At 70.2% G+C, this 55,586-nt stretch carries 53 protein-coding genes (1 of these 53 cut by a window edge); 10 read left to right on the forward strand and 43 right to left on the reverse strand.

Annotated elements, in window-relative coordinates; all coding sequences use genetic code 11:
• Positions 1–10 precede the first annotated feature (10 nt).
• From BM272_RS03375 to BM272_RS03410, 8 genes are all read right to left on the reverse strand, one after another.
• Positions 11–772, reverse strand: a complete 762-nt coding sequence (locus tag BM272_RS03375) for a hypothetical protein (RefSeq protein ID WP_093427310.1) — start codon at positions 770–772, stop codon at positions 11–13.
• 76 nt (positions 773–848) lie between these two features.
• Entirely contained in the window at positions 849–1,871 is a 1,023-nt protein-coding gene (gene truD, locus BM272_RS03380; RefSeq protein WP_093427311.1) for a tRNA pseudouridine(13) synthase TruD, read from the reverse strand.
• A complete protein-coding gene (ispF, locus tag BM272_RS03385; protein ID WP_093427312.1) occupies positions 1,868–2,341 on the reverse strand; it encodes a 2-C-methyl-D-erythritol 2,4-cyclodiphosphate synthase in 474 nt (157 codons plus the stop codon). Before ispF ends, truD begins: the two co-directional genes overlap by 4 nt.
• A complete protein-coding gene (gene ispD, locus BM272_RS03390) occupies positions 2,341–2,994 on the reverse strand; it encodes a 2-C-methyl-D-erythritol 4-phosphate cytidylyltransferase (RefSeq protein WP_240308005.1) in 654 nt (217 codons plus the stop codon). The genes ispF and ispD overlap by 1 nt, the downstream gene beginning before the upstream one ends.
• 56 nt (positions 2,995–3,050) lie before the next feature.
• Positions 3,051–3,326, reverse strand: coding sequence for a cell division protein FtsB (ftsB, locus tag BM272_RS03395; protein WP_093427314.1), 276 nt, complete (start codon positions 3,324–3,326; stop codon positions 3,051–3,053).
• Between the two features lie 5 nt (positions 3,327–3,331).
• Positions 3,332–4,645, reverse strand: coding sequence for a phosphopyruvate hydratase (gene eno, locus BM272_RS03400; protein WP_093427315.1), 1,314 nt, complete (start codon positions 4,643–4,645; stop codon positions 3,332–3,334).
• 46 nt (positions 4,646–4,691) lie between these two features.
• Positions 4,692–5,534, reverse strand: a complete 843-nt coding sequence (kdsA, locus tag BM272_RS03405) for a 3-deoxy-8-phosphooctulonate synthase (protein WP_093427316.1) — start codon at positions 5,532–5,534, stop codon at positions 4,692–4,694.
• A complete protein-coding gene (locus tag BM272_RS03410) occupies positions 5,531–7,180 on the reverse strand; it encodes a CTP synthase (RefSeq protein ID WP_093427317.1) in 1,650 nt (549 codons plus the stop codon). Before BM272_RS03410 ends, kdsA begins: the two co-directional genes overlap by 4 nt.
• 215 nt (positions 7,181–7,395) lie before the next feature.
• Between BM272_RS03410 and BM272_RS03415 the strand changes: the two genes are divergently transcribed.
• On the forward strand, positions 7,396–7,638 hold the full coding sequence (locus BM272_RS03415) for a prevent-host-death protein (RefSeq protein ID WP_093427318.1): 243 nt from the start codon (positions 7,396–7,398) through the stop codon (positions 7,636–7,638).
• Positions 7,635–8,036, forward strand: coding sequence for a type II toxin-antitoxin system VapC family toxin (locus BM272_RS03420; RefSeq protein ID WP_093427319.1), 402 nt, complete (start codon positions 7,635–7,637; stop codon positions 8,034–8,036). The genes BM272_RS03415 and BM272_RS03420 overlap by 4 nt, the downstream gene beginning before the upstream one ends.
• Before the next feature lie 105 nt (positions 8,037–8,141).
• Here the strand turns inward: BM272_RS03420 and tilS are convergent, their stop codons facing one another.
• Genes tilS through rnhB form a run of 4 tightly spaced genes read right to left on the reverse strand, consistent with a single transcriptional unit; the run spans position 8,142 to position 14,575 of the window.
• Positions 8,142–9,437, reverse strand: coding sequence for a tRNA lysidine(34) synthetase TilS (gene tilS / locus BM272_RS03425; protein ID WP_093427320.1), 1,296 nt, complete (start codon positions 9,435–9,437; stop codon positions 8,142–8,144).
• 7 nt (positions 9,438–9,444) lie between these two features.
• Positions 9,445–10,404: an acetyl-CoA carboxylase carboxyltransferase subunit alpha gene (locus BM272_RS03430; protein WP_093427321.1), complete on the reverse strand. Its 960-nt coding sequence runs from the start codon at positions 10,402–10,404 to the stop codon at positions 9,445–9,447.
• 35 nt (positions 10,405–10,439) lie between these two features.
• A complete protein-coding gene (gene dnaE / locus BM272_RS03435) occupies positions 10,440–13,985 on the reverse strand; it encodes a DNA polymerase III subunit alpha (protein ID WP_093427322.1) in 3,546 nt (1,181 codons plus the stop codon).
• Positions 13,982–14,575 carry a ribonuclease HII gene (gene rnhB / locus BM272_RS03440; protein WP_093427323.1) on the reverse strand — a complete coding sequence of 198 codons (594 nt, stop codon included), beginning with the start codon at positions 14,573–14,575 and terminating at the stop codon, positions 13,982–13,984. Before rnhB ends, dnaE begins: the two co-directional genes overlap by 4 nt.
• A gap of 144 nt (positions 14,576–14,719) precedes the next feature.
• On the opposite strand from rnhB, the gene BM272_RS03445 reads away from it, so the two are divergent.
• On the forward strand, positions 14,720–15,826 hold the full coding sequence (locus BM272_RS03445) for a DegT/DnrJ/EryC1/StrS family aminotransferase (protein ID WP_093427324.1): 1,107 nt from the start codon (positions 14,720–14,722) through the stop codon (positions 15,824–15,826).
• Positions 15,823–16,974, forward strand: a complete 1,152-nt coding sequence (gene lpxB, locus BM272_RS03450; RefSeq protein WP_093427325.1) for a lipid-A-disaccharide synthase — start codon at positions 15,823–15,825, stop codon at positions 16,972–16,974. Before BM272_RS03445 ends, lpxB begins: the two co-directional genes overlap by 4 nt.
• Here lpxB and lpxA read toward each other — a convergent pair.
• From lpxA to rpsB, 13 genes are read right to left on the reverse strand one after another with little or no spacing between them, the layout of a single operon-like run.
• The gene (gene lpxA / locus BM272_RS03455; protein WP_093427326.1) at positions 16,971–17,738 is read right to left on the reverse strand and encodes an acyl-ACP--UDP-N-acetylglucosamine O-acyltransferase; all 768 of its coding nucleotides are present in this window, start codon (positions 17,736–17,738) and stop codon (positions 16,971–16,973) included. The genes lpxB and lpxA overlap by 4 nt on opposite strands.
• Positions 17,735–18,172, reverse strand: coding sequence for a 3-hydroxyacyl-ACP dehydratase FabZ (fabZ, locus tag BM272_RS03460; RefSeq protein ID WP_399348699.1), 438 nt, complete (start codon positions 18,170–18,172; stop codon positions 17,735–17,737). The genes lpxA and fabZ overlap by 4 nt, the downstream gene beginning before the upstream one ends.
• A gap of 23 nt (positions 18,173–18,195) precedes the next feature.
• The gene (lpxD, locus tag BM272_RS03465) at positions 18,196–19,218 is read right to left on the reverse strand and encodes a UDP-3-O-(3-hydroxymyristoyl)glucosamine N-acyltransferase (RefSeq protein ID WP_093427328.1); all 1,023 of its coding nucleotides are present in this window, start codon (positions 19,216–19,218) and stop codon (positions 18,196–18,198) included.
• Positions 19,219–19,222: 4 nt separating this feature from the next.
• Positions 19,223–19,759, reverse strand: a complete 537-nt coding sequence (locus BM272_RS03470; RefSeq protein ID WP_093427329.1) for an OmpH/Skp family outer membrane protein — start codon at positions 19,757–19,759, stop codon at positions 19,223–19,225.
• Positions 19,760–19,778: 19 nt separating this feature from the next.
• Entirely contained in the window at positions 19,779–22,058 is a 2,280-nt protein-coding gene (bamA, locus tag BM272_RS03475) for an outer membrane protein assembly factor BamA (protein WP_159433010.1), read from the reverse strand.
• Positions 22,059–22,099: 41 nt separating this feature from the next.
• Positions 22,100–23,461 (reverse strand): RIP metalloprotease RseP, encoded by a 1,362-nt coding sequence (rseP, locus tag BM272_RS03480; RefSeq protein WP_093427331.1) that lies wholly within the window; start codon positions 23,459–23,461, stop codon positions 22,100–22,102.
• A 3-nt stretch (positions 23,462–23,464) separates the two neighbouring features.
• On the reverse strand, positions 23,465–24,652 hold the full coding sequence (gene ispC / locus BM272_RS03485; RefSeq protein WP_093427332.1) for a 1-deoxy-D-xylulose-5-phosphate reductoisomerase: 1,188 nt from the start codon (positions 24,650–24,652) through the stop codon (positions 23,465–23,467).
• A complete protein-coding gene (locus BM272_RS03490; RefSeq protein WP_093427333.1) occupies positions 24,649–25,446 on the reverse strand; it encodes a phosphatidate cytidylyltransferase in 798 nt (265 codons plus the stop codon). Before BM272_RS03490 ends, ispC begins: the two co-directional genes overlap by 4 nt.
• A complete protein-coding gene (locus BM272_RS03495; RefSeq protein ID WP_093427334.1) occupies positions 25,443–26,195 on the reverse strand; it encodes an isoprenyl transferase in 753 nt (250 codons plus the stop codon). Before BM272_RS03495 ends, BM272_RS03490 begins: the two co-directional genes overlap by 4 nt.
• A 22-nt stretch (positions 26,196–26,217) precedes the next feature.
• Positions 26,218–26,775, reverse strand: a complete 558-nt coding sequence (gene frr / locus BM272_RS03500) for a ribosome recycling factor (RefSeq protein WP_093427335.1) — start codon at positions 26,773–26,775, stop codon at positions 26,218–26,220.
• Positions 26,772–27,515 (reverse strand): UMP kinase, encoded by a 744-nt coding sequence (pyrH, locus tag BM272_RS03505; protein ID WP_093427336.1) that lies wholly within the window; start codon positions 27,513–27,515, stop codon positions 26,772–26,774. Before pyrH ends, frr begins: the two co-directional genes overlap by 4 nt.
• Positions 27,516–27,522: 7 nt before the next feature.
• Positions 27,523–28,413, reverse strand: a complete 891-nt coding sequence (gene tsf / locus BM272_RS03510; protein ID WP_093427337.1) for a translation elongation factor Ts — start codon at positions 28,411–28,413, stop codon at positions 27,523–27,525.
• Positions 28,414–28,419: 6 nt separating this feature from the next.
• Positions 28,420–29,214 (reverse strand): 30S ribosomal protein S2, encoded by a 795-nt coding sequence (rpsB, locus tag BM272_RS03515; protein WP_093427338.1) that lies wholly within the window; start codon positions 29,212–29,214, stop codon positions 28,420–28,422.
• 218 nt (positions 29,215–29,432) lie between these two features.
• Here rpsB and map point away from each other — a divergent pair, with 218 nt between their 5' ends.
• Both map and glnD read left to right on the forward strand, forming a co-directional pair.
• Positions 29,433–30,203 carry a type I methionyl aminopeptidase gene (map, locus tag BM272_RS03520; RefSeq protein WP_093427339.1) on the forward strand — a complete coding sequence of 257 codons (771 nt, stop codon included), beginning with the start codon at positions 29,433–29,435 and terminating at the stop codon, positions 30,201–30,203.
• Positions 30,200–32,857, forward strand: coding sequence for a [protein-PII] uridylyltransferase (gene glnD, locus BM272_RS03525; protein WP_240307990.1), 2,658 nt, complete (start codon positions 30,200–30,202; stop codon positions 32,855–32,857). Before map ends, glnD begins: the two co-directional genes overlap by 4 nt.
• A gap of 9 nt (positions 32,858–32,866) precedes the next feature.
• On the opposite strand, the gene BM272_RS03530 is transcribed toward glnD, so the two are convergent.
• Genes BM272_RS03530 through BM272_RS03535 form a run of 3 tightly spaced genes read right to left on the reverse strand, consistent with a single transcriptional unit; the run spans position 32,867 to position 35,000 of the window.
• Positions 32,867–33,712 (reverse strand): HDOD domain-containing protein, encoded by an 846-nt coding sequence (locus tag BM272_RS03530; protein ID WP_093427340.1) that lies wholly within the window; start codon positions 33,710–33,712, stop codon positions 32,867–32,869.
• Positions 33,709–34,086, reverse strand: a complete 378-nt coding sequence (locus BM272_RS13515) for a VOC family protein (RefSeq protein ID WP_143613136.1) — start codon at positions 34,084–34,086, stop codon at positions 33,709–33,711. Before BM272_RS13515 ends, BM272_RS03530 begins: the two co-directional genes overlap by 4 nt.
• Entirely contained in the window at positions 34,083–35,000 is a 918-nt protein-coding gene (locus tag BM272_RS03535; protein WP_159433011.1) for a DMT family transporter, read from the reverse strand. The genes BM272_RS13515 and BM272_RS03535 overlap by 4 nt, the downstream gene beginning before the upstream one ends.
• Positions 35,001–35,031: 31 nt before the next feature.
• On the opposite strand from BM272_RS03535, the gene dapC reads away from it, so the two are divergent.
• Genes dapC through dapE form a run of 3 tightly spaced genes read left to right on the forward strand, consistent with a single transcriptional unit; the run spans position 35,032 to position 38,276 of the window.
• Entirely contained in the window at positions 35,032–36,240 is a 1,209-nt protein-coding gene (dapC, locus tag BM272_RS03540) for a succinyldiaminopimelate transaminase (protein ID WP_093427341.1), read from the forward strand.
• A 49-nt stretch (positions 36,241–36,289) separates the two neighbouring features.
• Positions 36,290–37,120, forward strand: a complete 831-nt coding sequence (gene dapD, locus BM272_RS03545; RefSeq protein ID WP_093427342.1) for a 2,3,4,5-tetrahydropyridine-2,6-dicarboxylate N-succinyltransferase — start codon at positions 36,290–36,292, stop codon at positions 37,118–37,120.
• A gap of 10 nt (positions 37,121–37,130) precedes the next feature.
• Positions 37,131–38,276 carry a succinyl-diaminopimelate desuccinylase gene (dapE, locus tag BM272_RS03550; protein ID WP_093427343.1) on the forward strand — a complete coding sequence of 382 codons (1,146 nt, stop codon included), beginning with the start codon at positions 37,131–37,133 and terminating at the stop codon, positions 38,274–38,276.
• Between the two features lie 187 nt (positions 38,277–38,463).
• Here the strand turns inward: dapE and BM272_RS03555 are convergent, their stop codons facing one another.
• The 5 genes from BM272_RS03555 to BM272_RS03575 all read right to left on the reverse strand — a co-directional run bounded on the left by BM272_RS03555 (position 38,464) and on the right by BM272_RS03575 (position 42,513).
• Positions 38,464–39,771, reverse strand: coding sequence for an MATE family efflux transporter (locus BM272_RS03555; RefSeq protein ID WP_093427344.1), 1,308 nt, complete (start codon positions 39,769–39,771; stop codon positions 38,464–38,466).
• A 119-nt stretch (positions 39,772–39,890) separates the two neighbouring features.
• Positions 39,891–40,172: a ComEA family DNA-binding protein gene (locus tag BM272_RS03560; protein WP_205407736.1), complete on the reverse strand. Its 282-nt coding sequence runs from the start codon at positions 40,170–40,172 to the stop codon at positions 39,891–39,893.
• A 146-nt stretch (positions 40,173–40,318) separates the two neighbouring features.
• Positions 40,319–41,026, reverse strand: coding sequence for an orotidine-5'-phosphate decarboxylase (gene pyrF / locus BM272_RS03565; RefSeq protein WP_093427346.1), 708 nt, complete (start codon positions 41,024–41,026; stop codon positions 40,319–40,321).
• A 9-nt stretch (positions 41,027–41,035) separates the two neighbouring features.
• Positions 41,036–42,208 carry a lipopolysaccharide assembly protein LapB gene (gene lapB, locus BM272_RS03570; protein ID WP_093427347.1) on the reverse strand — a complete coding sequence of 391 codons (1,173 nt, stop codon included), beginning with the start codon at positions 42,206–42,208 and terminating at the stop codon, positions 41,036–41,038.
• Positions 42,209–42,210: 2 nt separating this feature from the next.
• Positions 42,211–42,513: a LapA family protein gene (locus BM272_RS03575; protein ID WP_093427348.1), complete on the reverse strand. Its 303-nt coding sequence runs from the start codon at positions 42,511–42,513 to the stop codon at positions 42,211–42,213.
• Positions 42,514–42,662: 149 nt separating this feature from the next.
• Between BM272_RS03575 and BM272_RS03580 the strand changes: the two genes are divergently transcribed.
• Positions 42,663–44,369 (forward strand): putative bifunctional diguanylate cyclase/phosphodiesterase, encoded by a 1,707-nt coding sequence (locus BM272_RS03580; protein WP_093427349.1) that lies wholly within the window; start codon positions 42,663–42,665, stop codon positions 44,367–44,369.
• Positions 44,370–44,456: 87 nt separating this feature from the next.
• Here the strand turns inward: BM272_RS03580 and BM272_RS03585 are convergent, their stop codons facing one another.
• From BM272_RS03585 to gyrA, 10 genes are all read right to left on the reverse strand, one after another.
• A complete protein-coding gene (locus tag BM272_RS03585; RefSeq protein WP_093427350.1) occupies positions 44,457–44,753 on the reverse strand; it encodes an integration host factor subunit beta in 297 nt (98 codons plus the stop codon).
• Between the two features lie 63 nt (positions 44,754–44,816).
• Entirely contained in the window at positions 44,817–46,496 is a 1,680-nt protein-coding gene (gene rpsA, locus BM272_RS03590; protein WP_093427351.1) for a 30S ribosomal protein S1, read from the reverse strand.
• 111 nt (positions 46,497–46,607) lie between these two features.
• Complete coding sequence (cmk, locus tag BM272_RS03595) at positions 46,608–47,333, reverse strand: (d)CMP kinase (protein WP_093427352.1); 726 nt, start codon at positions 47,331–47,333, stop codon at positions 46,608–46,610.
• A gap of 17 nt (positions 47,334–47,350) precedes the next feature.
• On the reverse strand, positions 47,351–48,682 hold the full coding sequence (aroA, locus tag BM272_RS14265; protein WP_093427353.1) for a 3-phosphoshikimate 1-carboxyvinyltransferase: 1,332 nt from the start codon (positions 48,680–48,682) through the stop codon (positions 47,351–47,353).
• Positions 48,679–49,551, reverse strand: coding sequence for a prephenate dehydrogenase/arogenate dehydrogenase family protein (locus tag BM272_RS14270; protein WP_093427354.1), 873 nt, complete (start codon positions 49,549–49,551; stop codon positions 48,679–48,681). The genes aroA and BM272_RS14270 overlap by 4 nt, the downstream gene beginning before the upstream one ends.
• Complete coding sequence (gene hisC / locus BM272_RS03610) at positions 49,551–50,672, reverse strand: histidinol-phosphate transaminase (protein WP_093427355.1); 1,122 nt, start codon at positions 50,670–50,672, stop codon at positions 49,551–49,553. Before hisC ends, BM272_RS14270 begins: the two co-directional genes overlap by 1 nt.
• Positions 50,673–50,680: 8 nt before the next feature.
• The gene (gene pheA / locus BM272_RS03615; RefSeq protein ID WP_093427356.1) at positions 50,681–51,775 is read right to left on the reverse strand and encodes a prephenate dehydratase; all 1,095 of its coding nucleotides are present in this window, start codon (positions 51,773–51,775) and stop codon (positions 50,681–50,683) included.
• Positions 51,776–51,778: 3 nt separating this feature from the next.
• Positions 51,779–52,945 (reverse strand): phosphoglycerate dehydrogenase, encoded by a 1,167-nt coding sequence (locus BM272_RS03620; RefSeq protein ID WP_093427357.1) that lies wholly within the window; start codon positions 52,943–52,945, stop codon positions 51,779–51,781.
• A 24-nt stretch (positions 52,946–52,969) separates the two neighbouring features.
• Positions 52,970–54,043 (reverse strand): 3-phosphoserine/phosphohydroxythreonine transaminase, encoded by a 1,074-nt coding sequence (gene serC, locus BM272_RS03625; RefSeq protein ID WP_093427358.1) that lies wholly within the window; start codon positions 54,041–54,043, stop codon positions 52,970–52,972.
• A gap of 21 nt (positions 54,044–54,064) precedes the next feature.
• A protein-coding gene (gene gyrA, locus BM272_RS03630; protein ID WP_093427359.1) for a DNA gyrase subunit A crosses the window boundary here: on the reverse strand, positions 54,065–55,586 show its 3' portion. 1,046 nt of this gene lie beyond the right edge of the window; the window shows 1,522 of its 2,568 coding nt (coding positions 1,047–2,568); its start codon lies off the right edge, out of view; its stop codon occupies positions 54,065–54,067.

A 55,586-nucleotide genomic window follows, 5' to 3' on the forward strand; every position in this document is an offset into this window, starting at 1 on the left:
CACCAGGATCCTAGCCGCGGCGGCGCAGGACCCAGATCTCCAGCAGGGACCAGTCCTCACCGGGGTAGTTCTCCTGCTCCAGCTCGGACATGCGGCGATGGCGCGAGGCCATGCTGCCGACGAAGTCCAGCTTCTCCAGCAGCGCCCGCTTGGTCTCGTCGGTCTTTTCCAGAGCGAAGGGGTTCAGGAAGTTCACCAGCATGTAGCCCTCGCCCTTGCCCCGGGCGAAGGCGTCCACCAGCCAGTTCACCGTCTCCGCGTCGAGGTAGACCAGGGAGGCGGTGGAGATGACCACGTCGGCGTTCTCCATGGCCGAGTCCACCGCCTGGCGATCCTCCGCCGAGGGGGCGTTGAGGTCGGAGACGATGGCCTCGTCAAACAGACCGCAGGACTGGCCGTAGGCCATGGCGTTGCCGGAGATGTCGATGCCGGTGGTATGCGCCGGGAAGCGGCGGTCGGCATCGACCCGCTGGCAGGCCTGCTCGTCGCGCCAGTTGGCGCGGATGGCCTGGTAGTCCATGCCGTTGAGCGTGGCCATGGTGGTATTGCCGAAGCAGGCGCAGAGATCGACGAAGTTGACGGGGCTGCCGTCCGCCGTCTTCTCCTTCACCCAGGGGAGGATGAGGCGGTCGAAGGTCTGGCGGTTGAAGTCGTCGGAGACGTACTGCAGCTCGTCCAGGATCCGCTCCTTGAACGGCACCGGCGTCTCGGCGACGTAGATGTCATCGAAGTGCTGCTTCTTTTCGTCGGTCTTGACCTGCGACTGGGTCATGGATTCGCTCTCTTGGCTGAACAAGTTTCCGATCTTCGGCCGCCCGGGGTGTCCGGGTCAAGCCGGAGCCGCGCATTCAGAGCGCGGCGTCGGTCTCCGCCAGCTCCCGGACCACGGTGGTGGCGAAGGCGCCCCGGGGTAGCGAAAAGGCCATCCGCCAGGTGCCCGCCTCCTCCTCGGCGGCCTCCAGGTCGGGGACCATCAACCGCAGCGCCCGGCGCTCCGCCTTCAGCCCCGCCTGCTCCAGGCCTGCCGTGAGATCCTCGGCATCGGCCACCAGGGCGCGCTCGGCCTCGGTGATGGGTGCCCCGCCCCGGCCCCAGAGCGGGCCGGAGGGGTGGAGATCGCCCCGGGCCAGGCGGTCGCGGACATCGGCATCGCCGGCCTCGGGGACGAAGAAACTGCCGCTGCCGGCGAGCAGCACCGGCTCCTCCGTACGCGTGGCCTCCCACTCCCCCGCCGCCACCCGGGCGGCGAGGATCCGGTTGAAGAGCCAGGAGCGGGCGGCGGAGAGGAGGATGTCCCGCGGCCCGCGGCGCTCGCCGCCGGCCAGCCAGGCGCGGGCGGCGGCGACGTTGTCGCCGTCCCGGCCGAAGCGCTGGGGGCCGAAGTAGTTGGGCACCCCGCGCCGCGCCACCTCGGCGGCCCGGGCCGCCAGGGCGTCGGTATCGCCGGCGACCTCGCGCAGGCGCAGTTCGAAGCGGTTGGCGGCGTGGGTGCCCCGGCGGAGCTTGCGGCCGTGGCGGGTGGCGACGAGCAGGCGCACCCCCTCCGGGAGGGCGGCGGCCCAGTCGGGCTCGGGACGGCCGGCGAGGTCCAGGGAGTACCACTGGGTGGTGATGGCGTGGCGGTCCTTGCGACCGGACCAGCTCACCGCCCGGGGCGGCAGGCCGGCGGCGCGGGCGAGCTGCTTGCCCAGCCATTCGGTGTTGGTCCCGGTCTTCTCGATCCGCAGCCAGGCGTGCTGGCCGCTGCCGTCGGGCTCGAAGCCCAGCACCTCGTCCACCCGGAAATCCGCCGGCTCCGCGCGCAGGGTGGCGGTCACCGGCGGCTCGCCCAGGGCGCGGGGGCCGAGGAGCGCCTCGCCCTCCCCGCTCACGCCGGCCCCAGCAGGGCGACAGCGTGGGCGGCGACGCCCTCCTCCCGGCCGGTATAGCCCAGCCGTTCAGTGGTGGTCGCCTTGACGTTGGCCGCCCCGGCGGCCAGCCCCAGGTCGGCGGCGATGTTGGCCGCCATGGCCTCGACGTGAGGGCCGATCCGGGGGCGCTGGGCGATGAGGGTAGTGTCGACGTTCACCGGCAGCCAGCCGGCCGCCGCCACGGCATCCCGGCAGTGGCGCAGGAGCTGCCGGCTGTCGGCGCCGGCCCAGGCCGGATCGTCATCGGGGAAGTGGCGGCCGATGTCGCCGAGCCCGGCGGCACCCAGGAGGGCATCGCAGAGGGCGTGGAGGAGTACATCACCGTCGGAGTGGGCCACCAGGCCCCGTTCATGGGGGATGGTAACCCCGCCCAGGACCACGTGGTCGCCCTCGCCGAAGCGGTGGACGTCGAAGCCGTGGCCGATGCGCATCACGCCGTCTCCTGCTGGTGGCCGAGGTAGAGGGCGGCCAGGGCCAGGTCCTCGGGCCGGGTGATCTTCACGTTGTCCGCGGAGCCCTCGACCATCCGCGGTCGATGACCGGCCCACTCCACCGCCGAGGCCTCGTCGGTAACTGGCACCCCGGCCGCCAGGGCCTCGCCCAGTGCCGTCCGCAGCGGGCCCAGCCGGAACATCTGCGGGGTCAGTGCCCGCCAGAGGCCGCTGCGGTCCACGGTGGCATCCACCACGCCGTCGGTATCCGCATGCTTCACGGTATCCACCACCGGGATCCCCAGCAGGCCGCCCACCGGCTCGTCCGCCAGCGTGGTCAGCAGATGGTCGAGGTCATCGGTCCGCAGACAGGGTCGGGCGGCATCGTGGACCAGGACCCAGTCGTCGGCGGCGGCATGGCCGGCCAGGTGGTCCAGGGCGGCGAGGACCGAGTCGGCCCGCTCCGCCCCGCCGGTGACACGGTGGACCGGGCCGGGGAGATCGGCGGCCAGGGCGTCGAAGCGCTCATCGGCGGCATCCACGGCGATGACGATCCCGCGCAGACCGGGCTGGGCGGCCAGGCGGGCCACCGTGTGGTGGAGCACGGCCCGGCCGTGGATCTCCAGGTACTGCTTGGGGGTGGCGGAGCCCATGCGTCGGCCGGCGCCGGCGGCGGGGACCACGGCCCAGAAGGGAACGGGGTTGGTGCTCACTTGTCGTCCACCAGCAGGAAGAAGGTCTCGCCCTCCCGGATCATGCCCAGCTCACTGCGGGCGCGCTCCTCGATGGCGTCCAGACCGCGCTTGAGGTCCTCCACCTCAGCCCGCAGGGCGCGGTTACGCTCGGCCAGCTCGGCATTGGCGGCGCCCTGCTCGGCCACCGCCGCCTCCAGGCGCCAGACCTCGGGCAGACCGCCCTCGTCGGACCACAGCCGGAACTGCAGGCCGACCAGCAGCAGCGCCAGCAGGCCGGCGACCCAGCGCATGGTCCTCAGCGGCCCCCGTTCCCCGAACCGTTACCCGCCAGGGCGGCGCGGCCCGGATAGCGGGCCTTGGCCCCCAGTGCCTCTTCGATGCGCAGGAGCTGGTTGTACTTGGCCACGCGGTCGGAGCGCGACAGGGAGCCGGTCTTGATCTGGCCGCAGCCGGTGGCCACCGAGAGGTCGGCGATGAAAGTATCCTCGGTCTCGCCGGAGCGGTGGGAGACCACCGCCGTGTAGCCGGCCTCCCGGGCCACGGTGATGGCCTCCATGGTCTCGGTGAGGGTGCCGATCTGGTTGACCTTGATGAGGATGGAGTTGGCCACGCCGCGCTCGATGCCCTCGCGCAGGATGGCGGGGTTGGTGACGAAGAGGTCGTCCCCCACCAGCTGGATCCGGCGGCCCAGGGCCTCGGTGAGCGCCTTCCAGCCCTCCCAGTCGTCCTCGGCCAGGCCGTCCTCGATGGTGACGATGGGGTACTGGTCCACCCAGCCCTGCAGCCAGCCCACCATGCCCTCGGCATCCAGCTCTCGGTTCTCGGCGGCCAGCTTGTAGCGACCGCCTTCGACGAACTCGCTGGCGGCCACGTCCAGCCCCAGGGCGATGTCGTCGCCCGGGCGGTAGCCGGCCTTCTCGATGGCCTCCAGGATGGTCTCCAGCGCCGCCTCGTTGGAGGGGAGGTCCGGGGCAAAGCCGCCCTCATCGCCCACGCCGGTAGCCAGCCCCCGGGCGTTGAGCACGCCCTTGAGGGCGTGGAAGACCTCGGCCCCGTAGCGCACCGCCTCGGCCAGGCTGGGCGCGCCCACCGGCAGGATCATGAACTCCTGTAGGTCCACGGAGTTCTCGGCGTGGGCGCCGCCGTTGAGGATGTTCATCATGGGCACCGGCAGGATCTCCGGCATGCCGTCGGCCAGGTGCTGCCACAGCGGCAGGCCGCGACCGGCCGCCGCCGCCCGGGCCGAGGCCAGGGAGACGGCGAGGATGGCGTTGGCGCCCAGCTCGCCCTTGTTGGCGGTCCCGTCGATATCGCACATGCGCCGGTCCAGGGCGGACTGGTCGCCGGCATCCATGCCGGTGATACCCTCGGCCAGCGGGCCGTTGACGTTGGCCACGGCGTTGCGGACCCCCTTGCCCAGGTAGCGCGACTTGTCGCCGTCGCGCATCTCGAGGGCCTCGCGGCTGCCGGTGGAGGCGCCGGAGGGGACCGAGGCGGTGGCGGTGGCACCGCAGGCCAGGGTGACGTCGGCCTCCACGGTGGGGTTGCCCCGGGAGTCCAGGATCTCGCGGGCGGTGATACGGGTAATCGTGAGATCGGGCGCGCTCATGGGGTTCCTTCGTTCCTTGTGACTGGGCCTTCGTGAACAGGCGGCCTCAGAGGCCGCCCAGGGTCTCTTCCGCATAGGGGGCGGTCTTCACCGCCGCATCCAGGGCCTTGAGGGTCTCCAGCAGCGCCGGCAGCTTGTCCATGGGCCACATGTTGGGGCCGTCGGAGAGCGCCCGCTCCGGATCCGGGTGGGTCTCCATGAACAGGCCGCTGATACCGGCGGCGATGGCGGAGCGGGCGAGCACCGGGACGAACTCCCGCTGCCCGCCGGAACGGCCACCCTGCCCGCCCGGCTGCTGCACCGAGTGGGTGGCGTCGAAGACCACCGGGGCGCCGGTATCCCGCATGCTGGCCAGACCGCGCATGTCGGAGATCAGGGTGTTGTAGCCGAAGGAGACGCCGCGCTCGCAGACCATCACCTGCTCATTACCCACCTCGCGCGCCTTGGCCACCACGTTGTCCATGTCCCAGGGCGCCAGGAACTGGCCCTTCTTGATATTCACCGGCCGCCCCTGGCGGGCGACGTTCTGGATGAAGTTGGTCTGGCGGGCGAGGAAGGCCGGCGTCTGCAGGACGTCCACCACCTCGGCCACCTCCGCCATGGGGGTATCCTCGTGGACGTCGGTGAGCACCGGCACCCCCATCTCGTCCCGGATCCGCTGGAGGATGCGCAGCCCCTCTTCCAGGCCGGGACCGCGGTAGCTCTTGGCCGAGGTCCGGTTGGCCTTGTCGAAGGAGGACTTGTAGATGAAGGGGATCCCCTGCGCCCGGGCCATCTCCGCCAGCTGGCCGGCGGTCTCCAGGGCCAGGGCCTCGCTCTCGATGACGCAGGGCCCGGCGATGAGGAAGAAGGGCTCGCGGGGGCCGACCTCGAAGCCGCACAGATTCATGCCGATTCACTCCCTTGCTGGCGCGCCACGCGGTGCTCCGCGGCGGCGTTGACGAAGCCGGAGAACAGCGGATGGCCGTCCCGGGGGGTGGAGGTGAACTCCGGGTGGAACTGGCAGGCCACGAACCAGGGGTGGTCCGGCAGCTCCACCACCTCCACCAGGCTGCCATCCATGGAGGTGCCGGCCACCGAGAGGCCGGCCTTCTCCAGGACCTCCAGGTAGTGGTTGTTGAATTCGTAGCGGTGGCGGTGGCGCTCGACGATGACCTCCTTGTCGTAGAGTTCGCGGATCCGGCTGCCCTCGGCCACCCGGCAGGGCTGCGCCCCCAGGCGCATGGTCCCGCCCAGATCGCTGGCCTCGTCGCGGGTCTCCACCCGGCCATCGGCGGTGGTCCACTCGGTGATGAGGCCGATGACCGGGTGCATCGTCTGCGGATCGAACTCGCTGGAGTGGGCCCCCTCCAGCTCCGCCACGTCCCGGGCGAACTCGATGACGGCCACCTGCATGCCCAGGCAGATCCCGAGATAGGGGATGCGCTTCTCCCGGGCGCAGCGCACGGCGGCGATCTTGCCCTCCACCCCGCGCTCGCCGAAGCCGCCGGGGACGAGGATGGCGTCCGCGCTCTCCAGCACCCCGGTGCCCTCGCGCTCCAGAACCTCGGAATCGACGTATTCGATATGGACCTTGCTGCCGGTGTGCAGGCCGGCGTGGATGAGCGCCTCGGACAGCGACTTGTACGCCTCGGTGAGCTCCACGTACTTGCCCACCATGGCCACGGTCACCGTGCGCTCGGTGCGGCCCAGGGCATCCACCACCGCCTGCCACTCGGACAGGTCCGCCTCGTGGGCAGCCAGGCGCAGCTTCTCCACCACGATGTCGTCCAGCCCCTCGGCGTGGAGGAGCATGGGGATGCGGTAGATGCTGTCGGAATCGATGGCGCTGAAGACCGCGCGCTCCTCGGTGTTGGTGAAGAGCGCGATCTTGCGCCGCTCCTCCGGCGGCACCGGCCGCTCGGCCCGGCAGAGCAGGATGTCCGGCTGGATGCCGATGGAGCGCAGCTCCTTCACCGAGTGCTGCGTCGGCTTGGTCTTCATCTCTCCGGCCGTGGGGATCCAGGGCAGCAGGGTGAGGTGCATGAAGATGGCGTTCTCCGCCCCCTGCTCCACCCGCATCTGGCGGATGGCCTCCAGGAAGGGCAGCGACTCGATGTCGCCCACGGTGCCGCCGATCTCCACCATGGCGACGTCGTAGCCGTCCGCGCCCTCCTGGATGAGGTGCTTGATCTCGTCGGTGATGTGGGGAATCACCTGCACCGTGCCACCCAGGTAGTCGCCGCGGCGCTCCTTGTGGATCACGTTCTCGTAGACCCGGCCGCTGGTGAAGTTGTTGCGGCGGGTCATGGTGGTCCGGACGAAGCGCTCGTAGTGGCCCAGGTCCAGGTCGGTCTCGGCGCCGTCCTCGGTGACGAAGACCTCGCCGTGCTGGAAGGGGCTCATGGTCCCCGGGTCCACGTTGATGTAGGGGTCCAGCTTGAGCAGCGTCACCCGCAGGCCGCGGGATTCGAGGATCGAGGCCAGGGAGGCGGCCGAGATCCCCTTGCCCAGGGAGGAGACCACGCCGCCGGTAATGAAGATGTACTTGGTCATCCAGTCCAGTTCGCCGGGTGAGGGGGTGGGCGGGCCGCCGGGGCCCGGGCTCAAAGCGCCAATTTTCGGCCTTTTGGGGCCGGGTTGCAATCGGCGCGCCGGCTTCCGAACGCCGCTGGACTCCGGGTCTCCCCCCAACGGCCCCCTCCTTTCTGACCAGTGGTCCTGGTCACCGCTCCATGCTAGCCTTCGGGAAAGGTTCATGACCAGGGTAGATGACCATGCACACTGAAGAGGTTTCCAAGTCCCGCTTCAAGGCGAGGGCGCTGGAATACTTTCGCGAGATCGAGACCTCGGGCGAGGCCATCATCATCACCGACAAGGGCCGGCCCGCCATCGAGGTGCGCCGGCACAAGTCCGATGACCGCTCCCCCCTGGAACGGCTGCGCGGCAGTGTCATCGAGCTGACCGAACCCTTCGAACCGGTGGCCGAGGAGGACTGGGAGGCGCTGCGTTGATCGTGCTGGATACCCACGCCCTGCTGTGGTGGGTCAACGGCACTCCGCGGCTCTCGCAACCGGCACTCGAGGCCATCGAGCAGGAGTTGCAGGCGGATGACGGCGAGATCCTGATCCCGGCCATCTCGGCCTGGGAGATCGCGCTGCTGGTGGAGAAGGGGCGGCTCGCCCTCTCCATGAATACCGATGACTGGCTGGAGACGGTGGACGAGATCGAGGGGATCCGCTTCGCGCCCCTGGATGCCGCGACGGCCGTGGAAGCGACCCGACTCCCGGGGGAATTCCACAAGGACCCGGCTGACCGGATGATCGTGGCACTGGCCCGGCGCTTCAATGCGGTCCTGGTTACGGCGGATGAGAAGATCACCGCCTATCGATACGTCCGTACCGTCTGGTAGGCGGGCCGAGGCCCGCAATCCCCCATGAAGCGGGCACGGGGCGATCCGGGTTCCCCGGCCACCCCCTCACTCATTATCTTATCCCGGGCATTATCCGGGGTCGGCCTATACGCCGCCGGGGATGACCCGGGGGCGGAACGCGAGGTGCCAGCCGGTCTCCCCGGGGGCGGCGGCCGAGGTCGGGGCCACGGCAATACCGGCCAGCGCGACGGCCTCGCCCCCCACCCGGATCACCGGCCAGTGGGAGCGCCACCAGGGGGCGATACCGGCGGCGCGCAGGAGCTCACTGATCCGCTGACGGCCGCCGGGACCGGGCAGGCGCTCCCCCGGCACGGGCGGACCTACTGTGATGGTCCCGGTGAGCGCCGAGGCCGCTACGCCCTCCCCCATGGTCCGTTCCGCCGTGAGGCGGCCGGCGGGCAGGTCCAGCGGCTCCCCCGGTTGCCACGGCCGTTCCGGCGGCGGCTCCGGTAGCGGGGGCAGCAGGAAGAGGGCACCACGGTGGCGACGAGCCTGGGCGCCGGGCCAGACCACCCGGGGGTCGGCGTCGGCGCGGGCCGCGGCCACCTCGGTGAGGATGCGGTCGGTACGGTTCGCGTCCGGGACCGGCAGGCCGCGGGCGGTGGCCGCGCGGTGCAGCGCCGCCCCGGCCCGTTCCCGGGGCAGGCGCAGCAGATCGGCGACCGCCAGGCCGCCCGCGGAGGTCTCCAGGGCCCGGCGATCCGCCTCGGCGCGCTCCGCTTCGGCCTCCGCCGCGGAGGCCACCAGGCGGGCGCTGCGACCCATGGCACCCAGGGTGCCGGGGCGGCGCTGGATGAGCCGGGGCAGGATCTCGTGGCGGAGGAAGTTGCGCTCCGGGTCCGGGGCGGCGTTGGAGGGATCCTCCACCCAGGGCAGGCCGGCAGCGACCACGTGCTCCCGGAGTTCGGCGGCGGTGGCCTCCAGCAGCGGTCGGGCGAGCCAGCCGGCCCCCAGGGGGCGCACCGCCGGCATGCCGGCAAGGCCGCGGGCCCCGGCGCCGCGCAGGAGCTGGAGCAGGACCGTCTCGGCCTGGTCGTCGGCGTGGTGGCCCGTGGTCAGGACCTCGCCGGGGTGCAGGGCCGCGGTGAGCGCGGCGTAACGGGCGCGGCGGGCGGCCTCTTCCGGACTCTCCCGACCCCGGGGTCGGGCGTCCACGGTGAGTACTTCGCAGGGGACACCGAGATCGGCGGCGATGCGCCGGCAGTGGTCGGCCCAGGCGTCGGCCTCGGGCTGGAGGCCGTGGTGAACGTGGAGGGCCCGCAACGGGGCCGCCGGGGCTTCGGTGGCCAGGGCGTGGAGGAGCGCGGTGGAGTCGCCGCCACCGCTGAAGGCAACGGCGATGCCGCGGCCGGCCGGAAGCGCCTCGCGCAGCGGCCGCACCGGCGGATCAGCCCTCGTGGTAGCGGCCGTAGCCGGCGATGCGCTCCTGGCGCCGGTCGATGAGTTCGTCGAGGTTCATCCCCTGGAGATGGTCCAGGCTCTCGGTGAGGCTGTTGGCCAGGCGGCGGGCGGCGGCATCGTAGTCCCGGTGGGCGCCGCCCAGGGGCTCGTCGATGATGCCGTCCACCAGGCCCAGCTCCTTCAGGCGCGGGGCGGTGATACCCAGGGCCTCGGCCGCCTCGCCGGCCTTGTCCTGGCTCTTCCAGAGGATGGAGGCACAGCCCTCGGGGGAGATCACCGAGTAGGTGGTGTACTGCATCATCTGCACCCGGTCACCGACGCCGATGGCCAGCGCCCCGCCGGAGCCGCCCTCGCCGATGATGGTGCAGATGATGGGGGTGTTCAGCTCCGCCATGGCCTGGAGGTTGCGGGCGATGGCCTCGCTCTGGCCCCGCTCCTCGGCGTCGATGCCGGGATAGGCGCCAGGGGTGTCGATGAAGGTGAGCACCGGCAGGCGAAAGCGCTCGGCCATCTGCATCAGCCGCAGGGCCTTGCGATAGCCCTCCGGCCGCGGCATACCGAAGTTGCGCCGGACTTTGTCCTTGGTGTCCCGCCCCTTCTGCTGGCCGATGACCATCACCGGTCGGCCCTGGAGCCGACCCAGGCCGCCGACGATGGCGGGGTCGTCGGCGAAGGCGCGGTCGCCGTGGAGCTCCTCGAAGTCATCGATGATGCGCTCGATGTAGTCGAGCAGGTAGGGGCGCATGGGGTGGCGCGCCAGCTGGGCCACCTGGACCGCGCTGAGGTCGGAGAAGAGCTCCCGGGTCAGCGACTCGCTCTTGGCCTGCAGCCGGGCGATCTCGTCATTGATGTTGACCCCGGTATCGCCGCCCACGTGGCGCAGCTCTTCGATCTTCGCCTCGAGCTCCGCGATGGGCTGTTCGAAATCCAGAAAGTTCAGGTTCATACGGGGAAACGCTCGCGCGGGACAGTCGCTGGATTCTAGCCTGCCGGCGGTGCCGGTGTCACGGCGGGGCTGCCGTATTCCAGGGCCACGGCCTCCTCGCCCGCCAGCCGGCGCAGCCGGTGGAGGCATTCATCCGCCGGGCGCAGGGACCAGTCGCCGCTGAGGAAGAGCCGCGCCCGGGCCTGGTGGTTGGCATAGTCCACGGCGACCCGGCAGGGGCCGTCACCGAAGGTGGTCAGGAGTTCGCGCAGCTCCTCGACGACCGTCTCGTCGGTCCGGCCGCCGTCCAGGTCGATGACGATGCCGCGCAGGAAACGGGTCCGCGCCTGCTCGATATCCATGAGCTCGTCCACGGTGAGCCGCAGGCCGCCGGTGTAGTCGTCCTCCTCCAGGGCGCCGGTGGCCACCACCAGCTGATCCCGGCCCACGTGGTGGCGGTGCTGCTCCCACGCCTCGGGGAAGACGATGGTCTCCAGCCGCCCGGTGCGGTCGTCCAGGGTGAGGAAGGCCATCTTGCCGGGGCGGTCGGCATCCGCGTTCTTGGGGCGGCGGGTGGACAGACCGATGACCAGCCCGGCCACCACCACTCGCTGGCCCACGCAGCTGCCGAGATCCGCCAGGCGGGCGGTGGTCAGGGCGTTGAGCTCGGCGTCGTAGCGGTCCACCGGGTGGCCGGTGAGATAGAGCCCCAGGGTCTCCTTCTCGCCGCGCAGGCGCTCGTCGTCACTGTAGTCGGCCACCTCGGTGGCGGCGGGGGTGACGGCCGCCGCCGGTTCCAGGCCGAAGAGGTCGTTCTGCCCGGCGGCGGCGTTGCGCGAGGCCTGGTCGGCCAGGGAGAGCGCCTCCGGCAGGGTTGCCATGAGGCTGGCGCGGTTGGTCCCCAGGGCATCCAGGGCGCCGGCCCGGATGAGCGCCTCGATAGTACGGCGGTTCACGGCGCGCAGATCCACCCGCTGGCAGAAATCAAAGAGGTCAGCGAAGGGGCCGCTGGCGTCGCGCTCACCGGTGATGGCGTCGATGGCGGCGCGCCCCACCCCCTTCACCGCCCCCAGGCCGTAGAGGATGGTGTGGCGGTCGCTGGCCGTGAAGCGGTAGTGGCAGGCGTTCACGTCCGGCCGCTCCACGGCCAGGCCGATGGAGCGCGCCTCCTCGATGAAGGGGACCACCTTGTCGGTGTTGTCCATGTCCGAGGACATCACCGCCGCCATGAAGGCCGCCGGGTAGTGGGCCTTGAGCCAGGCGGTCTGGTAGGAGAGCAGGGCGTAGGCGGCGGAGTGGGACTTGTTGAAGCCGTAGCCGGCGAACTTCTCCATGAGGTCGAAGATGCCGGTGGCGTGGGCCTCGCTCATGCCGCGGGCGGTGGCGCCCTCCAGGAAGATCTGGCGCTGCTTGGCCATCTCCTCCGGCTTCTTCTTGCCCATGGCGCGGCGCAGCAGGTCGGCCGCGCCCAGGGAGTAGCCGCCCAGCTCCTGGGCGATCTGCATCACCTGCTCCTGGTAGAGGATGACGCCGTAGGTCGGCCCCAGGATGGGCTCCAGGGCGTCGTGGTGCAGCTCCCGGGTGGGATAGGCGACGGCCGCCTCACCGTGCTTTCGGTTGATGAAGTCGTCCACCATCCCCGACTGCAGGGGACCGGGACGGTAGAGGGCCACCAGGGCGATGACGTCCTCGAAGCTGTCCGGTCGCAGGCGGCGGATGAGGTCCTTCATGCCGCGGGATTCCAGCTGGAAGACGGCGGTGGTGCGGCACGCCTTGAGCAGATCGAAGGCGCCCTTGTCGTCCAGCGGGATGTGGGCGATGTCCACCGGCTCCTCGCCGGCCTCGGCGCGCTGGGCGTTCACCGTCTCCATGGCCCAGTCGATGATGGTCAGCGTGCGCAGGCCGAGGAAGTCGAACTTCACCAGGCCCACCGCCTCCACGTCGTCCTTGTCGAACTGGGTCACCGGGGAGTCGGCGTCCTCTTCCTGGTAGAGGGGGGTGAAGTCGGTGAGGTCGGTGGGGGCGATGACCACGCCGCCGGCGTGCTTGCCGGCGTTGCGGGTGAGCCCCTCCAGGGAGCGCGCCAGGTCGATGACCGCGCGCACCTCGTCGTCGTTGTCGTAGCGCTCCTTGAGGGCCTCTTCCTGCTCCAGCGCCTTGTCCAGGGTGATCCCGATCTCGAAGGGGATGAGCTTGGCGATGCTGTCCACGAAGCCGTAGGGGTGGCCCAGCACCCGGCCGGTGTCACGGACCACCGCCTTGGCCGCCATGGAGCCGTAGGTGATGATCTGGGAGACCTTCTCCCGGCCGTACTTGTCGGCGACGTAGTCGATGACGTCGTCCCGGCGCTCCATGCAGAAGTCGACGTCGAAGTCGGGCATGGAGACGCGCTCGGGGTTCAGGAAGCGCTCGAACAGGAGGTCGTACTTCAGCGGGTCCAGATCGGTGATGGTCTGGGCGTAGGCCACCAGGGAGCCGGCGCCGGAGCCGCGCCCCGGCCCCACCGGGATGCCGTTCTCCTTCGCCCAGCGGATGAAATCAGCGACGATGAGGAAGTAGCCGGGGAAACCCATCTCGTTGATGACGCCCAGCTCCCGATCCAGACGCTGATCGTAGGGCACCCGGGTCTCGGCGAAGGCCGGGTCGTGGGGGTCCTCGACGCCGAAGTCGGTGGCCAGGCGCCGGTCCAGGCCGGTGCGCGCCTCCTCCGCCAGGTGCTCGGCGGTGGTCATCCCCTCGGGAACCGGGAAATCGGGGAGGTAGTTCTCCCCCAGGGAGAGGGTAAGGTTGCAGCGCTCCGCCACGGCGACGGTGTTTTCCAGCGCCTCCGGCAGGTCGGCGAAGAGCTCCGCCATCTCCGCCGGGGTGCGCAGGTACTGCTCGGCGGAATAGTCCCGGGGCCGACGCGGATCGTCCAGGGTCCGGCTCTGGTGGATGGCGACCCGCGCCTCGTGGGCCTCGAAATCGTCGGCGGAGAGGAAGCGGACGTCGTTGGTGGCCACCACCGGCGTCCGGCTCCGCGCCGCCAGGTCCGCGGCGGCGTGGAGGTGGTCCTCCTCCCCCGGCCGGCCGGTGCGGGTGACCTCCAGGTAGAAGCCGTCGGGGAAGCGCTGGCGCCAGACCTCCAGGGCAGCCCCGGCGGCCTCCCCCTCGCCGGCCAGCAGGGCGCGGCCGATCTCCCCCGCCATGCCGCCGGACAGGGCGATGAGGCCGGCCCCGACCGGTTCGCCGTCGCGCACCTCGTCCAGCCACTCCGGCTGGACCAGCGGCAGGGAGCGCGGCCCCCGCTCCAGGTAGGCGCGGGAGATGAGCCGGGTGAGGTTGCGATAACCGGCGTCGTTGCGGCAGAGGACCACCAGCCGGTGGGGGTCGCCGGGATCGGCGGGATTGGGCAGCCACAGGTCACTGCCGACGATGGGCTTCACCCCGGCGCCCTCGGCGGCGCGGTAGAAGCGGACCAGGGAGAAGAGATTCACCGGATCGGTGATGGCCACCGCCGGCATGCCCGCCTCGGTGGTCGCCTTCACCAGCGGCTTCACGCGGATGGTGCTGTCCACCAGGGCGTACTCGGAGTGGACGTGGAGGTGGACGAAGCCGGTCATGCCGCGCCCCCCTCCACCAGGCGGCGCACCGGGGCGAAGCTGCGTCGGTGGAGGGGGCACGGCCCCAGCTCCTCCAGGGCCGCGCGGTGGGCGGCGCTGGGATAGCCCTTGTGGCCGTCGAAGCCGTACCCGGGGAAGTCGACGGCGGCGGCGACCATCTCCGCATCCCGGGCCACCTTGGCCAGAATGGAGGCCGCACCGATGGCGGCGACGGAGCCATCCCCGCCCACCACCGCCTCGCCGGGGCACGGCAGGATCGGCAGGTGGCGGCCGTCCACGGCGCAGAAGGCCGGCTGCTGTTCCAGGGCGGCCACGGCGCGCTCCATGGCCAGCAGGGTGGCGCCGTGGATGTTGAGCCGGTCGATCTCCTCCACCTCCGCCCGGCCCAGGGCCCAGACCGTGGACTCACGGATGGTCGTGGCCAGTGCCTCGCGCCGCCGGGCGGTGAGCCGCTTGGAGTCGGTGAGACCCTCCACGGGCCGCGCCGGGTCGAGGATCACGGCCGCGGCCACTACCGGTCCGGCCAGGGGGCCGCGCCCCACCTCGTCCACCCCGGCCAGGGGCCGGGGCCAGTCTGCCGCCTCGTTCATGCTGCTCCTGAAGGTCTCGTCGATCCCGGTAAGGAAAGACCTCCACGATACCGCGACGGCTTCCGATCAGCCAGATTGCCCCCGCAATTGATCGCCGGATGGGCGGGTGCGATCATCGCCCTCACCCCGGGCGCCAGGACCGCCATGCCGACCAGCCATCCCCCTGCCACCGTGATCCCGATGATGGACCGGGCCCGCCAGTACCGGGCTCTGCGCGACCACCTGGAGCCGGCGCTGGCCGAGGCGCTGAGCGCCGGCGAATACGGCCCGGGCGCCGCCGTGGCCGCCTTCGAGGCCGAGGCCGCGCAATGGCTGGGCGTCGAGCAGGTGGTGGCCTGCGCCTCCGGCGCCGATGCCCTGCGCCTGGCCCTGCTGGCTGCCGGTATCGGGCCCGGCGACGAGGTGATCACCCCGGCCTTCGCCGCCCCGGCGGCCGCGGCGGCCATCCATCACGTCGGGGCCACGCCGGCCTTCGCCGATATCGACCCGGCAACCCTCACCCTGGAACCGGACGCGGCCAGGGCGACCCTGGGCCCGCGCACGCGCGCCCTCCTCCCCGCCCATACCTTCGGCCGGATGGCCGACATGGAGGGCCTGGTCGCACTGGCCCGCGAACACGACCTGCTGCTGCTGGAGGATGCCACCCACGCCTTCGGCGCGCGGGCCGGCTCCACGCCGGCCGGCGGTTTCGGCCTGGCCGGCGCCCTGGACCTGGGACCGGAGAGCCCGCCGGGGGGCTTAGGCGACGGCGGCCTGGTCATCACCGGTTCCGCGGCCGTGGCCGAGCGCCTGCGCCAGCTACGCTCCGCCAAGGCCGACGAGGTGGCCGGCTGGGGCAGCCACCTGGACGAGCTGCAGGCGGTGGGCCTGCGCGTCCAGCTGGCCCGTCTGCGGGTCCACGCCGAGGCACGCCGGCGGGCTGCCCGGCTCTACCACGATCTCCTGGACGAGATCCCGGGGATCGAGCCGCTGCCCGAGGCGCCGCGCGGGGCCCATGCCCATCAGCGCTACGCCGTGCGGACCGCGGCGCGCACCACCGTCCGGGAGCGGCTGGCCGCGGCCGGGATCGCCTCGGCGGTGGACCACGCCGTGGCACTCCACCGGCGGCCGGTCTTCGCCGATCCGGCCCCGCGCCGCCCCCTGCCGGCGGCGGAGGCCGCGGGGGACGAGGTCCTGACGCTGCCGCTCTTCCCCGAACTCACCAAGGACGAGATCCACACCATCGCCGACACCCTCCGGGAGACCCCATGAGCCAGCAGGAACCGACCATCATGGTGGTCGCCGGAGAGACCTCCGGCGACGCCCATACCGCCGAGGTGGTCCGCGCGATTCAGGAACGCCGGCCCGGGGCGAGCTTCTTCGGCGTCGGCGGCGAACGGCTCCGCGCCGCGGGCGTGGACCTGCAGGTCCACGCCGACGAGCTCTCGGTAATGGGGATCGTCGAGGTCCTGCGCCACTATCCGCGGCTACGCGGCATCCTCAAGCGCCTCCAGGGGCTGCTGGCCGAGCGCCGGCCGGACCTGCTCATCGTCACGGACCTCCCCGACTTCAATCTGCGCCTGGCTGCCACCGCACAGGCGCTGGGGATCCCGGTACTCTACTACGTCAGCCCCCAGGTCTGGGCCTGGCGGAGCAAGCGGGTGAAGGTGATCCGGGAGCGGGTGGACGCCATGGCGGTCCTCTTCCCCTTCGAGGTGCCCATCTACGAGGCGGCCGGCGTGCCAGTACGCTTTGTCGGCCACCCACTGGTCCGCGACACCCCCACCGACCGCGACCCGGTGGCCGCCCGCCACGCCCTGGGGCTGCCGGAGAGCGGGCCGGTGGTGGGGCTGCTCCCCGGCTCCCGGCGCAGCGAGATCGCCCAGCTCATGCCTCCGCTGGCCGACGCCGCTGCCCGGCTCCGGCAGAGCCACCCCGATGTCGCCTTCGTCGTCCCGGTGGCCCCCTCCATGGACCGGGAGGCCATCACCGGCCCCCTGGCCGAGGCCGGGGTGGAGGCCACGCTGGTGGACAGCTCGGCCTTCCACGACGTCATCGCCGCATCGGATGCCGTGGCCAGCGCCTCCGGAACGGCCACCCTGGAGGTCGCCCTCATGGAGACCCCGCTGGTGGTCACCTACAAGGTGGCGCCCCTCACCTACGCCATCCTGCGGCGACTGGTGAAGCTCGACCACGTCAGCCTGGTGAACATCGTCGCCGAGCGCGGCGTGGTCAAGGAATTCATTCAGGGGGAGGCCACCGGGGCCAACCTGGCCGGCGAACTGGAGCGGCTACTGGATGATGGCGAGTATGCCGAGGGGATCCGGCGCGATCTCGCCGGCCTGCGCGCCCGCCTGGGCGAGGGCGATGCCGCGTCCGGCGTGGCCGACTGGGCGCTGGAGCTGGTGGACGCCGGCTAGCGCAGGATCCCGCGCTCGCTGCCGGCGACGAAGTCGGCCAGCCGGCGCACCGCCTGATTGGGCGAGCCCTGCAGGCGGTCCAGGGCGTCGGTGGTGGTATGGCCCTGGCGGTAGAGGGTGCGGTAGGCCTCGCGCAGCGCGCGGACATCGTCCTTGTCGAAGCCGTGGCGGTTGAGCCCCTCGTTGTTGAGGCCCCGCGGCTCGGCGGGATGGCCGGCCACGCGGACGAAGGGGGGGATGTCCTTGCCCACCACCGACCCCATGCCGGTGAAGGCGTACTCCCCCAGCCGGCAGAACTGGTGGATCAGGGTGAAGCCACCGAGGATGGCGTGATCGGCGACCTCCACGTGGCCGGCCAGGGAGGCGCCATTGGCAAAGATGGTCCCGTTGCCCACCTGGCAGTCGTGGGCGATGTGGACATAGGCCATGATCCAGTTGTCGTCGCCCAGCCGGGTCACGCCGACATCCTGCACGGTGCCCCGGTTGATGGTGACCGATTCGCGGATCACGTTGCGATCGCCCATCTCCAGGCGCGTGGGCTCGCCGGCGTACTTCTTGTCCTGAGGCATCTCGCCCACGGAGGCGAACTGGAAGATCTGGTTCTCCCGCCCGATGGTGGTGGGCCCCTGGATCACGGCGTGGGGGCCGATCCAGGTATCGGCGCCGATGGTCACATCGGGGCCGATGATGGCGAAGGGCGAGACAGTGACGCCCTCTCCCAGCTCGGCGCCGGGGTCCACCACCGCCCGGGGGTCGATGGTCATTCCACACCCCGTTCGGCGCACATGAGATCCGCCGAGGCGGCGACCTGACCGTCCACGCGGGCCTCGCCGGAGAACTTCCAGACGGCGCGGGAGGAACGGACCACCTCCACCGCGAGATGGACCTGATCCCCCGGCACCACCTGCTGCTTGAAGCGGGCATTGTCGATGCCGACCAGGAAGTAGAGGGAGCCGTCGCTGGGCCGCCGCTCGGTGCTGCGGAAGGCGAGGACGCCGGTCGCCTGGGCCAGCGCCTCGAGGATCAGGACCCCCGGCATTACCGGCCGCTGGGGGAAGTGGCCGGTAAAGAAGGGCTCGTTGTAGGTCACGTTCTTAAGGCCCAACAGGCGCTGCCCCGGCTCCAGTTCCAGTACCCGATCGATGAGCAGGAACGGGTAGCGGTGGGGAAGGTGCTCCAGCACCTGATGGATGTCCATGGTCTCCAAAGGCTTTTCCTCGGTTACTGATTTCCCTGGCCCCGACCGCGCTCCAGGGCGCGCAGCCGTCGGGCCATGTCGTCGAGCTGACGGAAGCGCGCGGAGTGGCGGTTCCACTGATCGTTGGGCTCCGCCGGCATGCCGGAGGAATAGACCCCCGGCTCACGGATGGAGCGGCTGACCAGGGACATGCCGGTAACCGTGACCCCGTCAGCAATGGTGAGATGCCCGGCCACACCAACGCCGCCCCCGAGGGCGCAGTGGCGCCCGATCCGGGCGCTCCCGGCGATGCCGACACAGCCGGCGATGGCGGTATGGGCCCCGATGTGGACGTTGTGGGCCACCTGGATCTGGTTGTCCAGTTTGGCCCCCTCCTCGATGACCGTATCTTCCAGGGCGCCGCGGTCCACGGTGGTATTGGCGCCGATCTCGACATCGTCACCGATGACCACGCTCCCCACCTGAGGCACCTTGAGCCACGCCTCCCCCTCCCGGGCCAGGCCGAAGCCGTCGCTCCCCACGACCACCCCGGGATGCAGGATGACCCGCTCGCCGAGGGTGACGCCGTGGAGCACGGTGACTCGCGCCACCAGCCGGGAACCGCTACCCACGCGGGTCCCGGCGCCCACGTGGCACCCGGACCCGATGACGGCACCGGAACCGATGGTGGCACCGCTCTCGATCACGGCGTGGGGCCCGATGGCAGCGTCGTCCGCCACCCGGGCATCGGGCGCGACCACGGCAGTCGGGTGGATACCGGCAGCCAGCCGCGGTGCCGGGTCGAAGAGGGTTGCGATACGGGCGAAAGCGGCGTGGGGGTTGGCTACCTCCACCGCATCCACGGGGCTGTCGACGGCGCCGCCCTCGCCCACCAGCACGGCCCCGGCGGCGGTCGCGGCCAGGGTGTCCGCAGCGCGGTCGGTGGCGAAGCTCAGATCCGTGGGACCGGCGCTCTCCAGGGAGGCGACTCCCTCGATGGTTCGCTCGGCATTGCCGTGAAGCTGCCCCCCTACGCGTTCGGCGAGGGCACCTAGGGTCCAGGCCATGGGATCAGGAGTCCTCGGCCAGGGACTTGAGGCGCTCCAGGACCCGCGGCGTGATATCCACGCTATCGGCGGCGTAGATGACGTTGTCGCCGAGCACCACGTCATAGCCCTCGTTCTTCGCCAGCTCCTCGATCACTTCGAAGATGCGCTGCTGCACCTGACCAAGCTCCTCGTTGCGACGGGCATTGACGTCCTGCTCGAAGGATTGCTGGGCGCGCGCCAGCTCCTGCTGGCCCTGGCGAACCTCGGACTCCAGGGCCTCCCGCTGGCTGGTGCTCATGAGGTCGCCCTCGCTCTCCAGGCGCTGCTGCTTCTGCTGAAGCTCTTCCTGCTTACGACCGAGCTCCTGGCGGCGGGAGCCGAATTCCTCCTGCAGCCGCTGGTTGGCGGACTGGGCCTGGGGCGCCTCCTGGAAGAGCTTGGCGATGTTGACCACGCCGATGCGCGCAGAGGAGTCCTGCGCTGCTACCGGGCCGGCGGCGGCCATCCACAGGGCCGCCAGGGCGGCCAGCGTTATCCGAATGGACTTGCTGAGAGACACGGCTCCTCCTCAAGGCACCCTAGTAGGGCGTGCCGATGTTGAACTGGATGGCATCGAGCTCGTCGCCGCTCTCGTGGGCGAGGGGCTTGGCGTAGCTCAATTTTAATACGCCCATGGGGGTCAGCCAAACCACGCCGGCCCCGTAGGAGGCCCGGAAATCCTCGGGGGCGAACGCGTCGACATCCTCCCAGACGTTGCCGGCATCCACGAAGAGCCCCAGGCGCAGCGACTCGCTCCCCCCCGGCGGGAAGAGGTACTCCAGGGTGGCATTTGCCTCAAAGGCGCCGCCGATGGAGCGGTCGATCCCCTCCCCGGTGGCGCGCGGCCCCAGGGAGTTGGAGCGGAAGCCGCGCACGGAACCGGTACCGCCACCGTAGTAGTTCTCGAAGATGGGAAGGTCCTCGGTGCCGCCGTAACCGTCACCGTAGTTGACCTCCATATCCAGGGCGAGGGTCGATTCCTCGAACAGCGGAACCCAGTACTCCGGCCGCAGGCTCGCCTTGAAGTACTCCAGTTTGCTGCCCGGCAGTGCGGTCTTGAGGGAAGTCCGCAGGCGAGCCCCATCGGTGGGGAAGACCCCCTGGTTGCGGCTGTCGTAGTTCCAGCCGGTGGTCAGCAGCACGTTGCCGTAGCGGCCGCCGTACTCGTCGAGGAACTCGAAGATCTCGTCGGGGGAGTTGGAGGTCGATTTGAGGTTGGTCTCCTGGTAGTCCAGGCCCAGGCGGAAGCTGCTGGTCTCCCCCTGGGGGAAGCCGTAGCTCACGCCGCCGCCGTAGGAGTCGGTGATGTAGCTGGCAATGTAGGCCTCGCCGGCATCCGTGGAGCGGTAGAAGCCGTTGAAGCTTCGGCTCACCCCGTTCTTCGTGTAGTAGGGGTTGGTGTAACTGGCGTCGTAGACCGTGCTCACCTCGGAGTTATTCACCGTGAGGCTGTTGTGCGTCCCGGTACCGAGGAAGTTGCGCTGGCTGACGCTGGCATTGACCAGCGCCCCCTGGGACTCGGAATAGCCCACGCCGGCGGAGAGGGAGCCCGAAGGCCGCTCGGTCACGGAGACCTTGAGGTCCACCTGGTCGTCGGTCCCGGAGACCCGCTGGGTCTCGATGTTGACCTGTTCGAAGAAGCCCAGCCGATTCAGGCGCCGGCGCGAGAGGTCCACGCGGGAGGGCAGGAGCAGGGCCCGCTCCATCTGCCGGATCTCGCGCCGGATCACCCGGTCCTTGGTCTTGGTGTTGCCGGTGATCTCGATGCGCCGTACGTAGACCCGTTTGCCCGGCTCCACCCGGAACGTGACCCCGACCTCGCGATTCTCACGGTCAAAGGAGGGCTCGGGATTGACGTTGGCGAAGGCGAAGCCCTCTTCCGCCAGGCGCTCCGTAATCCTTTCGCTGGTCCGTGTTACACGGCTGCGCGAGAAGACCTCGCCGGGCTCGATGGCGACCAGGTCCTCCAGCTCTTCCCGGGGAACGGGGAAGCGCCCCACCAGCCGGGTCTGCGACACCGTGAACTGCTCGCCCTCCTCGACGTTGACGTCGATGTAGACCTCCTCCAGGTCCGGCGTCAGCGAGACCTGGCTGGAGGTGATGCTGAAATCGACATAGCCGCGGTCGAGGTAGTGGGAGCGCAGGGATTCCAGGTCACCGGTGAGGCGCTGCTGGGAATAGCGATCATTGCCGGAGAAGAACTGCAGCGGACCGCGCGGACCCAGCTGGAAGTCGTCCAGGAGGTCGGCCTCTTCGTAGGCGCGGTTGCCGGTGATGTTCAGGCCCTGGATCCGGGCGACATCCCCCTCCCGGATATCGATGTTGACCGCCACGCGGTTCCGCGCCAGCGGCTCCACCGTGGTATCAATGGCGACGCCGTACTTGCCGTTGGCGTAATACTGCCGCCGCAGCTCCTGCTCCATGCGATCCAGTACGGAACGGTCGAAGATGCGGCCCTCCACCAGGCCGATCATCTCCAGATTCTTTTCCAGGTCCTCGCTGCGGATGTCCTCGTTGCCCTCGATGGAGAGGCTGGCAATGGAGGGCCGTTCGCTCACCTGGATGACGAGGGTATCCCTGTCGCGCTCCAGGCGGACGTCGTGGAAGTAGCCGGTGGCAAAGAGCTCCCGGACCGCGGCCGCAGCGAGGCCGCCATCCAGTTCGTCGCCCTCCTCCACGGGAAGATCGTCGAGAACGCTGCCGGCGGAGATCCGCTGCAGCCCCTGGACTTCGATGGCCTCCACCCGGAAGGGGTCGAAGGCGTGGGCCGTGCTTGCCAGGAGGCCGCCGAGGGCGACCCCGAGAATCCATCTGAACATCATCCCGCCCGTTAGGGAGCCGTTGAACCCATCCCCCCGCATCAGGAGAAGAGCCGCGACAGGTCGTTATAGAAGGCCAGCCCCATTAGGGCGAGAATGGCCGCGAGGCCGATGCGCTGGCCCAGGGCCTCGGTCTGCTCGGAGACAGGGCTGCCCTTGAAAAGCTCGATACCGTAATACAGCAGATGGCCGCCATCCAGTAGCGGCACCGGCAGGAGGTTGATGACCCCCAGGCTGATGCTCACCACCGCCAGGAACGAAATGAACTGCACGAAGCCGGCATCGGCGGTATAGCCGGCGAACTGGGCGATGGTGATGGGCCCGCTGAGATTCTCCAGCGAGGCCTGGCCGACAACCATCCGCCCCAGCACCTTGAGGGTCATGGTCGCGGTCTCCCAGGTCCGGATCACGCCCTCGCCCAGTGCCGCCACGGGGCCGAAGCGCTGGACGGCGCGATACTCCGCCGGCATCGACCCCGGCGGCTCCACCCCGGCCCCGATGCGGCCATAGGGCTCCCCTTCCGGTCGCGGAACGGCCTCGGGGGTCACGGTGACCTGACGCTGGCCGAGGTCATCCTCCACCGTCAACGCCAGCGGCTCGCCGGGGCTGGCCTGGACCCGCTCCACAAGTTCGCGCCACCCGGCCACCGGCTCCCCCGCCGCTGCGGCGATGCGATCGCCGGCCTTGAGACCGGCCCGGTCCGCGGGACTGCCCGACTCGATCTCGCCGAGGACCGGCGGAATGGCCGGCCGCGCCGGGGTCATGCCCAGACGCCCGCCCAGGTCGCCGCTGCGCGCGGCATCCGGCATGCGCGGGACCTCCAGGGTCACCGTCTCCTCGCGGCCGTCACGCTGCAGGGTAATCTTCACCGTCTCGCCGTCCAGGGCCGCCGGCAGCAGGGACTGCATGGCCGCCCCCCAGGTCGAGGCCGGCCGCCCCTCCACAGCGACGATGGCGTCCCCGGCTGCCAACCCGGCCCGGGCAGCGGCGGAATCCGGATCGACGGCGTCCACCGTCGCCTGCAGGCCGGGCATCCCCAGGACCAGCATCAGCCAGTAGGCGACGATGGCGAAGAGGAAGTTGGCCACCGGACCGGCGAGCACCACGGCGGTCCGCCAGCCCAGCGGGCGGTTGTTGAAGGCGCGATGGCGCTCGGCCGGGTCCACCTCGCCCTCGCGTTCGTCCAGCATCTTCACGTAGCCACCGATGGGCAGTGCGGCCAGGACGTATTCCGTGCCGTCCTTTCCGGTCCGGCGCAGCAGGGGGCGGCCCATGCCCACGGAGAAGCGCAGCACCCGCACCCCGGCCCAGCGCGCCACCCGGAAGTGGCCGTACTCGTGGACCGTGACCAGTATGCCGATGGCCACCGCGAAGGCAGCGAGCGTGAACAGGAGATCGCCCATGTACTAGGGACTCCCGTGAGCGGGCAGGAGTTGCATGGCCGCCTCGCGCGCCCGTTCGTCGGCGGCGAGGATGGTCGCCAGCTCCGCCGCGGGTTCGGCCGCCACCCGGTCCAGCGTGGCAGCGATGACCCGGGCGATACCCGGGAAGTCCAGTGTCCCGTCCAGGAAGGCGGCCACCGCCACCTCGTTGGCGGCGTTGAGGATGGCCGGCGCCGTCCCCCCCTCGCGTATGGCGCGGTAGGCCAGGGGCAGGCAGGGGAAGCGCTCGGGGTCCGGGGCCTGGAAGTGGAGCGTCCCGCAGGCCACCAGGTCCAGGGGATCCACCCCGGCATCCACCCGATCCGGCCAGGCCAGGGCGTGGGCGATGGGGGTGCGCATGTCCGGATTGCCCAGCTCCGCCATCACCGCCCCGTCACGATAGCTCACCATGGAATGGACGATACTGTCGGGATGGATGACCACCTCCACCCGGTCGGGATCGGCGCCGAAGAGCCAGCAGGCCTCGATGACCTCCAGCCCCTTGTTCATCATGGTGGCCGAGTCCACGGAGATCTTGCGGCCCATGTCCCAGTTGGGGTGGGCGCACGCCTCGTCCGGCGTCACCGCGGCCAGGTCGGCGGGGTCCCGGTCCCGGAAGGGCCCGCCGGAGGCGGTAAGGAGGATCCGCTCCACCCCGGCGGCATCCAGGTCGGGGCGGCCGTCGGGCAGGCACTGGAAGATGGCGTTGTGCTCGCTGTCGATGGGGAGCAGCTCGGCGCCGCCCTCCCGGACGGCCTCCATGAAGAGCGCCCCGGCCATGACCAGGGACTCCTTGTTGGCCAGCAGGACGCGCTTGCCGGCGCGCGCGGCGGCCAGGGCCGGCCGCAGTCCGGCGGCACCGACCACCGCCGCCATGACCTGGTCCACCGCCGGGTCGCCGGCCACCGCCTCCATGGCCTCGATCCCGGCCTGCACCTGGATGCCGGTGAGCCCCTCGTCGGCAAGGCGCGCGCGCAGCCGGTCGGCGGCGGCGGCATCCGCCATGACCACCACCGCCGGACGGAACTGCCAGCACTGCTCCACCAGCGGCTCCTCGCGACTGCCGGCCGCCAGGGCCAGGACCCGGAAGCGATCCGGGTGGCGGGCGATGACGTCCAGCGTACTGGTACCGACGCTGCCGGTACTCCCGAAGACGGCGATGTTACGACTCATGTCACCAGCTCCAGGCCCAGGACGAAGACCGGCGTCGCCGCAAGCAGGCTGTCCACGCGATCCAGGACACCGCCGTGGCCGGGAAACAGGGTCCCGCTGTCCTTGCGATCGGCGGCGCGCTTGAGCAGGGACTCCCCGAGATCGCCGACCACGGAGGCCGCCACCGTCACGGCCGCGACCACCGAGAAGCCGGAGGGGATGGTGAGGCCGGCCGCCATCGCGATGGCACTACCCGCCAGCAGGGCCAGGGCGAGCCCGCCGATGGCGCCCTCCCAGGTCTTGCCCGGGCTTACGGAAGGCGCCAGCCGGTGGCGGCCCAGGGCGCGCCCGGCGAAGTAGGCCCCGGTATCCGCGCCCCAGATGGTGAACATCAGCACCAGGACCCACCAGGGGCCGTCGTCCAGCCCGTGGAGATGGGCCAGGGAGAACCAGGCCGGGATGATGGCGAGCAGACCGGCGGCACGACCGAGGGGATGGCGCCACAACCAGTCGCCTCGAGGGTGAGCGAACACCAGCCCCAGGACGCCGAGCCACCAGGCGGCGCCCACGGCCGCGACGGCCACTGGCGCCGGTTCGGCCAGGACCACCCCGGCCGCCAGGACCCCCACCAGGCCGACGTAACCCACCGAGCCTGCCGGGGAGCAACCGCTGAGATCCCCCCACTCGCGGGCCCCCAGGAGGATAAAGAAGGCGATGAGCCCGGCGAAGGCCCCGGTGGGCAGGAGCAGGATGGCCGTAATGAGGCCCGCTGCGAGGATCGAGGCCGTGATGACCCGCTTGGCGAGCACGCTCATCTTCCCACCTGCTCGCCGGTCTTGCCGAACCGGCGCTGCCGACCCCGGAAGGATTCCAGTGCGGTCTCGAAGGCGTCCCGATCGAAATCGGGCCACAGGGTATCGGTGAAATAGAGCTCCGTGTAGGCGAGCTGCCACAGCACGAAGTTGCTGATCCGCTGCTCGCCCCCGGTGCGGATGAAGAGATCGGGCTCCGGGAGGTCGGCCAGGGCCAGCTCGGAACCCAGACGCTCCGGTGTGATGGCCTCGGGGTCCAGCTCCCCGGCCCGGGCCCGCTCCGCCAGCCGCCGGGCAGCCGTGGCGAGATCCCAGCGCCCGCCGTAGTTGGCGGCGATGTTGAGATTCAGGCCGGTGTTGTTGCGGGTCTGCTCCTCGCCGGCGGTGATGCGCTCGGCCAGGGCATCGGAGAGGCCGGAGCGGTCACCGATGATGCGCAGGCGGACATTGTTCTCGTCCAGCCGGTTCACCTCCCGCTGCAGGGCCTCCATGAAGAGCTCCATGAGCGCCCCCACCTCGGTGGCCGGCCGCCGCCAGTTCTCGGTGGAGAAGGCGAACAGCGTCAGGGCTTCGACTCCCTTCTCCCCGCACGCCTCGACAAGGGAGCGGACATTGCCGACTCCCGAGCGGTGGCCGGCGACCCGCGGCATCAGGCGCTTGCGCGCCCAGCGTCCGGAGCCGTCCATGATGACGGCCACGTGCCTTGGAACGGGGCCGTCCCCGGAGCCCGTCGAGTCGCCCTGATCTGCCATCGCCAACGCTACTCTCCGGGGCCTAAAGGGACATCAGGTCCTGTTCCTTCTCCTCGGCGACCTGGTCCACCAACCCCGTGTACTTGTCGGTGAGCTTCTGGATCGCCTCCTCGCCCGCGCGCTCGTCGTCCTCGGAGATCTCCTTCTCCTTGAGCAGGCCCTTGAGGTCCGAATTGGCGTCCCGACGGATGTTGCGGATGGCCACCCGCGCCTTCTCCGCCTCCTGGCGGACCAGCTTGCCCATCTCCTTGCGCCGTTCCTCGGTGAGCGGCGGCAGGGGGACGCGGATGAGGTCCCCGTTGGTCGCCGGGTTGAGGCCCAGATCGGAGTTCATGATGGCCTTCTCCACCACCGGCACCATGGACTTCTCCCATGGTTTGACGGTGAGGGTCCGGGCATCCTCGACCCCGATATTGGCCGCCTGATTCAGCGGCATCTCGGAGCCGTAGTACTCCACGGTGATATGGTCGAGCAGGCTGGAGTGGGCCCGGCCGGTGCGGAGCTTGCGCAACTCCCCGCGCAGGGCATCCACGGATTTCTCCATGCGCTGTTCGGCGTCTTGCTGGATGTCGTCGATCATGCGGCTTCCCCTCGTTCCACCAGGGTACCCTCGTCCTCCCCCTGGACCACGCGCATCAGCGCCCCGGGCTTGTTGATGTTGAAGACCCGGAGCGGGAGATTGTGGTCCCGGCAGAGGACGATGGCCGTGGCATCCATGACATTGAGTCGGCGGGCCAGGACGTCGTCGTAGGTCAGGTGAGCGTAGCGTTCCGCCGCGGGGTTGGAGACCGGGTCGTCGGAGTAGACCCCGTCGACCTTGGTCGCCTTGATGACGATGTCGGCATCGATCTCGATGGCGCGAAGGCTGGCCGCGGAATCCGTGGTGAAGAAGGGATTCCCGGTGCCGGCGGCGAAGATCACCACCCGCCCCTTCTCCAGGTGGCGAATGGCGCGGCGCCGGATGTAGTCCTCACAGACCTCGTGCATCTGCAGGGCCGACATCACCCGGGCCTTGAGCCGCTGCTGCTCCAGGGCATCCTGCATGGAGAGGGCATTCATGACCGTGGCCATCATGCCCATCTTGTCAGCAGTGGCCCGGTGCATGCCCGAGGCCGCCAGAGAGACGCCTCGGAAGATGTTGCCGCCACCGATGACCAGACCCACCTCGACGCCGGCGGCGGCGATCTCTTCCACCTCCGCGGCGATACGCTGGATGACGGCGGGATCCACCCCGAAGGAGCGATCCCCCATCAGGGCCTCGCCCGAGAGCTTCAGCAGAACCCGCTTGTAGCGGGGCTGTCCCGATTCGCCGTCTCCCATTCGCGTCTTAGCTCCCCTGGACCTGGGCCATGACCTCTTCGGCGAAGTTGGCCTCTTCCTTCTCGATGCCCTCGCCCACCTCCAGGCGGACGAAGCGCACGGTCTTTGCGCCCTTGTCCTCGAGGAGCTGCGCCACGCTCTGGTCCGGATCCTTGACGAAGGGCTGGCCCAGCAGGGTGACCTCCTTGAGGAACTTGTTGATCCGGCCCGTGATCATCTTCTCGATGATGTCCTGGGGCTTGCCGCTCTCCTCGGCCTGGGCCTGAAAGACGGCCTTCTCCTTCTCGATGAGCTCCTGCGGGACGTTCTCCTCGGCGATGCAGGCCGGGTTGCTGGCGGCCACGTGCATGGCGATGTCCCGGGCCAGGTCGGCGTCGCCGCCCTCCAGCTCCACCAGCACGCCGATGCGCTCGCCGTGGAGATAATGGTTGAGAACGCCGTTGCCGCTGGTCTCGAAGAGCTCGAAGCGGCGGATGTCCATGTTCTCGCCCAGCTGGGCGATGAGCTGCTTGAGGGACTCGCGGATGGTCTCCGCATCGCCGGTGCGCGGGGCCATGTCCTTGAGGGCCTCCACATCGGCGGGCCGATCGCGGACGATGCGCTCGGCGATGCCCTGGGCGTACTCCTTGAACTGATCGCCCCGGGCCACAAAGTCGGTCTCGCAGTTGAGCTCGACGATGGCGCCGGCGGAGCCGTCATCGCTGTAGGCCACGGCGATGCGGCCCTCGGCGGCGGTCCGGTCGGCCTTCTTGTCGGCCTTGGCAAGGCCGGTCTTGCGCATGTGCTCGACCGCGGCCTCCATGTCGCCCTCGGTCTCCGTGAGGGCCTTCTTGCACTCCATCATGCCGGCGCCGGTGCGCTCGCGCAGCTCCTTAACCTGGGCAGCAGAAATTGCCATGGTCGTTCAACCCTCCGTCTGTTCGGTCGTCTCGGCTTCCGGCGCCTGCTCGGCGGCCTCGGAAGCGGGGGCCTCGTTCTCTTCCATCTCCACGAAGTCATCCGCGCCGAGATGGGCAGTGGAGCGCCGGCCCTCGTCAACGGCATCGGCGATGGCGGTCACGTACATGCGCACCGCGCGGATGGCGTCATCGTTGCCCGGGATGACGTAATCGACACCCTTGGGCGAGTTGTTGGTATCCACCACGCCGACCACCGGGATGCCCAGCTTGTTGGCCTCGTGGATGGCGTTCTTCTCGAAACCGACATCGACCACGAAGAGCGCGTCGGGCAGGCCGTTCATGTCCTTGATGCCGCCGAGGCTGCGCTCCAGCTTCTCCATCTCGCGGGTGCGCATCATCGCCTCCTTCTTGCGCATGGAGGCGAAGGTGCCGTCCTGGCTCATGGTCTCCAGGTCCTTGAGGCGGCGGATGGACTGCTTGACCGTCTTGAAGTTGGTCAGCATGCCGCCGAGCCAGCGGTGGTCCACGTAGGGCATCCCGCAGCGCTGCGCCTCGGTGCGGATGATCTCGCGGGCGGAGCGCTTGGTACCGACGAAGAGGATGTTCCCCTTGCGCGCGGCCAGGCCGCCGAGGAAGTTCTGGGCCTCTTTGAGCGCGGGGACCGTCTTCTCGAGGTTGATGATGTGGATCTTGTTGCGGGCGCCGAAGATGTAGGGCGCCATCTGCGGGTGCCAGTAGCGGGTCTGGTGGCCGAAGTGGACGCCGGCCTCCAGCATGTCTCGCATGGAGATGTTGGCCATGTCGGTTGACTCCTGATTGTCGGGTTGCGCCTCCACGGACCCCGCGCGCCGAACCCCTTGCGGGGCACCCCGACGCGCGTTGCGCGGGTCCGTGTGTGGATTCATCCGGCGGGTAACCCCGCGGATGTCGGGTTTGCCTTGAAGGCGCGCGGTTTATACCATGAATTGCTTTCCCGGACAAACCGGCCCGCGCGTCATGGCGGGCCTTCAGGAGCCCCATGAGCATTGATATCAAGACCCCCGAGGCCATCGAGAAGATGCGCGTGGCCGGCCGGCTCGCCGCCGATGTCCTGGTGATGCTGGAGGAACACGTCCGCCCGGGCGTGACCACCGATGAGCTGGACCGCATCGCCCACGACTATATCGTCAACGAGCAGGGTGCCACGCCGGCCCCGCTGAACTACCACGGCTTTCCCAGGTCCATCTGCACCTCCGTGAACCACGTGGTCTGCCACGGCATCCCGGCGGACAAGCAGCTCAAGGACGGTGACATCATCAACATCGACATCACCGTCATCAAGGAGGGCTACCACGGGGACACCAGCAAGATGTTCTTCGTCGGCAAGCCCTCGGTGCAGGCGGAGCGGGTGGTCCGCATCGCCCACGAGTGCCTGGTCACCGGCATCCAGATGGTCGCCCCCGGCGTGCAGCTGGGCGACATCGGCCACGCCATCCAGCGCCACGCCGAGAAGAATCACTGCTCGGTGGTCCGCGAATACTGCGGCCACGGCATCGGCCTGAACTTCCACGAGGAGCCACAGGTCCTCCACTACGGCGAGCCGGGCACCGGTCTGGAGCTCACCCCCGGCATGACCTTCACCATCGAGCCCATGATCAATACCGGCAAGCGCCACACCCGGGTTCTGGGCGACAAGTGGACGGTCATTACCAAGGACCGAAGCCTCTCCGCCCAGTGGGAGCACACCCTCCTGGTTACCGAGACCGGCCACGAGGTCCTCACCCTCCGGCCGGAGGAAGAGCCCATTTGAACGCCGCGGCCCCCGCCCCCTGGCTGCTGGACACGGTGGCCCTGGACCGGCGGGTGGCGGCGGGCGACTCCCCCCTGCACGCCTTTCGCGAGGCGCTGGCCCAGGCCGATGCCGCCCTGGCCGCGGCCTACGAGAACGGCCGCCCCGTGGCGGAGCTGGTCGCCGGCCGGGCCGCCGTGGTGGACGCCCTCCTCCAGCGACTCTGGGCCCGCCACCTCCCGCCGGGGCCGACCCTGGTGGCCGTGGGCGGCTACGGCCGCGGCGAGCTCCACCCCGGCTCGGACCTCGATATCCTCATCCTGCTACCGGAGGATTCCGAACCACCGCGCGAGGCCCTGGAGGCCTTCCTCACCCTGCTCTGGGACGTGGGCCTGGAGGTGGGTCAGAGCGTGCGCACCGTGGCCGAGTGCGAGCAGGAGGCCCGCGCCGATATCACTGTGGCCACCAACCTCATGGAGGCGCGGCTGCTCGCCGGCGACAGCGCCCTGCTGGAGGCCATGCAGGCGGCCACCGGGCCGGACCGGATCTGGGGCGGGCGCGCCTTCTTCGAGGCCAAGTGGGAAGAGCAGATCGCCCGCCACCGCAAGTACTTCGACGCCGCCTACAACCTGGAACCCAACATCAAGGAGGGCCCCGGCGGCCTGCGGGATATCCAGATGGTGGGCTGGGTGGCCAAGCGCCACTTCGGTGCCGACAGCCTGGCCGCGCTGGTGGATCACGGCTTCCTCACCGCCGAGGAGCATGCCGAGCTGGTGACCGGCCAGCACTTCCTCTGGCGTGTCCGTTTCGGCCTCCACCTGCTGGCCGGGCGGCGCGAGGACCGGCTGCTCTTCGATCACCAGCGGACCCTGGCCGAGCGCTTCGGCTACCGCGACGACGACCGGCGGCTGGCCGTGGAGCACTTCATGAAGGCCTACTACCGGGCCATCACCGAACTCTCCCGGCTCAACGAGCTGCTCCTCCAGCTCTTCCAGGAGGAGATCCTGCTGGCCAACGACCCGGCCGAACCCTTCGCCCTCAATGAACGCTTCCAGGCCCGGCGCGGCTTCCTGGAGGTCCGCGACCCGGCGCTGTTCGAGCGCCACCCCTGCGCCCTGCTGGAACTCTTCCTGGTCATGGCGCGCAATCCCCAGCTCCAGGGTGTCCGGGCGAACACCATCCGCCTCATCCGCCGCCACCTCCACCTGGTGGGCGCCGAATTCCGCGCCGACCCGGAGGCGCGCCGACTCTTTCTGGCCTTCCTGCGCCAGCCCCGCGGAGTGACCCACGAGCTGCGCCGAATGCACCGCCACGGCGTCCTGGGCGCCTACCTGCCGGCCTTCGGCGCCATCGTCGGGCAGATGCAGCACGACCTCTACCACGTCTATACCGTGGACGAGCACACCCTCTTCGTCGTCCGCAACCTGCGCCGACTGACCGTCCCGGAGTTCGCCCACGAGCTCCCCCTGGCCTCGGCCCTCATGGGCGAAGTGGAGCGGCCGGAGCTGCTCTACATCGCCGCCCTCTTCCACGATATCGCCAAGGGGCGCGGCGGCGATCACTCCCAGCTGGGTGCCGCCGATGCCGCTACCTTCTGCCGCGATCACGGGCTGGACGAGGGGGATACGGCCCTGGTGGCCTGGCTGGTGGAGAACCACCTGCTCTTCTCCATGACCGCCCAGCGCCAGGACATCAGCGACCCCGACGTGGTCCACACCTTCACCGCCCGCATGGGCGACCGTCGCCGGCTGGACTACCTCTACCTGCTGACGGTGGCCGATATCCGCGCCACCAGCCCGACGGTCTGGAACTCCTGGAAGGATGCCCTGCTGGCGGAGCTCTACCACGCCGCCCGGGATGCCATGGCGCGGGGTCCGGGCCACCGCCTCGCCGCCGGCGAGATCGCCGATGCCCACCAGGCCGAGGCGCGGCGCCTGCTCCGGGACCACGCCATCGACCCCGAGGCGCTGGAGGCGCTCTGGAACGGCCTGGATGCGGACTACTTCCGCCGCCACAACCCGGACGAGCTGGTCTGTCACGCCCACGCCATCCTCACCGCCACGGCCGACGAGGTGCCGCTGCTCCGTTTCCGGCAGCAGACCCAGCGCGGCGGGACGGAGCTCTTCATCCACGCCCCGGCGGACGCCACCATCTTCGTGCGCACCGCCTCGGTGCTGGAACAGCTGGGGCTGGACGTGGCGGATGCCCGGATCTTCACCACCGCCGACGGCCACGCCCTGAACAGCTTCACCGTCCTCGAGGAGGACGGTGAACCCATCCACTCCGGCGAACGACTCACCGAGATCGGGACAGCCCTGGAGACCGCCCTCTCGAACCCCGTGCCACCCCCGGCGGACCAGCGCCGCCCCACCCGCCGGCAGCGCCACTTCCCGGTGGCGACCCGCGTCCACTTCCACGAGGAACCGGCCCACCGGCGCACCATGCTCCAGGTGGAGAGCGCCGACCGCCCGGGGCTGCTGGCCCTCATCGGGGAGGAGCTACTGGCGGCGGGGGTCCGCATCGCCAGTGCCAAGATCGCCACCTTCGGCGAGCGGGCGGAGGATGTCTTCTTCGTTACCGATGCCCAGGGCCGTCCCCTGCGCGACCCCGGTCAGCAGGAGGCCCTGGCCGATGCCATCCGTACCGCCCTGGAGCAGGAGGCAAGGACCTCCTGAGGGGCGGCGTCAGCCGCCGACACCGTAGCTGTCCCGCAGGGCCTTATGCTGCTGCTGCAGTGCGGCCAGATCCGCCTCGTCCAGCGACAGCGCCTCCAGCAACCGGTCACGCTGGTCCGGGATCCGCTCCCGCGGGTGGTGAGGCTGGCGGCCGGCCTCCTCGTGGAGGTGGTGGGCCAGGGCGAGGACCGCCAGGTGGTCGTCCACCTCCCGGCCGGCCAGGGGCACCTGCTCCATGTAGGGGAAGTCAGTGATCGCCCCGCGGCTGGCATCGGGCAGCCGGATCTCGTCAATGACCCGGGCCACCAGCTCGTTGTGGGTGATCCCGAAGAAGGCCTTCTCCCGGTCCTCCAGGAAGGCATCCTCCGCCAGCGCCTCCTCGGCCAGCCCCGTGTACTCCTCCGGGAAGTTGGTGAGCAGGATCAGGGCACCCATCTCGTGGAGCAGGCCGGTGAGCTCGATATCCTCGGCCCGCCGGGGCACCGCCATGTCGGCAATGGCTCGCATGAGGGCGGCCATGGTAAAGCTGTGACTCCAGATGGCATTGGCCAGGGGATGGTCGCGGTAGTCATCGGCGAAGTCGCGCATGCTCGCCACCATCACGGCCAGGCGGACATTGGCCAGCCCCAGGATGCTCACCGCCTGGCGGACGTTGGTCACCTCCACCAGGCGGCGGTACATGGGGGCGTTGGCGTACTTGAGTACCGCCGACGAGAGGACGGGATCATGATGGATGGCCTCGGTCACCGAACGGATATCCGGCCGTTCCGACTCCAGCAGCGCCAGCACATCCTGGCCCGAGGGCGAGACCCGGGGCATGCGAAGGCTGAGGAATTCGGTATCGGATGGGCTCATGCAGCCTCCAGGGCGGTGAATTCCAGGGCGTTGCCATCCGGATCGCGACAGAAGAGCGCCGCCCGCCCGGACCGGCTGCGGGTAACGGCGACCCCGGCGGACTCCAGCCGTCCGGCCAGGGTCTCGATATCATCCACCGTCAGCGCGATGTGGCGATCCCGCCCCCCGTGCTCCGGGCGCTCGGCGCCGGCATCCGGGTCCGGCAGGACCATGAGGTGGAGCTGGCGCCGCCCGATGGTAAGCCACGCCCCCGGGTAGCCGAGATCGGGCCGCGCGGGGTCCTCGGCCAGCCCCAGCAGGTCCCGGTAGAAGGCCAGGGAGCGCTCCAGATCGGCCACCAGCACGGCCACGTGGTGGATATCGGTGATGGTCAAGGTTCCTCCCCGGACTTTGGTCGAGCGGAGAGCAGGCCGCCGGCGACGATGAGCAGGCCGCCCAGCGCCTCGCGCACGCCGATGATCTCCCCGGCAACGAGGGCCGATGATATCGCCCCGGCCACCAGCTCGAACAGGAGGATCACCGACGACTGCTGCACCGGTAACCAGGTCACCCCGACCTGCACCGTCACCGTCATGGTCGTCATCATCAGCGCCCCCACCGCCAGGGCGACCAGCCACGGCCCCGCTTCCACCGGCACGCCCTGGCCGCTGGCCCAGGCCGCCCCGCCGGCCAGGAAGGGCGCCCCGGCCCACGCCGCCAGGGCCTTCACCCGCAGCGGGATGGCCTGCGCGTGGCGGACCTGGATATTGGTGGTGGCAAAGGCCATCCCGGCCAGCAGGCCCAGGGCATCCGCCCGGCCGAGAGGGGTACTCTCCGCCCCCGGCAGCAGCATGACCACCGCCCCGGCCAGGGCCAGCGCCAGGGCAACCACGGCGGTGGTATTGAGCCGCTCGCCCAGGAGCAGGTGCGCCATGGCCACCGACCAGACCGGCGAGAGGTAGAACAGGAGCAGCACCCGGACCACGTGGCCCTCGATCATGCCCAGGCTGAAGGCGGTGCCGGAGAGCCCCGAGGTCAGGGCGATGGCCGTGAGCCGCACCGGCCAGCGACGAAAATGGTGCAGGTGGTGGCGCGCTGCCACCAGACCCATGGCGGTCGCCCCGACATAGATGGCGGCCACGGCCCACAGCCCCGGCAGTCCGGCGGTCTCCAGCCAGCGCAGGGGGTACCAGAAGACGCCCCAGAGCCCGGCCCCCACCAGCAGCAGGGTCACGCTGGCCAGATGGCCGGGGCCTTGGGCGGGATGTCTCGGGTGACGTATACTGTCCGTTTGGTCCATCCGACCCATGATACGCCATCCCGCCGGTGACCACCGACCCATGAATCCCGACCTGCAACGCCTCCAGCCCTACCCCTTCGAGCGCCTGGCCGGCCTGCTCGGCGAACCGGCGCCGGGGCTGGAACCCATCGCCCTGTCCATCGGCGAGCCGCGCCATCCGGCGCCGGACTTCGTGCGCACGGCCCTCACCGAGGCCCTGGACGGGCTGGCGCGCTACCCCACCACCCGGGGCGAACCGGCGCTGCGGGAGGCCATTGCGGCCTGGCTCACCCGGCGCTTCAACCTCCCCGGTAATGCGGTGGACCCGGGGCGGCATACCCTGCCGGTGGCCGGCACTCGGGAGGCGCTCTTCGCCTTCGCCCAGGCCGTGGTGGACCCGGCCGACGACCCGCTGGTGGTAATGCCCGACCCCTTCTACCAGATCTACGAGGGGGCGACCCTGCTCGCCGGCGCCGAGCCGCACTACCTGCCGGCCGGCGACGGTCAGCCCGACCTGGAGGCGGTCCCCGAGGCCGTCTGGGACCGCTGCCAGCTGGTCTACCTCTGCAGCCCGGGCAACCCCACCGGGGCCGTGCTCTCCCGGGAGGCGATGGTCGGCCTCATGGAGCGGGCGGAGCGCCACGACTTCCTCATCGCCAGCGACGAGTGCTACTCCGAGATCCACCACCCGGACGAGGAGCCGCCGGTGGGCCTCCTGGAGGCGGCCGCGGGGGCAGGCAACACCGACTTCCGGCGCTGCGTGGTCTTCCACAGCCTCTCCAAGCGCTCCAATCTGCCGGGGCTGCGTTCCGGCTTCGTCGCCGGCGATGCCGAGGTCCTGCAGCAGTTCCTGCGCTACCGCACCTACCACGGCGCCGGCCTGGGGCCGCCGGTGCAGGCGGCCAGCACCGCCGCCTGGTCCGACGAGGCCCACGTGGTGGAGAACCGCGAGCGCTACCGCGCCAAGTTCGACGCCGTCCTCCCCTTCCTGGAGCCGGTCCTGGACGTCCGGCGCCCGGAGGCCGGCTTCTACCTCTGGCCGCGGACGCCGGTGGACGACGAGACCTTCGCCCGGCGGCTTCACGCCGAGCAGGGGGTCACCGTCCTCCCGGGCCGCTATCTCGGCCGCGAGGTGGACGGCCACAACCCCGGCGCCAACCGTGTGCGCATGGCGCTGGTGGCCGAGGAAAACGAATGCATCGAGGCGGCCCATCGCATTCGCCGCTTCGTGGAACAACTCCACGCCGAAGGGGCCGGCCCCGCGGCGTGACCCGAACCCTTGTAGTCAATCCCGAACCCCGTCAGGAGCCCAAGCCGACATGAGCGACATCCAGCCCGTCATCGAGCAGGCCTTCGAGAAGCGCAGCGAGATCACCCCCCGCCACGTGGACACCCACGTCCGCGACGCCGTGGAGGAGGCCATTGGCCGCCTGGACCGCGGCGAGGCCCGCGTGGCGGAGAAGGTCGACGGCCAGTGGGTCGTCAACGAGTGGCTCAAGAAGGCGGTCCTGCTCTCCTTCCGGATCCACGACAACGACTTCATGAAGGGCGGCTTCACCAACTACTTCGACAAGGTCCCGCCCAAGTACGCCGACCACAACTCCCGCGAGTTCCGCGAGGAGGGGGTCCGCGTGGTGCCGCCGGCGGCGGCCCGGCGCGGCTCCTACCTCGCCCCCGGCGTGGTGCTCATGCCCTCCTACGTGAACATCGGCGCCTGGGTGGGCTCCGGCACCATGGTGGACACCTGGGCCACCGTGGGCTCCTGCGCCCAGATCGGGGACAGCGTCCACCTCTCCGGCGGCGTCGGCATCGGCGGCGTGCTGGAGCCGCTGCAGGCGGCCCCCACCATCATCGAGGACAACTGCTTCATCGGCGCCCGCTCGGAGATCGTCGAGGGGGTCATCGTCGAGGAGGGGTCCGTGATCTCCATGGGGGTCTTCATCGGCCAGAGCACCCCGCTCTATGACCGCGCCAGCGGCGAGATCATCCGCGGCCGCGTGCCCGCCGGCTCCGTGGTCGTCCCCGGCACCCTGCCGGCGAAGGACGGGACCCACAGCCTCTACGCCGCCATCATCGTCAAGCAGGTGGACGAGCAGACCCGTAGCAAGGTCGGCATCAACGAGCTCCTGCGCGAGGCCACCAGCGAATAGGGGAGCCACCGTGTCCGAGACCCTGGACCTGGCCTGCGAACTCATCCGCCGACCCTCGGTAACGCCGGACGACGCCGGCTGCCAGGCCCTCATCGGGGCCCGGCTGGCGGCGCTGGGCTTCAACGTGGAGACCCTGGAGGCCGAGGGGGTCACCAACCTCTGGGCCACCCTCGGCGACAGCGGTCCCCTGCTGGTCTTCGCCGGCCATACCGACGTCGTCCCCACCGGGCCCGAGGAGGCGTGGGCCACCCCGCCCTTCGAGCCGACGGTGGACGCGGAGGGCCTGCTCCGCGGCCGGGGGGCGGCGGACATGAAGGGCTCCCTGGCGGCCATGATCACCGCCTGCGAGGCGCATCTGGCGGCGGGGGGCGTGCCGGGGGTCCGCATCGGCTTCCTGCTGACCAGCGACGAGGAGGGCCCGGCTCTCCACGGCACCCGCCACGTCGTGGAGGTGCTGCGCCAGCGGGGCGAGGCCATCGACTGGTGCATCGTCGGCGAGCCCTCGGCCACGTCGGCGGTGGGGGATACGGTGAAGAACGGCCGGCGCGGCTCCCTCTCGGGCCACCTGGTGGTCCACGGCCGCCAGGGCCACGTCGCCTACCCCCAGCATGCGGTGAACCCGGTCCACCAGCTGGCACCGGCCCTGGCGGAGCTGGCCGGGACCCGGTGGGACGAGGGCAACGACTTCTTCCCGCCCACCACCTTCCAGGTCTCAAACCTCCACGCCGGCACCGGGGCGACCAACGTCATCCCCGGCAACGTGGACGTCCACTTCAACTTCCGCTTCTCCACCGCCTCCACGGCGGCGGAGCTGCGCGAACGCACCGAGGCCATCCTCGATGCCCACGGCGTGGACTACAGCCTGGACTGGACCCTATCCGGCGAGCCCTTCCTCACCGAGCCGGGGACGCTGGTAGCCGCGGTCAGGGAGGCCGTGGCCGAGGTCACCGGCGGCGAGCCGGAGCTCTCCACCGCCGGCGGCACCTCCGACGGCCGCTTCATCGCCCCCACCGGGGCGCAGGTGGTGGAGCTGGGGCCGGTGAACGCCACCATCCACCAGGTGGACGAGCGCGTCGCCGCCACCGACCTGGACCACCTCCACGCCATCCATACCGCCCTGCTCCACCGGCTGGCGCCGGTCACCTCCCCCGGATAACCAGGGATACGAACAGGGAAAACGGCGCCGAACCCTGAGAAGCCTTCCCGGCGGGAGCTCGTTCGCAGGGCGTGCGCAGCAGGGATGCTGCGCGCGAGCCCCCAGGGACGGGTTCACGGCGTCCCTGCGACAGAGCTCCCGCCGGGAAGGCGCCATCGAAGCCCCTTCCGGCTGGGCCGGCCCCTCCTCAAGGGAGCCCCACTCCGGCCAGCCGTCGCGGCCAGAGCAGCCCCAGGGCCACCCCGCGTGCCGCCAGGAAGAGGATCATGGCCGCCCACAGCCCGTGATTGCCGAAGGCCGGCATGAGCCACCACCAGGCGGGCAGGTAGATCCCGAAGACCACCACGAGCATGGCGTTACGCAGGTCCCGGGTCCAGGTGGCGCCGATGAAGACCCCGTCGAAGAGGAAGCCGGCCACCGCCACCAGGGGCGCGGCGGCCGCCCAGGGGAGATAGGTCGCCGCCGCCGCCCGGACCTCCGGGATCCCGGTGAGCAGGGCGATGAGGTACTCCCCGGCGACCAGGTAGGCGGCGCTGAAGCCCACGGCCAGTCCCGCCGACCACTGGGCCGCCGCGCCCACGGCCCGCCGCAGACCCTCCCGATCCCCGCCCCCCACCGTGCGGCCGGTCAGCGCCTCGGTGGCGTGGGCGAAGCCGTCCAGGGCGTAGGCCATCAGGGTCTGGAAGTTCAGGAGCACGGCATTGGCCGCCAGGATCACCTCCCCCTGGGCCGCCCCCTGGCGGGTGAAGAAGGCGAAGGCGCCGAGCAGCACCAGGGTGCGGACGAACAGATCCCGGTTCACCGCTACCATGCGCCGCAGGGCCGCCCCCTCCCGGACCGCCGCCCACCCCGCCGCCGGCCGGGCCAGACCACCGGCGCGGGCCACCAGGGCGAGCCCCAGTCCGGCGGCGACATACTCCGCCGCCAGGGAGGCGAAGGCCACCCCGGCCACCCCCATTCCCAGGCCCAGGACCAGCCACGCATCCAGGGCGGCATTGAGACTGTTGACCAGGACCATGAGGAGCAGGGGAATCCGTCCGTTCTCCCGCCCCAGGAACCAGCCCGCCACCACGTAGTGGACCAGCGCCGCCGGCGCCGAGGCGATGCGGATGGCGAAGTAGGTCTCCGCCAGGGGGCGGACCTCCGGCCCGGGGGCCAGGAGGTCCAGCCCGATCCGTCCCAGGGGGCCCTGGAGGGCGATGAGCCCTGCCCCGATGATCCCGGCCAGCAGCAGGCCGCGCAGCAGCACCAGCTGCACATCCCCGCCACCGCCCACCTCCTGGGCGGTGAGCCCGGTGGTCCCCATGCGCAGGAAGCCGAAGCCCCAGTAGAGGAAGCCGAACAGGGTCGCACCGATGGCCACCGCGCCCAGCGGGGCCGGATCCTCCAGATGGCCCACCACGGCCGTGTCCACCATGCCGAGCAGCGGCACCGAGAGGTTGGCCAGGATGAGGGGGGCGGCAAGGCGACGGAGCTGGTGGTGCATGGATTCCATGCGCCCATTATGCCAGAGGGGGGTATCGGACCTGCCAAAAAGGACCGGCTTCGGCGGCGGAGGAAGTCAGGGGTGGGGTGAGTCTCTGCCGCCCGGCCGGCCAAAGGGGGTGGGTGGAGCTACTCCTCCGCGGCGCCGAGGGCGAGGCTGTCGCGATTCTTCTCCAGGGTCGCCGACCCGATGCCGCGAACCTCGGTGAGCTCTCCCACCGACTCGAACTCGCCATATTCTTCGCGATACTCGACGATGGCCTCCGCCCGCACCTCACCAACTCCGGTGAGTTCGTCGGCGAGCATCTGGGCATCCGCCGCGTTGATATCCAGGGCCGCTGCCGGAAGGGCCCACGCCAGGATCGTGGCGGCCAGGAAAAGGCGCGACGGCGAGGTAAGGAATCGGGGCATGGCATATCCTCCTTGTACTGCGTTCATTCCGTGATCTTTCTTCCCTGCGATACCGCATCCGGCGGTCGATTTATTCAACCACATCCCTCATGACCTCGGAAGGGGCGAAACCGTCAGGCCAATCGGAAACTGGTATCGGCCGAGGATTACGGCGCGGCCCTGAGTTCCGCCTCCAGGGCCGAAAGGGCCGCAGCCGGGTCAGCGGCGCCGGTCACCGGCCGCCCCACCACCAGATGGTCGGCGCCCGCTCGACGCGCCTCGGTCGCTGTTACCACCCGTCGCTGGTCATCGCCCGCGGCATTGGTCGGCCGGATCCCCGGCGTCACCAGACAGGGCTCAGCGCCAAAGGCGGAACGCAGATCGGTGACCTCCCGGGCGGAGCAGACCAGGCCGTCCGCCCCGGCCTCCAGGGCCAGGTGGCCCAGGCGCAGGACATTCTCCCGCGGCGTGCCGGACAGACCGATCTCGCGCAGATCCTCCCCCTCCATGCTGGTCAGCACGGTAACGGCGGTGAGCAGCGGCGGGCGCCCGGACGCGGCCAGGGCCTCGGCGGCCGCCTCCACCATCCGCCGGCCACCGAGGGCGTGGACGTTCACCATCCAGACCCCCAGGTCAGCCGCGGCGCGGCAGGCGCCGGCCACAGTGGCGGGGATATCGTGGTATTTCAGGTCCAGGAAGACCTCGAAACCGAGCCCGATAACCTCCTCCACCACCGCCGGACCGCCGCGCGTGAAGAGCTCCTTCCCGATCTTCAACCGGCAGCTGGCCGGATCGAGTTTCCGGGCCAGGTTCAGGGCCTCGGCGGGCTCGGGGAAATCCAGGGCGATGATCAGGGGGGTACGGGGCTCGGCCATGGAGGCTCCTTACGCCGCGGCCTCGGCGCCGGGCTTGACGGTTGTCCAGTGCTTGCAGGAGGGGCACTGCCAGTGCAGGACCCGCCCCCGGAAACCGCAGTGGGTACATTGGTAGAGAGGCTGGTCAGCCACCATCCGCTCCAGGATGGTATAGACGGGCTCGAGGTCCCGCTGCTCGCCGGGTTCGGCCCGCTCCCGGGTCAGGGCGACATAGCGCTCCAGGCCGCGCAGGGAGGGCCGCTCGGTCAGCCGGTTGCGCAGAAAGAGTGCCGCCTGGTCCGGACCCTGCTGGCGCTCCATGAGGTCCACCATGGCCATCAGCGGCGCGGCGCGGCCCTGCCCCTCCTCCACCTCGCGCAGCCAGTGGAGGATCTCCAGCGGGCGCCCCATGGCCTCGTAGGCGCGGCGCAGTCGCGGCAGCGCCTCGGCCAGGAACTCGGGATCCTGGTCGGCCACCCGCCGACCCGCCTTGATGGCAGAGCGCCAGGCCTCTGCGGCCAGCGCCATGTCCGCCTCAATGAGGCTGGCGCGCACACAGTGTCGGTCGAACCCCAGGGCCTGGCGAAGATGGCGCTCGGCCTCCCGCCCGCGGCCGGCTGCCCGGTCGATCTCGGCCAGCTCGCAGTGGTACTGGGCCACCACCGGCCCGAGATCGCTCTCTCCGGCATTCATCAGCTTGCGGGCCGCGCGGATGGCGTTATCCCACTCCTTCTCCTGCTCGTAGATGGCGCGCAACTGGCGCAGAGCCGCCAGGGACCAGTCGCCCCGCTCCCCCAGCTCGCCGAAGAGCTCCTCGGCGCGGTCGAACAGACCGGCCCGCATATGGTCGAGGCCGAGCTCGTAGAGCGCCTGTTCCCGCTGCGGCCGGGTCAGGGTGGGACGGGCGATGAGGTTCTGGTGGATACGAATGGCGCGGTCCACCTCCCCCCGTCGCCGGAAGAGGCTGCCCAGGGCCAGGTGGAGCTCCACCGTCTCCGAGTCCACCTCCAGCATCCGGGTAAAGAGGTCGATGGCCTTGTCGGTCCGGTCTTCCAGGAGGTAGCTCAGCCCTCGAAGATACTCCGGATTGACGCCGGGTGGGCAGTCCTCGCCCCCACCCCCTCCTCGACGGCGACCGATGAACCAGCCCGACAGGGCCGCCACCGGTAGCAGGAGGAAGAGGACGGCCAGAGGCAGATCCATGCTCAGGCGGAGTCTTTGAGCGGCATGGAGCGGAGGTTCTCCACCTCCTTGCGGCTGTTATCGACCTCGCGGCGCAGGGTACGTATGCGGCGACGCAGGCGCCAGACCCACCCCAGGCTGGCCAGCACCCCCAGGACCACGCCGAGGAAGAGGGCACCCACCAGGGCCACCGCTAGCGGCATCTCGCGCACGGCCAGGAAGTAATCGACGGCCACCAGGGCGTCATTGCGCACGACGAAGGCCAGCACGGCCAGCGCCACGACGAGGAGCAGCACGAATCCGATGATCCGCTTGGTATTGCGCATGGTTCGAGGATTCCGATGGGGGTTGGAAGCCTACGAATCTACTGCATCGAGCCGCCCGCTAACAACCGTGGAATCGTGCGAATCCCCAAGCGCCCACTTGCCGATTGGGGTTATAATGGCCACTTTCCACGCAATCCCTGTCGCCGACCATGTTCGAGAACGAACCCCGCCGCCCGGCGGACCCCGACCGCGAGATACAGCGCCTGGATGCCATCCTGCGCGCCGCCGGCGATGCCATCATCACCGCCGATGCCGACGGGGTCATCCACGACTTCAATCCGGCCGCGGAGGCCATGTTCGGCTACACGGCCGACCAGATGGTGGGGACCAAGCTCAACCATCTCATGCCGGAGCCCCACGCCACGCACCACGACGAGTACCTCCGCCACTACGAAGAGACCGGCGAGGCCAAGGTCATCGGCATCGGCCGGGAGCTGGAAGCGGTCCGTGCCGACGGCAGCCGGTTCCCCATCGAACTCAATGTCACCGACACCGGCCTGCGCGACCCGCGACTGTTCATCGGCGTGGTTCGCGATATCAGCGAGCGCCGCCAGCGCGAGGCGGAACGGCTGCACTTCTACGCCAACTTCGACGCCCTCACCGGCCTGCCCAACCGCGACCACGCCCTGGAACTGCTGGACGAGAGTATTCGTCAGTGCCCGACACAGCACCGGGTGGCTCTGATGGAGGTGCGGCTGCGCAGCTTCCGGCACATCGGCCCCACCTATGGCCAGCGAACCGCCGAGCAGATCCTGCGCCAGGTGGCCAACCGGCTGCGCGACCTCTTCCGTGACGAGGTAAGCGTCCGCGCCCGGCTGGAGGGCTCGCGTTTCCTCATCGGCCTGGAGTACGAGCCCGACCCGCCGCTGGAAGAGCGCCTCCAGGCGGTCATGGATCGGTTGAGCGAGCCCTACAAGGCCGATGGGCAGGAGTTCCGCCTTCGCCCGCGCATGGGAGTGGCCGAGTGCGGGCCGGGCGTCACCTGCGCCGCCGACCTCCTCCGTCAGTCGGAGATCGCCCTGGCCCGTGTCGCCGACTCCGCCGACATCCCCTACGCCTTCGCCGACCCGGAGACCGACCAAGCGCTGCGTCGGCGTCTGAACCTGGAGACCGATCTCCACCGGGCAGTGGGCGAAGGCGAGTTCTTCCTGGACTATCAGCCTCAGTTCCAGCTCAGCGATGGCCGGATGACCGGGGTCGAGGCACTGCTGCGCTGGAACCACCCGGAGCGCGGCGTGGTCTCCCCGGCCGAGTTCATCCCCCTACTGGAAGATACCGGCCTGATCATCGAAGTGGGCCGCTGGATCCTCGATACCGCTGCGGCCCAGGCCAAGGCATGGAATGCTGCCGGACTCCCCCGGCTGCGCATGGCAGTGAATCTGAGTCCGCTCCAGGTCCGCGGCGGCGGGCTCCTTCAGGAGGTCATGCAGACCCTGGCCCGCACCCGGCTACCGGAGGAGCAGCTGGAGCTCGAGATCACCGAGAGCCTGCTCATCGAGGACCTCGCCGGCACCCGGCGGATCCTGGAAACCCTCCAGGGCATGGGCATCCGGCTGGCACTGGACGACTTCGGCAGCGGCTTCAGCGCCCTCTCCTACCTCCACGCCTTCCCCTTCCACACCCTGAAGGTGGATCGCACCTTCATCCACGCCATCGGCCAGTCGGACCGCTCCGAGGGCCTTCTGCGCAGTATCATCGAGATGGGTCAGAACCTGCGCATGGAGGTGGTAGCCGAGGGCATCGAGACCGAGGGCCAGGCCGCCTACCTTCGGGCCCACGGTTGTGAGCTCGGCCAGGGCTTCGGGTTGGCCCGCCCCGGTCCGCCGGAGGCGGTACCCCCCCTGCTCACCAATTGATCCCCCTTTCATACGAAGAAGGGGCGGATGGCCCTTCGGCCACCCGCCCCTTCTTCTTGATGGACCCATCCGGGCCCGGCTAGCCTGCTAGTCCTCCCCGGAGGCGGCGTTATCCACCCGCTCCCGGAGCTGCTTACCCGGCTTGAAATGGGGGACGTACTTCGCCCCCAGCGCCACCGGCTCTCCGGTCTTGGGATTGCGACCGGTACGTGGCGGCCGATAGTGCAGGGAAAAGCTGCCAAAGCCGCGGATCTCGATGCGCTCACCGTTGGCCAGGCTCCCGGCCATCTGGTCGAGCAGGGTCTTCACCGCCAGCTCCACATCCTTGTAGGGGAGCTGATTCTGACTGCGGGCCAGACGCTCGATGAGTTCCGACTTGGTCATGACTCGTTCCCTGCCTCGATTCAACATCGGCCGCCCCGCAGGGCGACCTCCCGGGGGTCCGGACTAGTCCTCTTCCTTGCCCTCTTCCATCTGCTGCTTGAGCAGATCGCCGAGGTTGGTGGTGGCCTCGCCGGTGGCGCCGTAGTCCTTCACCGCCTGGTCGTTGTCCTTGGACTCCAGGGCCTTCACGGAGAGGTTCACGGTGCCGTTCTTGCGATCCACGCCGACATAGGCCGCCTCGACATCCTGCCCCTCGGAGAGGACGGTCCGGGCATCCTCCACCCGATCCATGGAGAGTTCGGAGGCCCGCAGGTAGCCGATGACGTCGTCGCCCAGGTCCACGGTGGCACCCTTGGCGTCCACCTCGGTAATGGTACCGGCCACCGGCTGACCCTTGCTGTGGGCGGAGACGAAGGCGGAAACGGGGTCCTGCTCCATCGCCTTGATGGACAGGGAGATCCGCTCGCGCTCGGTGTCCACCGACTGGACCACCGCCTCGACCTCGTCGCCCTTCTTGAAGTTGCGGATGGCCTCCTCGCCCTCCTCGTTCCAGGAGATGTCGGAGAGGTGGACCAGGCCGTCGATGCCGCCGTCCAGGCCGACGAAGATGCCGAAGTCGGTGATGGACTTGATCCGGCCGGTAACGCGGTCGCCGCGGTTGTGCGTGGCGGCGAACTCTTCCCAGGGGTTGTTGATGCACTGCTTGATGCCCAGGGAGATCCGGCGGCGCTCCTCGTCGATGTCGAGGACCATCACCTCCACCTCGTCGCCCACCTGGACGACCTTGGAGGGGTGGATGTTCTTGTTGGTCCAGTCCATCTCGGAGACGTGGACCAGGCCCTCGACGCCCTCCTCGATCTCCACGAAGGCGCCGTAGTCGGCCAGGTTGGTCACCTTGCCGAAGAGGCGGGTACCCACCGGGTAGCGGCGGGCGATGTTCTCCCACGGATCGGCACCCAGCTGCTTGAGGCCCAGGGAAACGCGCTGACGCTCGCGGTCGAACTTGAGGACCTTGACCTCGATCTCGTCGCCGACATTGACCACCTCGGAGGGGTGCTTGACCCGCTTCCAGGCCATGTCGGTGATGTGGAGCAGGCCGTCCACGCCGCCGAGGTCGACGAAGGCGCCGTACTCGGTGAGGTTCTTGACGATACCCTTGAGCTGCGCGCCCTCCTGGAGGTTCTCCAGCAGCTGCTCGCGCTCCTCGGAATGCTCCTCCTCGACCACGGCGCGGCGGGAGACCACGACGTTGTTGCGGCGACGGTCGAGCTTGATGACCTTGAACTCCAGGTCCTTGCCCTCGAGGTAGGTGGCATCGCGCACGGGGCGCACATCCACCAGGGAGCCCGGTAGGAAGGCGCGGAGCTCGCCCACGTCGACGGTGAAACCGCCCTTGACCTTGTCCACGATCTGGCCGGTGACCGTCTCGTCGGCCTCGGAGGCCTTCTCCAGGCGGGTCCAGGCGGCGGCGCGCTTCGCCTTCTCGCGGGAGAGCCGGGTCTCGCCGCTGCCGTCCTCGACGGCGTCCAGCGCCACGTCGACCGTGTCGCCCTCCTGGACCTGGATCTCCCCGTCCTCGTTCTTGAACTGCTCGACGGGGATGATGCCCTCGGACTTCAGGCCGGCGTTGACGACGACGTAGTCGGGGCGGACTTCGAGGACTTCCGCCTCAATGATGGCGCCGGGGCGCATCTGGGTATTCTGCAGGCTCTCCTCGAAGAGTTCGGCAAAGCTTTCGCTCATGTTGTCTGGTCTCTCCGCCGGCGGCGCCGGCCTTGTCGTTGCGACCGCGACCGGCGAACCGGACGCGGGTTGGTGGACCCGGCTCCGCCCGCGGGCGGAGCCCCCTGAAATCTACTCGCTGCCTCCGGCCACCGCACCGGGCGCGAGCCCGAGGTACTGCTGGCAGAGGTCGTCGACCCGGGCGAGGACTGCCGGTATGCCCATGTCGGTGGTATCCACCACCTCGGCATCCCCGGCCGGCCTCAATGGGGAGGCGCTGCGCTCGGAATCGCGTCGATCCCGCTCGCGGATCTCCTCAGCAAGGCCGGCAAGCGTAACATCCAAACCCTTGTCGCTCAACTGGTTATACCGCCGCCGAGCGCGTTCCTCGGCGGAGGCGGTAAGGAAGAGCTTCAAGGGGGCGTCGGGGAAGACGGTGGTCCCCATGTCGCGGCCATCCGCAACCAGGCCCGGCGCCTGGCGAAAATCGCGCTGGCGTTCCAGCAAGGCCTCGCGCACGGCCGGCAGGGCCGCGACACGGGAGGCGCCAGCGCCCGCGGACTCGGTCCGGATGGCCCCGGTGACCTCCTCCCCTTCCAGGTAGATCCGCGCCTCGTCCTCGCCGTCGTCCGGCGCGACGAAACGAACATCCAGATGGCCGGCCAGGGGCACCAGCGCCGACTCGTTGTCGAGGTCGATGCCGTGCCATTCGGCCGCCAGCGCCACCAGGCGGTAGAGGGCGCCACTATCCAGGAAGTGCCAGCCCAGCCGATGGGCGAGGGCCTGGGCGATGGTCCCCTTGCCGGCGCCGCCGGGGCCATCGACGGTAATCACGGGGATGGGTTCGCTGCGGGGCATGCCGGGACTCCTCGTCTTCAGTACTCGTCGGGCCCTGCCTCCCGCACCGCCAGACCGGCCGCCCGCGCGGCCCCGGCGAAGTCGGGGAAGGAGGTCTCGACGTTGTCGCAGTCGGTGATGGTAACCGGGGCGTCGGCCACGGCGCCGGCCACGGCGAAGGCCATGGCGATCCGGTGGTCGCCGTGGCTGGCCACGCGACCGCCGCCCAGCGGGCCGCCGGTAATGGTGATGCCGTCCTCGGCGGGCTCGGCGACCACTCCCAGGGTATTCAGGCCGTCGGCCATGACCTGGATACGGTCGCTCTCCTTGACCCGCAGCTCCCGGGCGCCGGTGAGGCGAGTGGTCCCCCGGGCGGCGGCGGCGGCGATGAAGAGGACCGGGAACTCGTCGATGGCCAGCGGCACCAGCGCCTCGGGGATATCGATGCCGTGCAGCTCGGCGGCACGCACGCGCAGGTCGGCCACCGGCTCGCCACCTACCTCCCGGGGATTCTCCTCGCGGATGTCGGCCCCCATGAGGCACAGGATCTCGATGACGCCGGTGCGGGTCGGATTCACGCCCACGTGCTCCAGGACCAGTTCCGAGCCGGGGATGATACTCGCGGCCACCAGGAAGAAGGCCGCCGAGGAGATATCGGCGGGGACATCCACCTCGGCCGCGGTCAGCCGCCCGCCGCCGGTCACCGCGGCCCAGCCGTCGCCCCGCTCCACGGCATAGCCGAAGCCGGCGAGCATGCGCTCGGTATGGTCCCGGGTGGGGGCCGGTTCGGTGACGCGGGTGGTCCCCTGGGCGTAGAGGCCGGCCAGGAGCAGCGCCGATTTCACCTGGGCGGAGGCCACCGGCAGGGCATAGTCGATGCCGGTGAGCACCCGCCCACCCCGAATGGTCAGCGGCGGCGTCCCCTCGGCGCCGGTCTCGATGACCGCCCCCATGGTCGCCAGGGGCTCGGTGACCCGGCGCATGGGACGGCGGGTCAGGGAGGCATCGCCGGTGAGGGTGGTGTCGAAGGGCTGGGCCGCCAGCAGACCGGCGAGCAGTCGCATGGAGGTCCCCGAGTTCCCCAGGTCCAGGGGCCCCTCGGCGGCCCGCAGACCGTCGCGGCCAACGCCGTGGACCACCACGCGATGGTTCTCGTCGGGCCCCTCCACCGCCACGCCCAGGGCACGGAAGGCGGCAATGGTGGCGCGGTTGTCGGCACCACCCAGGAAGCCGTCGACCACGGTGGTCCCGTCGGCGATGGCGCCGAGCATCACCGCTCGATGGGAGATGGACTTGTCGCCGGGCACACGCAGGGATCCACCCAGCGCACCGCCCCGCTCGGCGACCAGGGTCCGTCCGCCGGTACTCATGACTCATTCCCCTCGATGAAGCGGTCCCGCGCGGCCTTGGCGCGGCGGAAGACCGTCAGTAGATAATCGCCGTCGCCCTCGGCCACCGCGGTCTCCAGCCGCTGGAGTTCGGCGCGGAAGCCGGCCAGGGCCGGCAGCAGGGCGTCCCGGTTGGCCCGGCAGATGTCGTGCCACATCACCGGGTCGCTGGAGGCGATCCGGGTGAAGTCGCGGAAACCGCCCGCGGCAAAGTCGAAGATCTCGTCATTGTCGTCGCGCCGGGCCAGGGAGTCCACCAGGGCATAGGCCAGCAGATGGGGCAGATGGCTGGTGGCAGCCAGGACCTCGTCGTGGTGCTCCGCCGCCATCTCCACCACCTCGGCCCCCACCGCCTCCCACAGCGCCCGGGCGGCCGCCACGGCCCCGCTGTCGCTCTCCGGCGCCGGCGTCAGGATCACCCGGCGCCCCTGGAAGAGAGCGGGATCGGCCGCGGCCGGGCCGCTGGCCTCCGTGCCCGCGATGGGGTGCGCGGGCACCAGGCTCGGCGGCAGTTCCCCGAAGGCGGACCGGGCCGCGGCGAGGACACTCCCCTTGGTGCTGCCCACGTCGGTCACCAGGACCCCGGCGGGCAGATGGGGGGCGATCCGCCGGAAGACCGCCTCCGCCGCCCCCACCGGCGTGGCCACCACCACGGCGTCGGCGCAGGCCAGGGCGGCAGCGGGATCGGTCTCTTCCCGATCCACCAGGCCGAGTTCCAGCGCCCGGGCCAGCTCGCCGGGTTCCCGGGCCAGGCCCACGACCTCGCCCACGGCATGGCTTCGCTTCAGGGCCGCTGCCAAGGAGCCGCCCATGAGGCCGACCCCCACCAGCACCAGACGTCCCAGATGCATCAGCGCCGCCCCGTTTCCGCCAGGGCCCGGTCCAGGGCGGTCAGCAGGCGTTCGTTATCGGCGGTCCGGCCGATGGTGGCGCGCAGGTGCCGGGGCAGGCCGTACTCGCCCATGGGGCGGAGGATGACCCCCTGGCGTAGCAGCGCCTCGTGGACCTCGCCGGCATCGCCGCCGGTATCGAAGGTGAGGAAATTCCCCACCGAGGGGATCCAGTCCAGCCCTCGCTCGCGCAGCCCGGCCTCCAGCTGGGCCATGCCCTCCCGGTTCGCCTCGAGGCTCGCCGCCAGATGCTCCGCGTCGTCCATGGCGGCCAGGGCGGCGGCCTGGGCCGGCGCGTTGACGTTGAAGGGGGGCCGGACGCGGTTGAGCAGGTCGGCCACCGCCGGCGAGGAGAGCCCGTACCCCACGCGCAGCCCGGCCAGGCCGTGGAGCTTGGAGAAGGTCCGCGTCACCAGGAGGTTGGGGAACTCGGCCAGCCAGGCGCTGGCATCGGGGTAGTCGGAATCGAGGTCCCGGGCGTACTCGAAGTAGGCCTCGTCCACCACCGCCAGGGTATGGCCCGGCACCCGCTCCAGGAAGTTCCGCAGGGCCGAGGCGCCAACCCGCGTCCCCGTGGGATTGTTGGGGTTGGCCACGAAGACCACCCGGGTGCGGTCGGTGATGGCCGCTGCCATGGCCTCCAGGTCGTGGCCGTAGCCGGCGGTGGTCGGTACCTCGACCCCGCGCGCCCCCGCCGCCTGCGTGAGCAGCGGATAGAGGGCAAAGGCGTGGGCGGAGTAGACGACTTCATCCCCCGGGGTCACGAAGACCTCCACGGCGAAGGCCAGGGGGTCGCTGGAGCCGTTGCCCAGGGTCACCTGCTCCGCAGCCACGCCGTGGTGATCGGCGATCCGGCCGCGCAGGGCAAAACCGCCGCCATCCGGATAGATCCCCGCCTCGTCCAGGGTGGCCGCAGCCGCCTCCCGGGCCCGGGGACTCGCACCCAGGGGATTCTCGTTGGAGGCCAGCTTGATGGCGTCAGCCACGCCGTACTCACGCTGGAGTTCGGCCACCGGCTTGCCCGGCTTGTAGGGGGCCAGGCCGCGCACACCGGCGGCTGCGTAATCGGTAATGTCGCTCATGGGGTTTGTCAGGTTGCCGCTTGGGGGTAGGAACCAAGGATGCGGTAGAAGGAGGCCTCTGCCTCCAGCTCCGCCAGGGCTGCGGCGACGGCCGGGTCCTGGCGGTGGCCCTCGATATCCAGGAAGAAGAGATATTCCCAGACCGCCTGGCGCGAGGGCCGCGACTCCACCCGGGTAAGGTTGAGGCCGTGGGCCGCCACCGGGGCCAGCAGGGCCTGCAGAGTGCCGGAGCGATTGCGGCCGGAGACCACCAGGGTGGTCTTGTCCGCCCCGCTGGGCCCGGCCTCTTCCGGCCCGATGACCAGGAAGCGGGTGGTATTGTCCGGCTCGTCCTCGATGTTGGCCGCCAGCACCGCCAGTTCGTAGTGGTCCGCGGCCGCGGCCGCGGCGATGGCGGCCGCGCCCTCCTCGTCCGCGGCCTGGCGCGCCGCCTCGGCATTGCTGGCCATGGCCACCCGCTCCGCCTCCGGCAGGTGGGTATCCAGCCACTCCCGGCACTGAGCCAGGGACTGCTGGTGGCTGTAGACCCGCTGAATGCCCGCCAGATCGGCCCCGGGCCGCGCCAGGAGCTGTTGGTGGATGCGCAGCACCACCTCGCCGCAGATGGCCAGCGGGGAGCGGACGAAGCGATCCAGGGTGTGGGTCACCACGCCCTCGGTGGAGTTCTCCACCGGCACCACCCCGTAATGGGCGGTCCCCGCCTCCACCTCGCGAAAGACCTCGCCGATGGACCCCATGGGGGCCCGCGCCACGGACTGGCCGAAGTGGCGATCCAGGGCGGCCTCGGTGAAGGTCCCCTCCGGGCCCAGGAAGGCCACGGTGAGGGGCCGCTCCAGGGCCAGGCAGGCGGACATGATCTCGCGGAAGAGCCGGACCACCTCGTCGTCGGGGAGCGGGCCCTGGTTGCGCTCGCGGACGCTCCGCAGGACCTGGGCCTCCCGCTCGGGGCGATAGAAGCCGGCCTCACCGACCCCTTCGGCCCGCTTGATCTCGGCGATCTCGCCGGCCAGCCGGGCCCGCTCGTTGAGCAGGGCCTGGAGCTCGGCGTCGATGGCATCGATGCGCTGGCGCCGCCCCTCGAGGTTCCCGTTGTCGTCGGCCATGTTCTAGAGGATGCGCACCGAGAGCACACCCGGGGTCTCGCGGATGGCGTCCAGGGCCGACTCCGGCACCGGCTGGTCCACGTCCACCAGGGTATAGGCCAGGTCACCCCGGGACTTGTTGATCATGTCGATGATATTCAGTCCGGCATCGGCGAAATCGGTGGAGACCTGACCCAGGATGTTGGGGACGTTGCTGTTGACCACCGCCACGCGGTAGGCCCCCTCCACCCGCTCCATGACCGTCTCGGGGAAGTTCACCGAGTTGCGGACGTTGCCGTCCTCCAGGTAGTCCCGGACCTCGTCGGCGACCATCATGGCGGAGTTGTCCTCCGCCTCCCCGGTGGAGGCGCCCAGATGGGGCAGTGCCACGACCTTGGGGTGGTGGCGGTTGGTCTCGCTGGGGAAGTCGCAGAGGTAGGCGCCCAGGTGACCGCTATCCAGCGCCTCCATGACGGCATGGTCATCCACGATGCCGTGGCGGGCAAAGTTGAGCACCACCGCCCCCTTGGGCAGGGTCTTCACCCGCTCGGCGTTGAGGATGTGGCGGGTGGCGTCCACCAGCGGCACGTGGAAGGTGACGAACTCCGACTTGGCGAAGAGCGCGTCCACGTTGGGCGCCCGCTCCACCTCGGCGGAGAGCTGCCACGCCCCCTCCACGGTGATGCCCGGGTCATAACCGATGACGCGCATGCCCAGGGCCAGGGCGGCATCGGCGATGGCGCGGCCGATGGCGCCCAGGCCCACCACGCCCAGGGTCCGGCCGGGGAGCTCGAAGCCGGCGAACTGCTTCTTGCCGTCCTCCACCGCCTTGGTCAGCGACTCGCCGCTCTCCTGGAGGTTGCGCGTGTACTCCCAGGCCTGGGTGAGGTTGCGCGCCCCCATGAGCATGGCGGCGATGACCAGCTCCTTCACCGCATTGGCGTTGGCGCCGGGGGCGTTGAAGACCGGCACGCCGCGCTGGCTCATGGTGTCCACGGGGATGTTGTTGACGCCGGCACCGGCGCGGCCGATGGCCTTCACCGTCTCCGGGATCTCCATCTCGTGCATGTTGGCCGAGCGTACCAGGACGGCGTCCGGCCGGTTGATCTCCGAGGCCACCTCGTACTGGTCCCGGGGCAGGCGCTCCAGGCCCCGGGCGGAGATGTTGTTGAGGGTGCGGATCTGGAACATTGGATGCGCTCCCGGGCGCGGGGACTAGCCGCGCCGCCGTTCGAAATCGGCCATGAAGTCGATGAGGGCGTCGACGCCCTCCTCCGGCATGGCGTTGTAGATACTGGCCCGCATACCGCCCACGGACCGGTGGCCCTTGAGGGTGGAGAGCCCCTGCTTGGCCGCCTCCTCCAGGAAGAGGTTGTCGAGGTCCGGGTTGTTCAGCAGGAAGGGGACGTTCATCCAGGAACGAACATGGGGGGCCACCGGATTGGAGTAGATCCCGGAGTCGTCGATGGCGGCGTAGAGCTTCTCCGCCTTGCGCCGGTTGATCTCCGCCATCCCGGAGAGGCCGCCCAGGTCCTTGAGCCATTCGAAGACCAGGCCGGCCAGGTACCAGGCGTAGGTCGGCGGGGTGTTGTACATGGAGTCGGCGTCCACCTGGGTCTTCCAGTCCAGCAGCACCGGCGTCTCCTCGCGCGCCTTGCCGACCAGGTCCTCACGGACGATGACCACGGTGAGGCCGGCGGGGCCGATATTCTTCTGCGCCCCGGCGTAGATGACGCCGTACCGGCTCACGTCGATGGGCTGGGAGAGGATGGTGGAAGACATGTCCGCCACCAGCGGGACATCGCCGGTGTCGGGGATGTAGTCGAAGGCCAGCCCCTGGATGGTCTCATTGGGGGTGTAGTGGACGTAGGCCGCCTCCGGGTCCAGGTCCAGCTCCGCCTGGGTGGGCACGTTGGTACCGTCGGTAGTGCCGGCGTCGCGGACGCTGGTGTAGCGCTTGGCCTCGGCCACGGCCTTCTTGGACCAGGAGCCGGTGTTGATGTAGTCCACCTTCTGGCCGGGGGCGGCGAGGTTCAGCGGCACCGCCGAGAACTGCTGGCTGGCCCCTCCCTGGAGGAAGAGCACCTTGTAGTTGCTCGGGATCCCCATGAGCTCGCGCAGGTCGGCCTCGGCCTTCTCCGCGATGGCCATGAAGTCCTTGCCGCGGTGGCTCATCTCCATGACGGACATGCCGGCATTGCCGTACTCGACCAGCTCCTTCTGGGCGCGCTTGAGGACCGGCTCCGGCAGGACCGCCGGGCCGGCGCTGAAGTTGTAGACTCGTGCCATGGTTTGGGCTCCTGAAAGGTCTTAGGTTTCTTCGTCCTCGGCGGCCTCGCCCTCGGCATCGGCGTCGGCCTCTTCGACCCGCTCGATACCGACCAGGCGCTCTCCGGCCCCGAGGCTGATGAGCTTGACCCCCTGGGTGTTGCGCGACAGCGTGCTGACCTCCGCCACCGCCGTGCGCACCAGGGTGCCGCGATCGCTGATGAGCATGATCTCGTCCTCCTCGCCGACGCTCTCGGCACCGACCAGGGGACCGGTCCGCTCGGTGACCTGCTGGGCGATGACGCCCTGCCCACCGCGCCCGCGCCGCGGGAACTCCTCCAGCGGGGTGCGCTTGCCGAAGCCGTGCTCGGTCACCGTCAGCTGGCAGCCGGCCTCGTCGGCGATCTGCAGGGCGATGATGCGCTGCTCGTCGGCCAGGCGCATGCCGCGCACCCCGGCGGCGGTCCGGCCCATGGCGCGGACCTCGTCCTCGGGGAAGCGGATGGCCTTGCCGGCGCTGTTGAACAGCAGGATGTCCCGGGCGCCGTCGGTGAGGCCGACCCCCACCAGGGAGTCGCCGTCGCGCAGATCCAGGGCGATGATGCCGGTGGAGCGCGGCCGGGAGTAGTCGGCCAGCGGCGTCTTCTTCACCGTCCCCTTGGCGGTGGCGAAGAAGAGGTACCACCCCTCGGAGAACTCGCGGATGGGCAGTACGGTCTGGATGTACTCGTCCTCCTCCAGCGGCAGGAGGTTGACGATGGGCTTGCCGCGGGCGCCGCGGCCGGCCTGGGGCAGCTCGTAGACCCGCATCCAGTAGGCCTTGCCGCGGCTGGAGAAGCACAGCAGCGTGTCATGGGTATTGGCCACGAAGAGCTGGTCGATGAAGTCCTCCTCCTTGAAGGAGGTCGCCGACTTGCCCTTGCCGCCGCGGCGCTGGGCGCGGTAGCCGGAGAGAGGCTGGGACTTGGCGTAGCCCTCGTGGGAGAGGGTCACGACCATCTCCTCGGGGGTAATGAGGTCCTCCAGGGAGAGGTCCTCGTGGGCCTCCTGGATCCGGGTGCGGCGGGCATCGGCGTAGCGATCGCGCAGCTCGGTGAGTTCGTCCCGGATCACCTCCATGAGGCGGCCGGGCTGCTCCAGGATGGCGAGCAGATCGGCGATGGTGGTGAGGATCTCCTCGTACTCGCCGGTGATCTTGTCCTGCTCCAGGCCGGTGAGGCGGTGCAGGCGCATGTCCAGGATGGCCTGGGCCTGGGTGGGGGACAGGCGATAGCCGCCCTCCACCAGGCCGAAGCCCGCCGGCAGCCCCTCGGGCCGGGAGGCGTGGGCGCCGGAGCGCTCCAGCATGTCGGAGACCACGCCGGGGGCCCACAGCTCGGCCAGCAGGCTCTCCTTGGCCTCGGCCGGGTTGGGGGCGGCCTTGATGCGCTCGATGACCGGGTCGATGTTGGCCAGGGCCACGGCCAGCCCCTCGAGGACGTGGGCCCGGTCACGCGCCTTGCGCAGCTCGTAGACCGTCCGCCGGGTAACCACCTCGCGCCGGTGGCGGAGGAAGGCCTCCAGC

It is taken from the genome of Thiohalospira halophila DSM 15071 (assembly GCF_900112605.1).
GTDB classification, from domain to species: Bacteria; Pseudomonadota; Gammaproteobacteria; order Thiohalospirales; family Thiohalospiraceae; genus Thiohalospira; species Thiohalospira halophila.

Coding starts and splice junctions, on each gene's coding strand:
- BM272_RS03495 (WP_093427334.1), bottom strand. CDS start 26,195: ATGGCAGATCAGGGCGACTCGACGGGCTCCGGGGACGGCCCCGTTCCA.
- fabZ (WP_399348699.1), bottom strand. CDS start 18,172: ATGGACATCCATCAGGTGCTGGAGCACCTTCCCCACCGCTACCCGTTC.
- pheA (WP_093427356.1), bottom strand. CDS start 51,775: ATGGCCGACGACAACGGGAACCTCGAGGGGCGGCGCCAGCGCATCGAT.
- BM272_RS03415 (WP_093427318.1), top strand. CDS start 7,396: ATGACCATGCACACTGAAGAGGTTTCCAAGTCCCGCTTCAAGGCGAGG.
- lpxD (WP_093427328.1), bottom strand. CDS start 19,218: ATGGCCTGGACCCTAGGTGCCCTCGCCGAACGCGTAGGGGGGCAGCTT.
- ispF (WP_093427312.1), bottom strand. CDS start 2,341: ATGCGCATCGGCCACGGCTTCGACGTCCACCGCTTCGGCGAGGGCGAC.
- cmk (WP_093427352.1), bottom strand. CDS start 47,333: ATGCCCCGCAGCGAACCCATCCCCGTGATTACCGTCGATGGCCCCGGC.
- lpxA (WP_093427326.1), bottom strand. CDS start 17,738: ATGACCATCGACCCCCGGGCGGTGGTGGACCCCGGCGCCGAGCTGGGA.
- eno (WP_093427315.1), bottom strand. CDS start 4,645: ATGAGCGCGCCCGATCTCACGATTACCCGTATCACCGCCCGCGAGATC.
- rpsA (WP_093427351.1), bottom strand. CDS start 46,496: ATGAGCGAAAGCTTTGCCGAACTCTTCGAGGAGAGCCTGCAGAATACC.
- kdsA (WP_093427316.1), bottom strand. CDS start 5,534: ATGAATCTGTGCGGCTTCGAGGTCGGCCCCCGCGAGCCCTTCTTCCTC.
- BM272_RS03410 (WP_093427317.1), bottom strand. CDS start 7,180: ATGACCAAGTACATCTTCATTACCGGCGGCGTGGTCTCCTCCCTGGGC.
- BM272_RS03530 (WP_093427340.1), bottom strand. CDS start 33,712: ATGAGCCCATCCGATACCGAATTCCTCAGCCTTCGCATGCCCCGGGTC.
- map (WP_093427339.1), top strand. CDS start 29,433: ATGAGCATTGATATCAAGACCCCCGAGGCCATCGAGAAGATGCGCGTG.
- dnaE (WP_093427322.1), bottom strand. CDS start 13,985: ATGACCGGCTTCGTCCACCTCCACGTCCACTCCGAGTACGCCCTGGTG.
- BM272_RS03560 (WP_205407736.1), bottom strand. CDS start 40,172: ATGCCCCGATTCCTTACCTCGCCGTCGCGCCTTTTCCTGGCCGCCACG.
- lapB (WP_093427347.1), bottom strand. CDS start 42,208: ATGGATCTGCCTCTGGCCGTCCTCTTCCTCCTGCTACCGGTGGCGGCC.
- BM272_RS03430 (WP_093427321.1), bottom strand. CDS start 10,404: ATGAACCTGAACTTTCTGGATTTCGAACAGCCCATCGCGGAGCTCGAG.
- lpxB (WP_093427325.1), top strand. CDS start 15,823: ATGAGCCAGCAGGAACCGACCATCATGGTGGTCGCCGGAGAGACCTCC.
- ispC (WP_093427332.1), bottom strand. CDS start 24,652: ATGAGTCGTAACATCGCCGTCTTCGGGAGTACCGGCAGCGTCGGTACC.
- dapD (WP_093427342.1), top strand. CDS start 36,290: ATGAGCGACATCCAGCCCGTCATCGAGCAGGCCTTCGAGAAGCGCAGC.
- ftsB (WP_093427314.1), bottom strand. CDS start 3,326: ATGCGCTGGGTCGCCGGCCTGCTGGCGCTGCTGCTGGTCGGCCTGCAG.
- rnhB (WP_093427323.1), bottom strand. CDS start 14,575: ATGAACGAGGCGGCAGACTGGCCCCGGCCCCTGGCCGGGGTGGACGAG.
- BM272_RS03490 (WP_093427333.1), bottom strand. CDS start 25,446: ATGAGCGTGCTCGCCAAGCGGGTCATCACGGCCTCGATCCTCGCAGCG.
- ispD (WP_240308005.1), bottom strand. CDS start 2,994: ATGGGCTCCGCCACCCCCAAGCAGTACCTGGAGATCCACGGCCGGGCC.
- aroA (WP_093427353.1), bottom strand. CDS start 48,682: ATGAGTACCGGCGGACGGACCCTGGTCGCCGAGCGGGGCGGTGCGCTG.
- dapC (WP_093427341.1), top strand. CDS start 35,032: ATGAATCCCGACCTGCAACGCCTCCAGCCCTACCCCTTCGAGCGCCTG.
- hisC (WP_093427355.1), bottom strand. CDS start 50,672: ATGAGCGACATTACCGATTACGCAGCCGCCGGTGTGCGCGGCCTGGCC.
- BM272_RS14270 (WP_093427354.1), bottom strand. CDS start 49,551: ATGCATCTGGGACGTCTGGTGCTGGTGGGGGTCGGCCTCATGGGCGGC.
- BM272_RS03575 (WP_093427348.1), bottom strand. CDS start 42,513: ATGCGCAATACCAAGCGGATCATCGGATTCGTGCTGCTCCTCGTCGTG.
- tsf (WP_093427337.1), bottom strand. CDS start 28,413: ATGGCAATTTCTGCTGCCCAGGTTAAGGAGCTGCGCGAGCGCACCGGC.
- rseP (WP_093427331.1), bottom strand. CDS start 23,461: ATGGGCGATCTCCTGTTCACGCTCGCTGCCTTCGCGGTGGCCATCGGC.
- pyrF (WP_093427346.1), bottom strand. CDS start 41,026: ATGGCCGAGCCCCGTACCCCCCTGATCATCGCCCTGGATTTCCCCGAG.
- bamA (WP_159433010.1), bottom strand. CDS start 22,058: ATGTTCAGATGGATTCTCGGGGTCGCCCTCGGCGGCCTCCTGGCAAGC.
- frr (WP_093427335.1), bottom strand. CDS start 26,775: ATGATCGACGACATCCAGCAAGACGCCGAACAGCGCATGGAGAAATCC.
- BM272_RS03445 (WP_093427324.1), top strand. CDS start 14,720: ATGCCGACCAGCCATCCCCCTGCCACCGTGATCCCGATGATGGACCGG.
- BM272_RS03585 (WP_093427350.1), bottom strand. CDS start 44,753: ATGACCAAGTCGGAACTCATCGAGCGTCTGGCCCGCAGTCAGAATCAG.
- serC (WP_093427358.1), bottom strand. CDS start 54,043: ATGGCACGAGTCTACAACTTCAGCGCCGGCCCGGCGGTCCTGCCGGAG.
- BM272_RS03580 (WP_093427349.1), top strand. CDS start 42,663: ATGTTCGAGAACGAACCCCGCCGCCCGGCGGACCCCGACCGCGAGATA.
- pyrH (WP_093427336.1), bottom strand. CDS start 27,515: ATGGGAGACGGCGAATCGGGACAGCCCCGCTACAAGCGGGTTCTGCTG.
- rpsB (WP_093427338.1), bottom strand. CDS start 29,214: ATGGCCAACATCTCCATGCGAGACATGCTGGAGGCCGGCGTCCACTTC.
- BM272_RS03535 (WP_159433011.1), bottom strand. CDS start 35,000: ATGGGTCGGATGGACCAAACGGACAGTATACGTCACCCGAGACATCCC.
- BM272_RS03375 (WP_093427310.1), bottom strand. CDS start 772: ATGACCCAGTCGCAGGTCAAGACCGACGAAAAGAAGCAGCACTTCGAT.
- BM272_RS03620 (WP_093427357.1), bottom strand. CDS start 52,945: ATGTTCCAGATCCGCACCCTCAACAACATCTCCGCCCGGGGCCTGGAG.
- BM272_RS03555 (WP_093427344.1), bottom strand. CDS start 39,771: ATGGAATCCATGCACCACCAGCTCCGTCGCCTTGCCGCCCCCCTCATC.